This window comes from Streptomyces sp. NBC_00984 (assembly GCF_045162475.1).
Lineage (GTDB): Bacteria > Actinomycetota > Actinomycetes > Streptomycetales > Streptomycetaceae > Streptomyces.
On the sequence record NZ_CP108735.1, the window covers coordinates 167,858 to 225,528 of the forward strand.

Annotated in this window: 40 protein-coding genes and 11 pseudogenes (2 of these 51 running past the window's edge); 25 read left to right on the top strand and 26 right to left on the bottom strand. The window is 70.0% G+C overall.

What is annotated here, in order from left to right; genetic code table 11:
- From OG520_RS40550 to OG520_RS40565, 4 genes are all read left to right on the top strand, one after another.
- On the top strand, window positions 1-74 hold the 3' portion of the coding sequence (locus OG520_RS40550) for a response regulator transcription factor (protein WP_331749506.1). It extends 571 nt beyond the left edge of the window; the window shows 74 of its 645 coding nt (coding positions 572-645); its start codon lies beyond the left edge, outside the window; the stop codon is at window positions 72-74.
- Between the two features lie 464 nt (window positions 75-538).
- A complete protein-coding gene (locus OG520_RS40555) occupies window positions 539-2,437 on the top strand; it encodes a protein-arginine deiminase family protein (RefSeq protein WP_406016715.1) in 1,899 nt (632 codons plus the stop codon).
- A 56-nt stretch (window positions 2,438-2,493) separates the two neighbouring features.
- Entirely contained in the window at window positions 2,494-3,846 is a 1,353-nt protein-coding gene (locus tag OG520_RS40560; RefSeq protein WP_331747932.1) for a histidine kinase, read from the top strand.
- The gene (locus OG520_RS40565) at window positions 3,843-4,520 is read left to right on the top strand and encodes a response regulator transcription factor (RefSeq protein ID WP_331747935.1); all 678 of its coding nucleotides are present in this window, start codon (window positions 3,843-3,845) and stop codon (window positions 4,518-4,520) included. The genes OG520_RS40560 and OG520_RS40565 overlap by 4 nt, the downstream gene beginning before the upstream one ends.
- A 36-nt stretch (window positions 4,521-4,556) precedes the next feature.
- Here OG520_RS40565 and OG520_RS40570 read toward each other — a convergent pair whose 3' ends face one another.
- Window positions 4,557-5,909: an IS4 family transposase gene (locus OG520_RS40570; RefSeq protein ID WP_406011716.1), complete on the bottom strand. Its 1,353-nt coding sequence runs from the start codon at window positions 5,907-5,909 to the stop codon at window positions 4,557-4,559.
- 174 nt (window positions 5,910-6,083) lie between these two features.
- On the opposite strand from OG520_RS40570, the pseudogene OG520_RS40575 reads away from it, so the two are divergent.
- Window positions 6,084-6,740 (top strand): annotated as a pseudogene (locus OG520_RS40575) (IS5 family transposase); the annotation flags it as partial.
- Window positions 6,741-6,759: 19 nt separating this feature from the next.
- Here OG520_RS40575 and OG520_RS40580 read toward each other — a convergent pair.
- The 3 genes from OG520_RS40580 to OG520_RS40590 all read right to left on the bottom strand — a co-directional run bounded on the left by OG520_RS40580 (window position 6,760) and on the right by OG520_RS40590 (window position 10,031).
- Window positions 6,760-7,122: a hypothetical protein gene (locus tag OG520_RS40580; RefSeq protein ID WP_406016788.1), complete on the bottom strand. Its 363-nt coding sequence runs from the start codon at window positions 7,120-7,122 to the stop codon at window positions 6,760-6,762.
- 195 nt (window positions 7,123-7,317) lie between these two features.
- Entirely contained in the window at window positions 7,318-9,051 is a 1,734-nt protein-coding gene (locus tag OG520_RS40585) for an IS1182 family transposase (RefSeq protein ID WP_331747941.1), read from the bottom strand.
- Window positions 9,052-9,716: 665 nt separating this feature from the next.
- Window positions 9,717-10,031, bottom strand: a complete 315-nt coding sequence (locus tag OG520_RS40590; protein WP_331747947.1) for a hypothetical protein — start codon at window positions 10,029-10,031, stop codon at window positions 9,717-9,719.
- Window positions 10,032-10,087: 56 nt separating this feature from the next.
- Here OG520_RS40590 and OG520_RS40595 point away from each other — a divergent pair, with 56 nt between their 5' ends.
- Window positions 10,088-10,246, top strand: a complete 159-nt coding sequence (locus OG520_RS40595) for a hypothetical protein (RefSeq protein ID WP_331749627.1) — start codon at window positions 10,088-10,090, stop codon at window positions 10,244-10,246.
- Between the two features lie 730 nt (window positions 10,247-10,976).
- Here OG520_RS40595 and OG520_RS40600 read toward each other — a convergent pair.
- The gene (locus OG520_RS40600; protein WP_406016716.1) at window positions 10,977-14,327 is read right to left on the bottom strand and encodes a hypothetical protein; all 3,351 of its coding nucleotides are present in this window, start codon (window positions 14,325-14,327) and stop codon (window positions 10,977-10,979) included.
- An 89-nt stretch (window positions 14,328-14,416) separates the two neighbouring features.
- Here OG520_RS40600 and OG520_RS40605 point away from each other — a divergent pair, with 89 nt between their 5' ends.
- The 3 genes from OG520_RS40605 to OG520_RS40615 all read left to right on the top strand — a co-directional run bounded on the left by OG520_RS40605 (window position 14,417) and on the right by OG520_RS40615 (window position 16,295).
- On the top strand, window positions 14,417-14,611 hold the full coding sequence (locus OG520_RS40605; protein ID WP_331747949.1) for a hypothetical protein: 195 nt from the start codon (window positions 14,417-14,419) through the stop codon (window positions 14,609-14,611).
- 61 nt (window positions 14,612-14,672) lie between these two features.
- On the top strand, window positions 14,673-14,939 hold the full coding sequence (locus tag OG520_RS40610) for a hypothetical protein (protein ID WP_331747951.1): 267 nt from the start codon (window positions 14,673-14,675) through the stop codon (window positions 14,937-14,939).
- Window positions 14,940-15,500: 561 nt separating this feature from the next.
- Entirely contained in the window at window positions 15,501-16,295 is a 795-nt protein-coding gene (locus OG520_RS40615; protein ID WP_406016717.1) for an IS5 family transposase, read from the top strand.
- Here OG520_RS40615 and OG520_RS40620 read toward each other — a convergent pair.
- Window positions 16,243-16,776 carry a hypothetical protein gene (locus OG520_RS40620; protein WP_406016718.1) on the bottom strand — a complete coding sequence of 178 codons (534 nt, stop codon included), beginning with the start codon at window positions 16,774-16,776 and terminating at the stop codon, window positions 16,243-16,245. The genes OG520_RS40615 and OG520_RS40620 overlap by 53 nt on opposite strands.
- A 274-nt stretch (window positions 16,777-17,050) precedes the next feature.
- On the opposite strand from OG520_RS40620, the gene OG520_RS40625 reads away from it, so the two are divergent.
- Complete coding sequence (locus tag OG520_RS40625; RefSeq protein ID WP_331747960.1) at window positions 17,051-17,974, top strand: hypothetical protein; 924 nt, start codon at window positions 17,051-17,053, stop codon at window positions 17,972-17,974.
- A 226-nt stretch (window positions 17,975-18,200) separates the two neighbouring features.
- Here the strand turns inward: OG520_RS40625 and OG520_RS40630 are convergent, their stop codons facing one another.
- The 5 genes from OG520_RS40630 to OG520_RS40650 form a co-directional block, all read right to left on the bottom strand.
- Entirely contained in the window at window positions 18,201-20,078 is a 1,878-nt protein-coding gene (locus OG520_RS40630) for a hypothetical protein (protein WP_331747963.1), read from the bottom strand.
- Window positions 20,075-23,848 (bottom strand): DUF5682 family protein, encoded by a 3,774-nt coding sequence (locus tag OG520_RS40635; protein ID WP_331747966.1) that lies wholly within the window; start codon window positions 23,846-23,848, stop codon window positions 20,075-20,077. The genes OG520_RS40630 and OG520_RS40635 overlap by 4 nt, the downstream gene beginning before the upstream one ends.
- Complete coding sequence (locus OG520_RS40640; protein WP_331747969.1) at window positions 23,845-24,999, bottom strand: AAA family ATPase; 1,155 nt, start codon at window positions 24,997-24,999, stop codon at window positions 23,845-23,847. The genes OG520_RS40635 and OG520_RS40640 overlap by 4 nt, the downstream gene beginning before the upstream one ends.
- A 138-nt stretch (window positions 25,000-25,137) precedes the next feature.
- Window positions 25,138-30,057, bottom strand: coding sequence for a DNA-binding protein (locus OG520_RS40645; RefSeq protein WP_331747971.1), 4,920 nt, complete (start codon window positions 30,055-30,057; stop codon window positions 25,138-25,140).
- Complete coding sequence (locus OG520_RS40650) at window positions 30,054-30,920, bottom strand: DUF4132 domain-containing protein (protein ID WP_331747975.1); 867 nt, start codon at window positions 30,918-30,920, stop codon at window positions 30,054-30,056. Before OG520_RS40650 ends, OG520_RS40645 begins: the two co-directional genes overlap by 4 nt.
- A gap of 821 nt (window positions 30,921-31,741) precedes the next feature.
- Here OG520_RS40650 and OG520_RS40655 point away from each other — a divergent pair.
- The 3 genes and pseudogenes from OG520_RS40655 to OG520_RS40665 all read left to right on the top strand — a co-directional run.
- Window positions 31,742-32,485, top strand: coding sequence for a class I SAM-dependent methyltransferase (locus tag OG520_RS40655; protein WP_406016719.1), 744 nt, complete (start codon window positions 31,742-31,744; stop codon window positions 32,483-32,485).
- A 114-nt stretch (window positions 32,486-32,599) separates the two neighbouring features.
- A complete protein-coding gene (locus OG520_RS40660) occupies window positions 32,600-33,040 on the top strand; it encodes a VOC family protein (RefSeq protein ID WP_331747982.1) in 441 nt (146 codons plus the stop codon).
- 17 nt (window positions 33,041-33,057) lie between these two features.
- A pseudogene (locus OG520_RS40665) lies at window positions 33,058-33,240 on the top strand (pyridoxamine 5-phosphate oxidase); the annotation flags it as partial.
- 946 nt (window positions 33,241-34,186) lie between these two features.
- On the opposite strand, the pseudogene OG520_RS40670 reads toward OG520_RS40665, so the two are convergent.
- A pseudogene (locus tag OG520_RS40670) lies at window positions 34,187-34,321 on the bottom strand (IS6 family transposase); the annotation flags it as partial.
- Between the two features lie 385 nt (window positions 34,322-34,706).
- Here OG520_RS40670 and OG520_RS40675 point away from each other — a divergent pair.
- The 4 genes and pseudogenes from OG520_RS40675 to OG520_RS40690 all read left to right on the top strand — a co-directional run.
- Window positions 34,707-35,406, top strand: a pseudogene (locus OG520_RS40675) (alpha/beta fold hydrolase).
- 136 nt (window positions 35,407-35,542) lie between these two features.
- On the top strand, window positions 35,543-36,397 hold the full coding sequence (locus tag OG520_RS40680; RefSeq protein ID WP_331747985.1) for an alpha/beta hydrolase: 855 nt from the start codon (window positions 35,543-35,545) through the stop codon (window positions 36,395-36,397).
- Window positions 36,398-36,466: 69 nt separating this feature from the next.
- A complete protein-coding gene (locus OG520_RS40685; RefSeq protein WP_331747989.1) occupies window positions 36,467-37,237 on the top strand; it encodes an SDR family oxidoreductase in 771 nt (256 codons plus the stop codon).
- Window positions 37,238-37,299: 62 nt separating this feature from the next.
- Window positions 37,300-37,407, top strand: a pseudogene (locus OG520_RS40690) (DUF389 domain-containing protein); the annotation flags it as partial.
- Here the strand turns inward: OG520_RS40690 and OG520_RS40695 are convergent.
- The 7 genes and pseudogenes from OG520_RS40695 to OG520_RS40725 all read right to left on the bottom strand — a co-directional run bounded on the left by OG520_RS40695 (window position 37,377) and on the right by OG520_RS40725 (window position 42,356).
- A complete protein-coding gene (locus tag OG520_RS40695) occupies window positions 37,377-37,553 on the bottom strand; it encodes a hypothetical protein (RefSeq protein ID WP_331749630.1) in 177 nt (58 codons plus the stop codon). The pseudogene OG520_RS40690 and the gene OG520_RS40695 overlap by 31 nt on opposite strands.
- Window positions 37,554-37,952: 399 nt before the next feature.
- A complete protein-coding gene (locus OG520_RS40700) occupies window positions 37,953-38,075 on the bottom strand; it encodes a hypothetical protein (RefSeq protein ID WP_331747995.1) in 123 nt (40 codons plus the stop codon).
- Between the two features lie 287 nt (window positions 38,076-38,362).
- Window positions 38,363-39,268: pseudogene (locus OG520_RS40705) on the bottom strand (IS3 family transposase); the annotation flags it as partial.
- 57 nt (window positions 39,269-39,325) lie between these two features.
- On the bottom strand, window positions 39,326-39,628 hold the full coding sequence (locus OG520_RS40710; RefSeq protein WP_406016720.1) for a hypothetical protein: 303 nt from the start codon (window positions 39,626-39,628) through the stop codon (window positions 39,326-39,328).
- Window positions 39,629-39,749: 121 nt separating this feature from the next.
- A pseudogene (locus OG520_RS40715) lies at window positions 39,750-40,964 on the bottom strand (ISAzo13 family transposase); the annotation flags it as partial.
- Window positions 40,965-41,031: 67 nt separating this feature from the next.
- Window positions 41,032-41,337, bottom strand: coding sequence for a transposase (locus OG520_RS40720; protein WP_331749509.1), 306 nt, complete (start codon window positions 41,335-41,337; stop codon window positions 41,032-41,034).
- Window positions 41,338-41,423: 86 nt separating this feature from the next.
- Window positions 41,424-42,356, bottom strand: coding sequence for an NAD(P)H-binding protein (locus tag OG520_RS40725; protein ID WP_331748000.1), 933 nt, complete (start codon window positions 42,354-42,356; stop codon window positions 41,424-41,426).
- Window positions 42,357-42,656: 300 nt separating this feature from the next.
- Between OG520_RS40725 and OG520_RS40730 the strand changes: the two genes are divergently transcribed.
- On the top strand, window positions 42,657-42,884 hold the full coding sequence (locus OG520_RS40730; RefSeq protein WP_331748001.1) for a hypothetical protein: 228 nt from the start codon (window positions 42,657-42,659) through the stop codon (window positions 42,882-42,884).
- Window positions 42,885-43,158: 274 nt separating this feature from the next.
- On the opposite strand, the gene OG520_RS40735 is transcribed toward OG520_RS40730, so the two are convergent.
- Entirely contained in the window at window positions 43,159-43,851 is a 693-nt protein-coding gene (locus OG520_RS40735; RefSeq protein WP_331748002.1) for a TetR/AcrR family transcriptional regulator C-terminal domain-containing protein, read from the bottom strand.
- A gap of 53 nt (window positions 43,852-43,904) precedes the next feature.
- Between OG520_RS40735 and OG520_RS40740 the strand changes: the two genes are divergently transcribed.
- Together OG520_RS40740 and OG520_RS40745 are read left to right on the top strand one after the other, a co-directional pair.
- Window positions 43,905-45,023 (top strand): NAD(P)/FAD-dependent oxidoreductase, encoded by a 1,119-nt coding sequence (locus OG520_RS40740; protein WP_331748003.1) that lies wholly within the window; start codon window positions 43,905-43,907, stop codon window positions 45,021-45,023.
- Window positions 45,024-45,152: 129 nt separating this feature from the next.
- Window positions 45,153-45,405 (top strand): annotated as a pseudogene (locus tag OG520_RS40745) (ATP-dependent DNA ligase); the annotation flags it as partial.
- Window positions 45,406-46,389: 984 nt separating this feature from the next.
- Here OG520_RS40745 and OG520_RS40750 read toward each other — a convergent pair.
- Complete coding sequence (locus tag OG520_RS40750) at window positions 46,390-46,821, bottom strand: hypothetical protein (protein WP_331748004.1); 432 nt, start codon at window positions 46,819-46,821, stop codon at window positions 46,390-46,392.
- A gap of 912 nt (window positions 46,822-47,733) precedes the next feature.
- Here OG520_RS40750 and OG520_RS40755 point away from each other — a divergent pair.
- On the top strand, window positions 47,734-48,261 hold the full coding sequence (locus tag OG520_RS40755) for a hypothetical protein (protein WP_331748005.1): 528 nt from the start codon (window positions 47,734-47,736) through the stop codon (window positions 48,259-48,261).
- Window positions 48,262-48,819: 558 nt separating this feature from the next.
- Here the strand turns inward: OG520_RS40755 and OG520_RS40760 are convergent.
- Window positions 48,820-49,431, bottom strand: coding sequence for a DUF3592 domain-containing protein (locus tag OG520_RS40760; RefSeq protein WP_331748006.1), 612 nt, complete (start codon window positions 49,429-49,431; stop codon window positions 48,820-48,822).
- Window positions 49,432-49,751: 320 nt separating this feature from the next.
- Between OG520_RS40760 and OG520_RS40765 the strand changes: the two genes are divergently transcribed.
- Both OG520_RS40765 and OG520_RS40770 read left to right on the top strand, forming a co-directional pair.
- Window positions 49,752-50,045, top strand: a complete 294-nt coding sequence (locus OG520_RS40765) for a hypothetical protein (RefSeq protein WP_406016721.1) — start codon at window positions 49,752-49,754, stop codon at window positions 50,043-50,045.
- Window positions 50,038-52,114, top strand: a pseudogene (locus OG520_RS40770) (SpoIIE family protein phosphatase). Before OG520_RS40765 ends, OG520_RS40770 begins: the two are co-directional and overlap by 8 nt.
- A gap of 684 nt (window positions 52,115-52,798) precedes the next feature.
- Here the strand turns inward: OG520_RS40770 and OG520_RS40775 are convergent.
- The 3 genes and pseudogenes from OG520_RS40775 to OG520_RS40785 form a co-directional block, all read right to left on the bottom strand.
- Complete coding sequence (locus tag OG520_RS40775; protein ID WP_331748009.1) at window positions 52,799-53,398, bottom strand: GPP34 family phosphoprotein; 600 nt, start codon at window positions 53,396-53,398, stop codon at window positions 52,799-52,801.
- A 442-nt stretch (window positions 53,399-53,840) separates the two neighbouring features.
- A pseudogene (locus tag OG520_RS40780) lies at window positions 53,841-54,155 on the bottom strand (LLM class flavin-dependent oxidoreductase); the annotation flags it as partial.
- Between the two features lie 92 nt (window positions 54,156-54,247).
- Window positions 54,248-54,982: an MFS transporter gene (locus tag OG520_RS40785; protein ID WP_406016722.1), complete on the bottom strand. Its 735-nt coding sequence runs from the start codon at window positions 54,980-54,982 to the stop codon at window positions 54,248-54,250.
- On the opposite strand from OG520_RS40785, the pseudogene OG520_RS40790 reads away from it, so the two are divergent.
- Window positions 54,900-55,189, top strand: a pseudogene (locus OG520_RS40790) (IS5/IS1182 family transposase); the annotation flags it as partial. The gene OG520_RS40785 and the pseudogene OG520_RS40790 sit on opposite strands and share 83 nt — an antisense overlap.
- 453 nt (window positions 55,190-55,642) lie before the next feature.
- Window positions 55,643-55,873, top strand: coding sequence for a DUF6174 domain-containing protein (locus OG520_RS40795; protein ID WP_406016783.1), 231 nt, complete (start codon window positions 55,643-55,645; stop codon window positions 55,871-55,873).
- A 193-nt stretch (window positions 55,874-56,066) separates the two neighbouring features.
- On the opposite strand, the gene OG520_RS40800 is transcribed toward OG520_RS40795, so the two are convergent.
- Window positions 56,067-57,671 carry the 3' portion of a hypothetical protein gene (locus OG520_RS40800; protein ID WP_406016723.1) on the bottom strand. It continues 885 nt past the right edge of the window, so only the last 1,605 of its 2,490 coding nucleotides appear in the window; its start codon lies beyond the right edge, outside the window; the stop codon is at window positions 56,067-56,069.

Below are 57,671 nucleotides of genomic sequence, written 5' to 3' on the forward strand. Positions count from 1 at the left end.
TGGGCGCACGCAACCGGGTGGAAGCGGCCATTGCCGCGTACGAGGCCGGCCTGGTCCCGCCACGCCGTGGCTGACCTGGTGTCAGCGTTCCGCCACGTGCCGATCAGCCCTCGGCCACAGAAACGCCGAGCACCTGGGGTGGCGCGGCGGCGCCCGCCGGGCTTGAAACCTACGCAGCCAGTCGTGGCCCACCGAGCAACAGCCGCGGGAGGTGGGCGAGGACCTCACGCTGGGTGTGGTCAAGCGGTCCGAGGCGCTCCTGGTGTGCCGGGGCGGCTGGAGGAACGGTGGCTGTGGACGGTGCTGCCAGCGGGATGCTGCTTGCCTCGCCGGGCCCGCGCACGTCCCGGTCGGCCGATCCGCCGAAAGGATGAGGTGGCCGTCGTCTCCCGCCCGGGAACTAGCCATCGGGTGGATGCCCCGTCCACGGTCCGTGGCCGAGGGTGGGGCCATGGACGACGAAACACTGTTGGCTCTCTCGGCCACCGGCTCCGGCACTGTCGGGCGCCCGCGCCACCGGCGCTGCCGCCTTGTGCCCATGAGCGCGGGTGCACTGGGAACCGCTCTCCTCACGGTCGTGACCGGGACGTTCCCGGCACAACCGGCGCACGCCGCGCCTCCCGGCCCGGTGATCCGAGCGGATACGAACCGGGACGGCCTGATCACTCCGGACGACGACGCCGGCAAGGACACCTGGACCCGCCGCCGCGGTGCGCTCATGCTGCCCAACGTGGACGACGACCAGCGGCGTTGCCCCACCGCGGGCCCCGGAGGCGCGCGGTTGCCCGACAAGCGCCTGGCGGACTGCAACGATGCCACGGACACCGTGGTCAACGGCCCTGCCGACCTCGCGGACCTCGCGCCGGTGAACATCAACGCCGCCCCGCGCGCCATGGCCGGCACCACCGCCACCGTCGCTGCCGACCCGGCCTCCCGGAAGCATGTCCGGATCTTCGCCGAGCGCCGTGGCCGTATGGTTCCGCTGAGGCCCGACGACCGGCTGACCACCGGCGAACTGCGCCACGGCATCCGGCTGGGCGTGGAGGCCACGGACTTCGTACGCGACCCCCAGAAGTGGGCGGGCTTCACCGACATCGTTCTCAAGGTGGAACGCGGTGGCGCCATGACCGAGGACCGGGTACGACTACGGGTCGCGCCACTCGTGTTCCAGCACGACCTGATGCCGATACAGCACATGATGACGGCCGATCACAGCACCTCGCCGGTCGAGGTGGAGCGCGGCAAGCACTACGAACCCGCCGTGCAGCCACGGCCCGTGCAACCGGGGGAAGCCACGTTCCGCCGCGATCTGCGACGCGGTCTCGACCGGGCCGGGCTGCCCGCCCCGCTGTACAACTACCCCACCGGCGGCGATGTCTGGATGCAGGACCTGTTCAAGACCGCCTACGCGTCCATCCCCGCGCCGGGCGGCCGGGAACACCACGTCACCGTCATCATGCGGTCCGCGGACGTGATGCCCGGCACAGCCACACCCGCTTTCCCGCTCAGGGACGCCTCGCGGAGCGTGTTCCCGCTGCTCCGCGGTCCCGGCACGGGAGTGATTCAGCAGTACGATCCCCAGCGCGTAGGCAGCGACGACAGCCTGTACTACGGTTCGTTCAGCTCCACCGGGAACTTCGGCACCGTCCCGCCGTACACCTGGCGAGGCCATCGCTACCCGGTGGGCCGGGTCATCTACGGTGGTACGGGAGGCAAGGAATCCCCGGACGCCTCCTTCACCCGGATGCTCGCCGCGCAGGGCTACCAGCGGCCGATATCGGTGGACACCAGCTGGCTGGGGGTCGGTCACATCGACGAGTTCCTGTCCTTCGTCCCGGCCAGGAACGACCGGGGCTGGGTGGCCGTTGTCGCCGACCCCGACCTGGGACGGAAACTGCTGGAAGATCTCGTGGAGCGCGGTCGGGGCGGGGAGTCGCTGGTCCGCGGAATCGCTCCGGAGGACACCGAGGATCCCCGTCTCACGGTCGCCGACGCGTTGCGCAAGCCCTCACTGACCCGGGGCACGGAGATCGCCCGCAAGGGCATCGACTCCGCTCTGCGCACCCTTCGCGAGCAAGCGGGGCTGACGGAACGCCATGTCGTCCGTGTTCCCGCTCTCTTCAACCGGCTCGACGTGCCCGCCGGGTATCCGCGCCGGGACGTGGTTGCCAACTACCTGCCCGGCGCGGCCAACGGCGTGAGCACCGGCGCCGGGGTCTACCTGGCGCCACGCCAGCACGCCCCGGAGACCGACGGCCGGGACGGCTTCGAGCGGGCGGCCGAGAAGGCCCTGAGCGGCACGGGCACCCGGATCTTCTGGGTGGAGGACTGGGCCTACTCGCACCACCTCGGTACCGTCGGCGGGGAAGTGCACTGCGCGACCAACGCCCTGCGAAGCCTGTCCGGGACCCGGCCGTGGTGGACCGAGCGGGACTGATCCCGGTCCCGGGGCGCCATCCGCGCGAACCACCGCGTCTCATAGGGTCGATGCTCATGAGCGATCGACACCTGCCCGTCCTGCGCGTCCTCGGCGGGCTTCTGTTCCTGGGCCTGTCCACCGCCGCGTGGGCGACCGCGTCCACCGCGGGTGTCGCGATCGTCGCCGTGGGTCTGGTGACGGCCGGTACGGCAGTGGCGACGGCGGCCCGCCTGCCGCTGCCTCCTGCAGCCCGGCGGCCGTGGCTTGCCGCCGCTGCCTCCTTGATGTTGACGGCCTGCTTCCAGGGGCCGGTTGTCAATGCCACGGGCTGGTGGTGGGCCGTGGAGACGTGCGCGCTGCTCGCTCTTCTGGTGCCGACGGTGCGCCGGATGAACGGGCGGGCCGGGGCGATCGCATGCGCCATGGTGCTCGGCGCGGCAGTCGCGGTGCTGCCGCTGCGGATCGGCCTGCATCTGACGCCGCCTGCGGCAGCGGCGGAGATCGGCGTGCTGTGCCTGTTCTGGTCCCTGCTGGCGGCGGGCGCCGCGGCGCTGGGCGGGTATTTGCGCGGCCAGGACTCCAGGAGGCGCCGGGCGCTCGCGGACCAGCGTCGTGAGCAGCTTCTCGAAGTGGCCCGTGATCTGCACGACTTCGCTTCGCACGATGTCATGGGGGTGGTGGTCCTTGTCCAAGCCGCTCGGCTCCTGGCGCGCGAGGACCCCGAGCGGGCCGTGGAATTGCTGCCGCGGATGGAGGAGGCGGGTATGCAGGCGCTGGCCGCGATGGACCGCACGGTCCGGACGCTCAACGCACAGGAGGACCGGGACCGTGAAGGGGATGCTGCCGGTTCGGACGACGCCTCCGCCGAGCCGTCCGGACGGCCGCCCCGCGCGGAGTGCGCCGCACGCACCCGCGACCGTCAGCGCGACCTCGGCGAACTACCCGCCCTGGCAGCCCGGTTCACCCGCACCGGCACCGTTCCGGCCCGGCTCGATGTGCCCGCCGGTGTGCTGGAAGGGTTACCCGTGCAGGTCAGCGCGACCGGATACCGCATCGTGATGGAATCCCTCACCAACGTGCGCCGCCACGCTCCCGCTGCCGTCACCGTCCGCATCGCCGCCCGGCGGGTTCCGTACGGCGGCGGTACGGCCCTTCATCTCACTGTCACCGATGCCGCTGAGGCCGGGGCCCGGACCGCCGAGCGGACCTCTCCGCTCCCGGAGCGCTCGCGGGGCGGTCTCGGACTAGCGGGCCTCACCGACCGTGCCGAGGCTCTCGGCGGCACGCTGACTGCGGGGCCGCACGGGACCGCGGGCTGGCAGGTCGCGGCCACGCTCCCGCTGCCCGACAGCGCGGCACCGACCAGCGGCCGGCACGAACGTACGGCCGGCGCCCGGCACACGGCACCCGAGGGGACCGTCGCATGAGCGGCACCGGCACCATCCGGATACTGCTGGCGGACGATCAGGAGACCATCCGCGCCGGTTTCCGCCTCGTCCTGGACGCCCAACCCGACATGACCGTGATCGGCGAGGCGGCAGACGGTGTCACCGCGCTGGGCGCCGCCCTGAGGCTCCGCCCCGACGTACTCCTCGCGGACATCCGGATGCCGGGTCTCGACGGCCTGGAACTGACTCGGCGGCTCGCCGGACCCGGCGCGGACCCGCCGCTACGGGTCGTCGTGGTCACCACCTTCGACCTCGACGCGTACGTACACACCGCGCTCCGCGCCGGAGCCTCGGGTTTCCTGCTGAAACGCTCCGGACCGACGCTGCTGGTCGAAGCGGTACGTGCGGCGATGTCCGGCGACGCCCTCATCAGCCCGCAGATCACCGCACGCATGCTGCACCGGCTCGTCCCACCGGTGCTCGGGGAGGGGAAGCCGCCCCCCGAGCCGCTGACGCCGCGCGAGGAGGAGGTCGCGGCGCTGGTGGCCGGGGGGCTGTCCAACACCGACATCGGCGAGGAGCTGTTCATCTCGCTCGCCACCGTCAAGTCCCATGTGGCCAGCCTCCAGCGCAAGTTGGACGTCCGTAACCGGGTCGGCATCGCCGCCTGGGCCTGGGAGTCCGGTCTGGCACCCACCGATCAGGTCCGCTAGGGGCAACGCCGTTCAGTTAGGGCGGGGTCTGGGGCGTCAAGGGCTGCTCGTGAGCATGTTGATGCTGATGGTGGCTTTGTAGGTGGTCCGGTCAATGGCGGGTCCGCGTGCGTTGTATTTGGAGATTGCTCGTTTGACGATGCGGTCTTTGGTGCGGACCCGCCGGGTGGGCAGGAGGTGGGCCAGGACGTGACGGCCTATGGTGCCGACGAGATCGATGTCGGTGCCGGTGATGATGCCGGCGGCCAGGACGAGCTGGTCCCGGGCGGCGGCGAGGGCGGTGAAGAAGCCGGCCCTGTCGGGGTCGGTGCCCGGGATGCTGTCGGTGGCGTCGGTCATCGCGGTCCGCAGTGCCTGGTAGGCGGTCAGCAGGGACCAGACCTCCTGCTCAATGCCGTCCGGGGTGCGGGCCCGCAGGACGCGTCCGCCCAGCATCGTGGACTTCAGCTCCGCGTAGGCGGTCTCGATCTCCCAGCGTTCGTGGTAGAGCCGGACGAGTTCACCGGCCGGGTGGGTGTCAGGGTCGGTGAGGGTGGTCAGCAGCCGGTAATGGCCCGTGCGTGTGCCCTGGGCGGTGCGGATACTGATCTCGGCCTCGATGACACGCACGGTCAGTGGACCGATCCGGGTCAGTGTCGAGCCGTCACGGCAGCGGACCAACGGTGGCAGCTTCCGGTTCGTCTTGCAGCGCACGAGCAGATCGGCGCCGGTGGCGGCCAGCTGGTTCAGCAATGCGGCGGAGGCGAAGTTCCGGTCGCCCAGCAGCAGCATCCCAGCCCGCAGGTCCACCGCCAGGCGGCGGGCGTACTCCAGTTCGCCGGTCGTGGCCGGACCGAACACGGCCCCGATCACCGACCGGGTCCCGCAGGCCACCAGCGCGGCCAGACGCAGTTGCGGGTAGCCCGAGATCCCGTTGCCGAGCCGCTGCCGGGTGAACACCGCAAGGTTGGCCGGGCAGTCCGGGACCGGCAGAAGGGTGCCGTCGACTGCCACGACCCTCAGACCCCGCCATCGCCCGGCGGCAGCGGTCGTGGCCGCAGGCCCACTCACCAGGTCGAACAGGGCTTTCATCGGTGCCGGCCCCAGCCGCTGGCGGGCCTGGCGAAGAGCGCTGCCACTGGGCCGGACTGGTGCCAGGCTCGCCAGCCCGGCGCATAACCGGTCGAAAACCTGCTGATAGCCCAGCCCGTTGAAGAGTGCCGCGGCCAGCAGCAGGTAGACCGTGACCCGCGCCGGCACCAGCCGGACCCTGCGCTGCACCGCACCGGTCTGTTCCAGCACCTCATCGACCATCTCGAACGGAACGATCCGGGTCAGCTCACCGATATGCCCCGGTGCGAACACCCCGGCCGCTACCCCGACGGTCCTTGTTATGGCAGCCTGTTCCAACAGCGGAGCTCCTGTGGTGAGGATGTCTTGGAGTGACATCCCTCTTCTACAGCAGCTCCGCTGCCTCGTTCACCAGCCTTGACGAACGACTTCCACGCCTAACTGAACGGCGTTGCCGCTAGGGGCCAGGGCGTGTATCGAAAGTGGATCTTGAGTGATGAATGATCGTGGTTCATGGCGCGGGGAGATCTCATGGATGCGCAGTGGGCGGTGTTGGAGCCGTTGTTGCCCAAGGGAGCGAAGGTGGGACGACCGCCCATCTGGCCCCGGCGGCAGCTGATCGACGGCATACGCTTCCGGTTTCGGACAGGAGTTCCTTGGCGGGATGTGCCCGTCGAGTACGGTCCGTGGAGCCGGATCTACGATCTGTTCCGCCGATGGCAACGAGACGGCACCTGGCACCGGGTCCTCACTCGACTTCAGTCCCAGGCCGACGCGAAGGGCGGGATCACCTGGGACCTGAGCGTCGATTCCGCAGTGTGTCGCGCCCATCAGCATGCGGCAGGGGCCAGGAAGTAGGAGGACCTACAGAAGGAACCACCGGGCGGAGTGCTGGCCGAGCCCTGTGATCACGGGCTGGGACGCTCACGTGGCGGGTTCACCACCAAGTTGCACGTGGCTGTCGAGCAGGGCCAAAAGCCCATGTCGATCGTGGTGATGGCCGGGTAGCGCGGCGACTCGCCGCAGTTCGAGCCCGTGCTGGAGAATGTCCGCGTACCCCGCATCGGATCGGGCCGGCCACGCGTCCGCCCCAATCGAGTACGCGCCGATCGGGCGTACTCTTCCCGCAAGAACCGCGCCTACCTGCGCCGCCGTGGAATCCGCTGCACCTGTGGGGCTCGAAAAGTCGTCATTGCAGGTCACGCAGCGTATCGATGCTCGTTGATGATGCCGCCGAGGACCCTGGTGCGGAGCATGCTTCGGTCATCGAGGTCGTGCACGATTGCGGGCTGCTCGGTTGAGCCAGAATTGGCAGCATTACAAGTCTCCACCGACCACCCTGGAAGTGGGTGCTGACCAGCAGCGATGACTTTACGAGCCCCACAAGTTCCTTCGCGAAGAGCAGCCCTCGGACGGGGCCGACCTTCGCCCGGAGAGCTTCCTCGTCGAGCTGGTCCACGATGACGGCGCACCCAGCCCAGCCACCGCCGCACTCGATCACTATCTCCTTCACCGCCCCGGCCTGACTACCGGTCTCGATCCAGTCGTCCACAAGCAGTACTCGGTCCCCCGAAGCCACGGAGTCACGCTGGAGTCGGAGCGTGTGACGCAGATTCCGATAGTCAGGGGACGCCTCACGCACAAGCTTGTCGCCCGGGAAGAGCCCTTCCGCCTTGCGCACCGGGATTGAAGCCAGCGCCGAGTGCAACGGCAGCTGCACCGCCGACTCTGCTGCGCAATTCCTGGGTCAGGCTGTGAGTCGGTAGGCGAGGCGTTCGAGCCGGCTGCTGCGGGTGTGATGCTGGTCGTGTCCGGTCCAGTGGGCGTCGAGTCTGATCACGTTGAGTGCGGTGGCGGAGAAGGCGTGTTGGAGGCGGACTTTCGGTAGCCCGCGGTAGCGGGCCCGGCGTATGCCGGTGATGTCGAGGGCTTGATTGATAGTGCCTTCCACACCCGCTCGCAGGGCGTACTTGGCCTTCCACGTCTCGGTCTTCTGCTCGGCGCGGGCCTGGGTGAGGGCTTCTTCTGGCTCTCTGGGGCGCAGGGTGAGCATGCGGCGGCCTTTCGCGGAGCTGGTGCATTGGTCGCGGAAGGGGCAGGGGCGGCAGGTGCGGACGCCGAAGGTGATGACGATCGCGTCCGTTCCGTGCTGTTTCACGGGGTTCCAGTGCGCGCTGGTCTTGCCGGCGGGGCAGCGGACCTGGCGGGCCCTCCAGTCGATGATGAAGGCGCTCTTGTCGAAGCCGGCGTGGGCCTTGGCCTGGGCGGAATGATCCAGCAGAACCGGGGTGACCATACGGGTGCCCTGTTTCAGCGCGGCGGCGATGAGGTCGGCGGATGGATAGCCGGAGTCGAGGTAGTGCTCGGCGGGCCTGATGCCGTGCTCGGCCAGGCGCTGTTGGACCGGGGCGGTCGCTTTCACATCGGGCACGGTGGCATCGGTGGTGCACACGTCCGTGATCAGATTCGGTGCCGCCCGGACACCGGCTTCGGCTTCGGCTTCGGCTTCGGCTTCGGCTTCGGCTTCGGTGGGAGTGTCGCAGGTCTCGGTGAGATGGACCTTGTAGCCCATCCAGAACAGGCCCTCGCCCTTGGCCGCCCAGCGTGCGTCCGCGTCGTAGGGGGAGGCGAGGCGGCGATGACCGGGCGGGACACCCTCGTCGTCGGCGGCCCGCTTCTTGATCACCTCCCGTCCCCTGGTGTCGGTGCTCAGGTAGTACGTCTGGACGAGGATCTGCCGCAGGATCTGTACGGACTCGATCTCACGGATCCATGGGGGTGTGCCGGGTGACCAGGCCGCCCGGCACAACGCCAGCGCGTCCTGGCCGAAGACCTGCGCGAGCCGGTCGCGTTTCGTCTGCGAGGCGGGCATGCGCCAGCCGTCCACCCGCGGCCCGTACCGGTGAGCGAACTCGGCGACATCGACCTGCCCGGCCAGCCACGACGGCGCCGCGACAGCCAGGGCCTCCAGCGCCGCCCGCACACTCTCCCCGGCCAGCTCGAGGCGGTTCAAGTCCCGCACCGCACTGATCACATGGGTGGAATCGGTCCGCTGCCTGCCCCCGGCCGCGACCAGCCCCTCCTCCACGCAGTACTCAAGGAGACGGTCGAAGACCACCCGTTCCATGCCGTTGTCGGACAGGCGGGAACGGAACCGGCTCAGCACACTGGCATCGAAGCCGGTGTCCGTCAGCTCCGCCCCGAGCGCGTACTTCCAGTCGATCGCCCGCACCGCCATCGCCGCGGCCTGCCGATCGGTCAGATCCTCGGCGAACTGCAACACCGTGACCAGGCACAACACCCCCGGAGACAAACCCGGAGCCCCACGCACCCCGAACGCCGACGCGAACGGCTCGTCCGCGAAAACCTCCGCGAGCCGGTCTCGCACCCGTATCGCCAGGCTCCCCTGCGGGAACGCCGCCCGCGCCACCATCACGGTCTGCTCCGGGACTTCCGGCAGCCCCTCCGGCCGCATCGACATCCACACCACCCCCACGGCCGCACGACAGGACAACGACCGTACAGACGATCATCCCGTGCCCACCTTCACCCCCGCACGGAATTGCGCAGCAGAGTCACCGCCGAGGAGAAAGCCTCGGGACTCAACGCCACAGACTGCAGTAATCCCCTCATCCTTGAACGGTTCCACCAGACCGGAAACCACGGCCGCGAGTGTCACGGGATCCCTGAAGATCGCCCAGACGTCCGCGTGTCCACCGATCCAGCGAAAGCGTTCCAGGACAAGGTCCCGAGCATGAGCAGGAATGACGGCGAGTCTCCTCCTCAACGCAGTCGTGATCAATCCATTTCAGAGGGGCCAGAGCAGCGGTCAACGGTCAGTCCAGAACTACGTCCAGATCGCGATCGATGTGGCCACACGGGCGATCTTGGCGGCGGTGCTGTATCCGGGCGGGACGCAGGCCGTGGACGCGGCGCTGCTGCTCGCAGAGATGGCCGTCCCGCACCCGGCCCGGCCTTCTTGGTCCGACGACCGCTCCCGGGCGGCCGACTTCAGAAGATCATCCCACCCGGTCAGTCAACGCGACAGTGCCGTTCTCGTCCATGGCGCGGATCATGCCGGGCGGCACCGACAGCGGCCGGTGGCCCTGGAGACCACCCGGCCCCGCAGCGTCCGAAGCGCTCCGGTCAGCTGCTCCCGGCCCATGCTGACCAGTGGGGCGTGAGCGGGACTCCGAAGTCAGTCAGTTTCTCCAGGACGTAGTCCCTGGTCTCGTCGGTCATGAAGGGGTAGGCCGCGTCGAGCACGTCCAGGTCGTCGAGCAGGAGCTCCAGCACTTGGAACCAGAACGCGTCGTTCAGTGTCGTGTCCGTGCTGCGCAGGCCGAGATCGACGCATGCGAAGCAGCGGCGCAGGAGATCCTCGTGCGCGGACGGACGCCGCAGCGCGGGCATCACCAGCGGGTCGGCGAAACCGTCCCTCAGGAGCGGGAACAGAAGCACTTCCCCGTCCGCGTCCTCCTCCGACCGTGCGCAGCGGCTCGCCGTAAGGGGAGTAGGTGACGTCGGACGTGTACCAGTTCAGTCCGGACGTCGACACGGGCTGGCCGTCGCTGTTGTATCGGGTGACGACCTTCTCCGCGGCCAGGCCGCCCACCGCGGGCAACGTCGCGGAGAGCTGTTTGCCCGTCGCCGAGTACGTGTACTCGTACATGTAGGTCCCGGAGACACCTGTGGTCATGGCGTTCGCCGGGATGACCGTCTGACGGCCGGTGGGCCGGTAGTCGGTGTCGTATCCGGTCACCTTGCTGATGTAGTCGCCGCTCTTGTCGTGGCGGATCGAGGCGACCGGCTTGCCGAGGGCGCCGGCGGCGTCGAAGGTGAACTCCTTCACGGGTGCGGCCGTGGTCGAGCCCCCGCGGACCGCCTTGACGCGGCCCAGCTCGTCGTACTCCGTGTAGGTGATGCCGCGACCGTCCTTGACACTGATCCGCCGGTCGGCTTCGTCGTAGCCGAACACTCTCACCAGTGTCCGGATCCGTCGCGGTGACCGTCCGGCCGCGGGTGTCGTAGGTGTACGTCCAGGTGTTGCCTGCCGGGTCCGTGACCTTCTTCCGGTTCCCTCTGGCGTCGTACTCGTAGTCGGTGCCGCGCCACTGGGAGGAGTCTGACTTCGTGTACTGCTGGATCTCCGTGACGCGGCCGCGCGCGTCGGTCCAGGTGTTCGTCGCCGGTTCCGCGCCGCCGACCGGGGCGGTGTAGGTGCTGGTGTCGTGGTAGGCGGTGACGGAGGCGTACTGCGGCTCGCCCTGCAGGATGAAGGAGACCCGGACGGGCCGCTCCAGACCGTCGTAGCGGGTCCTCGTGAGGCTCGGGACGATGCTGTCGGAGGCGCGCTTGAACTGGGCTGCCTGCGGGTCTCCGGCGGTCAGGTAAGGCTTGGTCTGCTCACGGACCAGGCCGTGGTCGTTGTAGTACGTGTCCGTGATGATGCGCCCCGGACCGCTCGCGTCGCTCTGTGTCTGGACCGGCCGCATGAGCCCGTCGTACACGGTGACCTGCTTGGCATAGCCTCCGTCGTCCTTGAGGGTCTGCACGGTCACGGCCGTCGGCCTGGTCACGGTGGGGGGGGTGGCGACGGCCATCTGGTAGGTGATCTGCACGTTGGGCGACTGCGTCCCCGCCGAACGGGAGGCCGACCACCCCTTCACCAGCCTGCCGAGGCCGTCGTACTCCATGCGTGTCACCCGGCCGTTGGCGTCGGTGACGGTGAGCGGAGTTGTGGACGTACTCCGTCCGGGCACAGGTGAAGTCGCTGAGCGTCTCGCCAGTCCCGTTCGGCTTGACGACGGCGCTCTCGACCTGGACGGGGAGCCCGTAGTCCGGATCGACCTCGGTTCGGGTGCGCACGGCACGCCAGCTGGTCTCAACGGTCTGGATCGCATCGGACCGGGCGATCCCGGTGCGGTGTGCCAACAGGGCCCCCGCGCCGCCGTCCCGGTCCCGCGACGCCGTCTGCTTGGACCAGGGGTAGTTGAGGGTGCGCGAGAGAACGCGGCCTCCGCTGCCGTCGTATGTGAGGGTCTCGGCGACCATGCCGGCGTACTGGTCCTGGTCGTCGGCGAGGAGTGTGACGGCGTTCTTCGAGTCCGTCACCGCGCCGCCCATCCCCTGGAAGTACCGGGTGACGGCATAGGACTGGGTCTGCGGGCTGCCGCTGGAGGGCACGTTCTTGCTGCCCTTGACGGTGACCACCTGCCGGTAGCCGCGCCAGTCGCTGTAGGTGCGCAGGTCGGGCTTGGAGAATTCGTCGTCGCTCTTGGCCCAGGCGGCGCCGGTGTAGCTGTACTTGGTGGTGATGCGGTCGGAGACGCCGGTGATCTTGTCAGTCTCGGTGACCGAGTCCACCACGTACTTGTTGAACCAGGAGAGCGCGGGCTTCTCCTCCTCGCCGTCCGGGGACCAGCGGGTGGGGAAGCAGGTGTTCGTGTTCTTGTGCTGGGCCACCGAGGGCTGGGTACGGCAGCCGCCCTTGTAGACGACCTCGATGTCCGCGCCGTGTTCGGTGGAGATCGCACCGATGCGCAGCCGGGTGAAACCGGGGCGCGGGTCGGACGACGAGGTGGGGACAAGGTTGCGGAGCTGTCGGTCCTTCAGATAGCTGCCGAGGGGGTGGTCGCCGGCTACCACGTACGGGGAGAAGCTCACGCCGGCGTCCGAGAGCGGGGTACCGGTGGAGTCGCCCGGCCCGAAGCCCCTGCGGGTGATCTTGTTGAGCCACAGGCCGGGCGAGGTGTCGTACCAGTCGCGCGGGAAGCTCTGCTGGAGGCTGTAGGTGTCGACCTTGGCCAGCGCGGTGCCGCCGGGCCGGGCCGCCTCGGTGGTGACGGACTCCAGCCGCTTCCTGCTCCAGAAGGACGGGAAGGCAGGGCAGAGTTTCGAGTCGGACTTGCAGTTCAGGTTGCCGGGGGCGTCCCACCAGGGGCGGTAGGAGGCGGGGTCCTTGATGTTGTTGGACTTGGCCTCGTCGCAGGCGGTGCCGGCCGCCAGGCAGCGCTCCTTGACGTTGAACACGACGCGGGCGGAGGGCGAGGTGAGCGAGGTGGTGCGCAGACCGTACTCGATGCTGGTCGGATAGCCGCCGCGGATGTACTGCTCCGGAGACTTGAACTTCTTGTTCGGGGCGTAGTAGTTGGTCTCCTGCGCCCAGTTGATGATCATCGCGTTCCCGTGGACGTCGACGACCTTGTCCAGACCCCAGTACCAAGCCTGCTGCTTCTTGGTGGAACCCTCAGTGCAGCGCGAGTCGGCGAACGCGGCGGCGTGGCAGGGCTCGCCAGGATTGTTGCCGTAGACAGGGACGGTGAACACGGACTTGGTGTCGGCGTGCCCCCCGCCGACCTTGTTCAGACCGAACGAGTACTGCATGCCATCGGGCAGGGTGACGAGCCAGTACTCGCCGTTGTTGTCACCGTTGACACCGTCGCCGGTCTTCAGCTCGACACGGGTGCCGTCGTCGCTCTTCGGGCGGTAGGTGTTGGTCGTACCCACCCGCACCAGCTCGATCGTCCTACCGCCGAGGGACATCACGGCGTTGTAGGACACCCAGCAAAGGTCCGAAGTCTTGTACTTCTTCTCTTTGTTGTTGGGTGCACCCGCATCCGTGTCCTTGCGGTCGTCCTGGCAGGTCCGGTAGCGACGCTCGATGTGACCGGGCTCGTAGTCCCAGCCCTCACCGATCCATGACGCCTGCGGGGAACTGGTGGAGGTCTTGCCGTCGACGGCCTGGGACGAGTAGTCGAAAGAGATCTGCGGGGTCGGACCGGCCGGCGGGGCCGGGACCGTCAGCGGGTAGGACCACGTGAACGCGCCCGAGGAACTACCGGCCGTCCACTTGCCGTCGCCGATCAGAGGGGTTGCCTTGAACGAACCGCCCTCGCCCGCACCGGAGTCGACCGCACCGACGACCGCCTTGTCGCCACCCGCGGCCGCCGCGGTGGCGAACGCGTTCCGCTCCGCCGCCAAGGTCGGGGACATCAGCGGAGCGGACGCGGGGGTCACCGTGCCGTCGGCCGCGGTGTCGACCGTCGCCGTGAGCGTCTTGCCACTGGTGTCGTTGGTCGTCTCCAGCTCCTGGTACGTCCGGCATTCCTCCAGGTCCGGGGTGGTGAGGTAGCACTCAGGGAACTGAACGAAGCGCAGGCGGGAGGCCCAGTCCGCGCCGTAGAGGTTCTGGTACGACTTGTAGTCGAGCTCGACGGAGACGGGTACCGAGGCTCCGGCCGGGGCGGTTACGGTGAGCACCGCGCCGTCCACTCCGTCGGCTGCCGGGGCCGTGCGGTCGAAGATGCCGACCTGCCAGGTGCCCGTGGGCATATCGGCGCCCGGCGCGCGGCCCAGTCTCACCGGCAGGCTGCCGGCCGGGACCGGTGCGGGGTCGGCCTCGGCGACCGAAGCGGCCTTCGCGCCGGCTGCCTTCTGCTGAACCGCGCTGCCGAAGGTCACGGGCGCGGTGTCACCGGCCGGAGGGCTGGTCGTGCCGCCGGGCGCCTCCGTGGTGTTCTCCGGCGCCTGAGCCGCGATGCTTTCGAGGTTGGCGTCGCGAGTCGATCCGTCGACCAGCTTCTCCTGGCCGAGCTTCTCCAGCACGAGTTCCTCGCGTGGCACCTCCGCCTTCGAAGGGTCGGGCGGGAGGGCGAACGCCTGCGCAGGCAGCAGGGCGAGCACCAGGCCGGTGGCGATGACCGTGAACACAGCGGAGCTGCGGCGCCTTGGGCGCACGGACGGCAGAACGGGCACGGTGTGGTCCCCCCGGACGACAGGAGCGGCGCCTGCCAGTCCACAGGCAATGCCACTTGCTACGAAGGCGTTGATTCTGTGGTCACGTTGTGAAGAAAAGCCAGGCAACCGATAGCATCCGGTTCTTCTTCGGCACACCCGACGCCAACGGGGACCAGATTCCGGACATCTGGACGCTCAGGACCGATGGCACCGTACGTTTCTACGCCGGTTCCCGGACCACCCTGTCGGGGTCGGGAACCCAGATCGTCACCGGGTGGCAGAACAAGATGGCCATCGGCTGACACCCGGGATCCGCGTCCGGAAGCCCGGCCCGCCACGGCCGGGCTTCCGGACACTCCCGCGGTGAGATGCAACGTCCGTGGCCGACGGGCGCTGGGCACGGCGTGTCGGGAGAAAGGCACTCGGGAATGGGAGGGAGGCGCGTCCGCCCACCCGCACTGGTTCCGCCGCCTGCGGGCCGCCCTGGCCGCCTTCCACGCGCTCACCTCCGGGCAACTGCGCAGCCTCAAAACCACCGACCTGCGCGACGGACGCCTGTTCCTGCCGAACCGGACTGTCCTGCTCGCCGACCTCGTACGAACCCGCCTGGCGGCCTGCCTGGACTACTGAAACCACCGCTGGCCCCGCACCGCCAACCCCACCTGTTCGTCTCCCAAACCACAGGCTGCGACGTCGAACCGGTCGGCCACGTCTGGATCAACGACGCGCTCGCATGCCCACCAGCCGACTGCGCGAGGACCGCCTCCTCCACGAAGCCGAGGCCACCGGCGGCGACCCCCGCCGCATACAGCGCGACCGCGCCCGCCTTGAACTCGGCGGGGCAGTGCTACATCCCCACAGGGACTCCGTTCTCCTGGACCATCAAGATCCAAGTCTTCCTGATGTCCAAGATCCGGGGTTGGAAGCCGTATCTCAACCGGTCTTGGAACGTGCGGGTCGAACAGGGTTCCCGCGCGGGTGGTCTGCGGCCGGTCGGCGCATGAGGGCAGGGCCTCTCGGTAGCTCGGGGATGCGAATCTGACCGAGCAAGACCGGGAGGCCCTGGTGTCGTTGTTGTACGCGTCCGAGCACGTTCAGTTCAACTCGGCTGCTCCATCGTGTGATTGCCTTGCGCATGTGTACGGCAACGCGGCCGACCGTCCGGACCGGGAACGCCGGTATCCCTCGGACATGCCGGACGCGGAATGGGCGGCTGTGCGGTCGTTGCTACCGGTGCCGGCCTGGCTTCAAGGCCTGGGCGGACAGCCCGAGGGCTACTGCCACCGTCAGATGCTGGACGCGATCCGTTACCCGGTCGCGGGCGGGATCTCCTGGCGGGCGATGCCCACGGACTTCCCTGATTGGGGCCGGGTCTACGCCTTCTTCCGCCGCTGGCGCGAGCACGGGCTGATCACAGAGTTCCACAACCGACTGCGCGGACGGGTGCGTGAGCGGGAGGGCCGTGAGGCGGAACCGACGGCCGGGATCATCGACGCGCGGTCGGTGAAGGCCTCCGCGTCCGTGCCCACGGCCTCAAGCGGGTACGACGGCGGGAAGAAGGTGCCGGGCCGCAAGAGGCACATCGTGACCGACACGCCCGGCCTGCTGCTGGTCGTCGCGGTGACGGCCGCGAACGTGGGAGACCGGGATGCGGCCGTGCCACTGCTTCAGCGGCTGCGGTCGCTGCACCGGGGGATCACCCTGGTCTGGGCCGGCGGCGGTTACACCGGTGGCCTTGTCCAGTGGTGCCGTCAGAAACTCGCGTTGACTCTGGAGGTCGTCAAACGCACCGACACCATGGAAGGCTTCGTGGTGCTGCCCCGCAGGTGGGTGGCGGAGCGCACGTTCGCGTGGCTGATGCATTCGCGCCGTCTGGCCCGCGACTACGAAACTCTGACCGCCACCAGCGAGGCGATGATCCAGTGGTCGATGATCACGCGGATGAGCCGCCGGCCGGCCCGGCCACGGGCCCGCAGCCGGCGCTGAACATCCCCGACGCCTCCTGGACCAGCCACCCTCGCTCCGCCAGGCGCCTCGCCTTCGACCGCACCCCCTCCACCTTCGCCGGCGTCGGCTCCAGCCCCGGCACCACCGCGATCTCCTTGGCCCGCACCGGCTCCTGGCCCGACCGGTCCGCCAGCATGCTCAGAATCCGCTGGCAGTCCGGCGCGAGAGCCGTCGCGGGCAGCCCTTCCTGCCAGGGCGGCACCGTCGTTCCCGGCAACCAGGCGGGCGCGGGCACCGATTCTTCCTCCGCCTCCGTCTCGGTCACGGCGGTGGTCTCGGCAACGGACACGGCCAGGGCCTCGACGAGTTCCTCCCGCGCGATCACCCGCCGGTCCAGCTCGATCTCGGCCGCCTCCAGCACCGTAGCCGCCCGTCTCGCCGCCTCCCGCAAATCCTCGACGCGCTCGCGAGCAACCGCTTCCCGCGCCTCCAGCAACCCCAAATCGACGCCACCGCGCACCCCTCACCAATCAAGCGGAACAGAACGTCGAAACACTCCCTCACCCGGCAGAAACCATGCCTGACCAGCGAGAATCAAACCGTCACGTTCGGTTGAGATAAGGCTTCTCAAGGCCCCCTGGTGGCTTGCGCCCATCACTGCGCGGCGGGTCTGTTGGGCTGCGATGTGTGGGTACGCCGTCCCCATGGGTAGGGCCGGGTGGCAGAAGACTTCATAGGGAGGGGACAAAGTGCGAGGAATCATATCCAGAAGGCGACGAAGACTCGTCGGCACCATGCTTGCCTTTCTGGCAGCCGCAACCACGGTAGCCATGTCCGGCTCGGGAGCCGCAGCAGTGGCCGCCGAGCCAAAAGCGACCACGTCCTACACCTACACGAGTAGACCCGGTGACTTTATTGGCGAAGGTCGCACGGGCTCGTACAAAGAACCTGGCTCCACATTCACCCTGCACCAGCCCGAGCCCGCGATCGACCCAGGACTCGTGCGCGTCAACGTCAATGACGGAGCGGGCGTGAGCTGGGACATCACGCTTGCAGCGCCCCATGGCGAGAGACTGCACCCAGGGGTCTACCGCGAGGCCGAGCGAGCGGACTCGCGCACCGGGTGGGCCCCTGGCCTCAGCGTCCACGGTGACGGGCGAGCTTGCTCGGATGTGTACGGGCAGTTCTCGATCAATCAGATCCAGACGGACGTGTCGGGCACTGTCACCGCGTTGGACGCAAGTTTTACGCAACGTTGTGACGCGCCCGACAACCCGCCGCTCACAGGCACGGTGAAGTACCGGGTCTACCCGCTGTCGTACCAGTACAGCAGCGACCCGGGAGACTGGATCGGGTCTGGCACATCGAAGTCCTACACGGGCTCTACTACGCGCTTCGGTCTGACGAACAACTACGACGGCACACTGACCTACACCGTCAACGGCAAGCGGGACGACTGGAGCATCGACCTGGCCGCACCGAAGGACCAGACGCTGACAGCCGGTCGCACCTATCAGTCCAACGACACCGGAACCAACGGCGCTGCCACGCTCGACGCCAGTGGCAACGCCCACGGATGCACATCCACCGGCGAGTTCACCATCACCCGCCTGTCTGTGGACGGCGAAGGTAACGTCACCGCGCTCGCAGCGACGTTCATCCAGCAATGCGAAGGCTCCACCGCAGCGCTCCGCGGGACCATCCACTACCACGCCTGATCCAGCGCGCCCGTCCGCACGGGCCGTTCGGCAGGCCCCGACCATCCTGGTTGGTCGCGGTGAGTTGCGCTGACACGCCGGTTCTCCTCGGTGAGTGAACGACACAGGGCGGGCCCTCGGGGGGTGCCCGCCCTGCGTTGCTGTCCTCCCTACTCCGGAAGGACCGGGGCCCGGGGCGCCTGAGCCCACCGGGCTGCCCAGGCGGCCCGGTGGGCTCAGCGGTAGGTCACGACCAGGACGCGGCCACCAGCGAGCGTTCCGCAGCCGCCAGGTGCACGGCCGAGGCGAGCCAGGCCTTCGCGTAGGCGTCGGCCGAGGGGTCGGTCAGGCGGCCGAAGGTGTCGCGGGGGCGGCGGCCCGCCTCCGTTGTCAGGGCCTGTGCGAGGTGGGCCGCTACGCCGAGTTCCGCCCGGGTCAGGCGGGCGGAGAGCGAGGCCGCATCCGTCCCGCGGCCCGCCTCAGCCACGGCACGGCGACCGCCCGCGACGCCCGTCTCCAGCAGGCGCCGGACACGCCACAGCGGTGCCTCCGCCAGCGGGTCGGGGCCCGCGGTGACCGGCCCGCAGTCCGCGGATCCTGCCGTCTCGCGGGGGAAGTGCTCGCCCTGGAACCGGTCGTACCCCAGGTCGGCACGGCCCTTCCACGCGTCCGGCAGCCGCAGCGTGGCGGACGCCCCCGGCACCGGCCCGACCGCCAGCGGCCGGAGCATCGCCGCCCGGCCCAGGTCGGGACGGCCGAGCACACGCAGGGCGAGCCCCGGGTGTTCGGCAATCCGGCGCAGGTTGGCGGCGTGCGGCAGCCCCGGGTGGGGGTGTGCGGGACGGAGCCGCAGCAGCGGTCCCTCACCGGCGACGCGGACGACGACAGAGTCGCCGGCCGCACCGATCACCTCGACGTCGCAGCCCAGCAGACTCGGCGCCGTCCTGCCGGGCCCGCCCGCCTCGGGCGCGCCGTCGGCGAGCACAGCGGCCATCGCCTCCTGCACCGGTCGGGTGAAGAGGGCGGCGGCGGGTTCCTCGGACCAGTCCACCCCGCGCAGTGGCGTCGCGCTGACCCCCCGCCCTGCCCCGAGCCGCCCGTCCGCGGAGACGATCGCCCCGACGATCCGCAGACCCCCGCGCGCCAGCCCGGCGTGGTCGAGGACGGCACCGCCGAGCGCCACGGACGCGGACCCCGCACCCTTCACGCGGGCGAGGCCACCGGGGCGCACGTCGGACACCGTGTAACCGGCGCCGTCCGAACCGACCAGGTGCGTGGTCACTCCCCCGTACCCCGTCGCGGACAGCACCGGCTCCCGGCACAGGCCGTACACCCGCAGGCTGCCGCCCTGTTCGTAGACCCGGCGCGCGGAGCCCGCCGCCTTCGAGTCGGCCGACCCGGAGGCGAGCAGGGCGGTGCCGGCCAGCAGCTCACGGAAGGCCCCGGTGAGGTCGGCGAGACGTTGTCCCTCGCTCCGCTCCCGCGCGGCCCTCAGGCTCCGTACGACTCGCAGCGCGGCCGCTTCGGCCCGCGGCAACCCGGCCAGCCGCGCAGTGTGGGCAGCGCGGAGCAGCTCGGCCTGCACCACGGCGCCGCCCGCCGTGACGCCGGCGGACAGGGCCTCGGCGGCGGCGTCCCACAGCGCCGTGGCGGCAAGGAGCTGCGCCGCGGTGAGTGCGGCCGGCGAGACCACCGTGGCCGCAACGTCGGCGGCGGGGGCGGGGGCGGCGGGTGCGGCCTCCTCGGGGCCCGCACCCGTGTCGGAGGCTGTGCCCGAGCCTGCGGCCTTACCCGTACCCGAGTCGTCACCCCCGCCCGTGTCGCCCTCCCCGTCGGCGATGGGTGCCGCGCCCAGGACCGCGGCCCGGTGCAGGCAGCGCGGGGCCAACAGGCAGGTGCACACGGCCTGTTCCGCTTTCGTGACCGTGCCGGACGGGCTCGGGCGCAGCGTGACCGTGGTGTCCTCGCCGAAGTGGACCTCGACCGCCCCGTCGGCCGTGGCGGAGGCCTGGTCGGCGCAGCCCGAGATCGCCGCGTCGAGTTTCTTGCGCAGCCGTGCGCTGAGCTGCTCCACGGCCTCGGCGAGGACATCGGGGGCGACGGGAGGCAGGAGTTCGGTGCTCAACGGGGTTCTCCACGGAGGCGGTCGCCCACCCAGCGGGCGAGTTCGAGCGGGCTGAGGGCGGCCACCGGCATACCGGCCGCGACGAGTTGGCGCGCCACGGACACCGAGTAGCGCGGCGTGCCGGTGTCATCGAGCGCCGCGCAGCCCAGCAGGTGGGCGCCGGAGGACGCCAGGGCACGCACCTCGCCCAGCAGCCCGCCGAGCGGTGCGCCCTCCTCGAAGTCGCTGACCACGACGACCAGCGTGCGGCTCGGCACGGTGATCAGCGAACGCGCGTGCGCGAGACCGGCCGCGATGTGCGTACCACCGCCGACCCGGACCTCCAGCAGCAGCGACAGCGGATCCTCGACCCGGTCGGTCAGGTCGATCACCTGCGTGGAGAAGGCCAGGAAGTGCGTGGACAGGGTCCGAACCCCGCCGAGGACCGCGGCCGTCAGCGCCGACCAGATCACCGACGCCTCCATCGAGCCGGAGACGTCGACGACGAGGACCAGGCGCCAGTCCGCCTCCTTGCTCGCCCGCGTGCTGAACAGCGGGCGCTCCGGTACGACGACGAGTCGGCCGTCCTCCGTCCGCCGGGTGTGGGCGAGATTGGCCCGCAGAGTACGGGCGAGGTCGAGGCGCCCGCCAGGCCGTCGGGTCGGGCGCGGGGTGGCCAGACCGGTGAGCGCCGGGCGCAGGCGGGTGGCCAGCTCCCGGGACAGCTCGTCGACGAGCCGCTTCACCAGCGGACGCAGCCGGGCGAGTTGGGCCTCGGGCATGCCTCCGGCCAGGGACAGCACCGAACCGAGCAGCTCCACCGACGGGCGTACCGACGCCGGATCGAGCTGCGCGAGCACGTCGGTGCGACCCGCGTCGGCGGCCTCCGCGAGGACCTCCTCGCGTACATCGGTGCCGAAGAGGGCCTCCAGTTCCTGCGCCCACTCCCGCGCGGTGGGGAAGGACGGGTCCTGACCGCCGCCTTGACCTGGTGCGCCGCCGGCCAGGTCCTGGGCGCCTTCGCCGCGCCCGCGGCCGTAGAGCTCGTCCAGGGCGTGGGCGTAGCGGCGCGCGTCGCAGGTGAGCCGTTCCTTGTGGCGGCCGAGCAGCAGCCGCCAGCGGTCGGCACGGCCGAGCCGTCGGTCCGCGTCGTCCGCGGCGGCGCTGTCCGCTGCGGGTGGGGGTACGGGGCGGGGATTGTCGGCCGAGTCCGAGCCCGGGTCCGTTCCTGCGTCGGCGTCCGCGCCTGGCAGGCCCAGGGCCTTCAGCGCTGCCGATCCGGCCGCGTCGGCCGCCGCCCACAGGGCGAGCAGTTCGGGCGGGGCGTCGAGTGACAGGTCGAGCCGGTCGCCGAGCCGCTCCGTCACGGTGGTGAGTAGCCTGTCGCGCGCGGCAGGGGCCAGCGTGTCGAAGCCGCCGCGCAGGGCCGGGAGCCGGTCGAGGAAGTCCTGGTCGGCCAGCGCGTCAACCCGGTCCACGAGCGCGGCGAGCGCGTCCGGCGACGCTTGGAGCAGGGGACCGGCGGCTGTGAGCAGCCCGGCAAGACGCTTCGCCAGCGCCCGGCGCGTGTCCGGAGCCGTGGCCCCGTCGATCCAGCCGGCCGTACGCTCGCCCAGCCCGGCCGCGTCGTCCAGGTCGAGCAGCACGCGTACGGCCAGGGCCGCGCCCTGGATGAGCGGGGAGCCCTCGGCCGCCAGCTCGGCGAGCGCCCGGTCCAGTCGCAGGCCCAGATGACGGGCGGCCGTCCGGTCCGCCAGCGCCACCAGCGCCCCGGCGTCGGCGCCGCTGTCGCTCCCGGCGAGGCCGGGCAGGGACCGGACCGCGGCCTCGAGGAGTTCCTCCGTGAGGGCGCCGGCCGTCGTGCGGGCGTCCTGCATCGTGTCGGGGTAGTGGCCGCGCCGAAGTCCCTCCAACAGGTCCAGGGCCTGGAGGAGCTCGGGCAGGTCGGCGCTGTCGGGCAGCACGACGGAGGCCTCGTACAGGCGTGCGTCGACCAGTTCGGGCAGGCCGCAGCGCGCGGCGGCGGTCAGCCCGGTGAGGATCTGGGCCGGGGTGGGGCCGCCCTCGGCGGCCTCGTGGCGCGCGGTCGCGGCGAGCGTACCGGCGGCGGCCTGGGCCGCGGTCACCCCGCGCACGCCCGCGAGGTCGAGGCGTGCGGGCACGGACGGCGTCCACGTCAGACGCCACCTGGTGCCGAGCGCGGTGCCGTCGCCCGTGCTCGCCACGTCCAGGGGTTCGCCGTACGAGGCGCCGATCACCAGCAGCCGCTGGAGCAGCACTTCGCGGCGGCCGTCCAGCGGTGAGCGGAGCGGGTCGAGGCGCAGGTCGCGGCGGTCGGGGTCGTCCGGTCGGGGCAGCCGCAGTTCCGCGAGTTCGGCCTCGACCGAGGGGCCGAGGCCGGACCGGGGCGCGTGCGGGCTGATCCGGCCGCGCGCGGTGCCGACGAAGACAACCTCCAGCGCGCGGGCCAGGGCCCGGCCCCGGCCGAGGGGTTCGCCCTGACCGAGGACAGTGGTGACGGCCTCCAGGAGTTCGCCGCGCCCCGGCGCGGGCAGTCCGCGCAGGGCGGCCAGGTCGCAGGCCAGGCGCAGCGTCTCGGCGGCCTCGCCGGTCCCCGCGGTGTGACCGCCGCGGCGCATCTCGCGACACAGGCCGGTCACCGCGTCGGCAGCCGCCTCCCGGATCCGTTCCGGATCACCGGCGGCGGTGAGCACCGCCTGCTGCCACAACGGGTCGCGGATTCCAGCCGGGTAGCCGGACCGGGAGTCGAGCAGGTCGAAGGAGTACGGCACGAGGGAGGTCACCGCCGAGCCCTCGGTCGCTGCGGCGCCGTCTTCCCCGGCCCTGCCAGCCGCCCAAACCCCTGCCGCGTCCGTACCGGACCCCCACGTGCGGGGCCCCGCACCGCGCGGCGCGGCCTCGGACGGGACGGCCACCCGCCCCGTAGCGCCGGAGACGCCCGCCGGCCCTGCCCCGGCCTTTGCTCCGGCATCCGCCTCCGTGGACGCGAGAAGCGCGGGTGCGTGGAAGGCGCCGATCACGGCTGCCACCCGGCGCCCGTCCGCCGAGGCAGAGGCGATCACCCGCCGCATCCGTTCCTCCCGCGCCAGGTCGGCGGCGGGTACGGCGGCGTCGGCGCGCAGGGCCCAGCCCACGCCCAGTGCGGCTCGGCGCACCGCGTCCGGGGCGCACCCCGGAGCCAGCACCTCCACCGCGCGGTCCCACAAATCGTCACCGTCCCGGCCGGTCCCGGCGGCGGCGAGCGCCTCGGCGTACGAGCGCCGCACCCGCGTCGTCCCGTCGCCGGGAGCAGGGTCAGGACTGGCGTCAGGACCGGCGTCGAGCGCACCCGCGGCCCCCAAGGGCGCATCGGCCTCCGGACGTACGGCCTCGCTCCCGTCCCGCTCGCGCACCGGCCCGAGTGCCCCCGCCGACCAGCGCGGGTCGCCGAGGGGAAGGTCGCAGCACACGACCTCCACCCCGCGATTTCTGGCCCAGCGGACCGCGGCGAGCTCCGGTGAGAAGTCCGCGAACGGGTAGAACGAAAGCCGTCCTCCCTCGCCCGCCCCGGCCAGGGCGACCGGGGTGACGGTTTCGGGGTCCGCCAGGTGTTCCAGCCAGGGCTGGAAGTCGGTCGGCAGCTCGACGCAGACCACCTCGGCCCGCGCCTCTTCCAGCAGGGCGGGTACCACCGCGGCCAGCGCCGGACTGTGGTGGCGCACTCCCAGCAGGTACGGCACACGCGATGCGGCCAGTGCGTCCACGGCCGTCCGTGGATCGACGGTCGTCAACGCAGGCTCCCGCGCAGGTCCCAGAGCCGGCGCCACATCGCCGAGCCGTTCTCGGCGCGGCGGCGCACCGGGCCGTCCCAGTAGCCCAGCAGCCGTGCGTGGTCGGCGGGGTCGTCCTTGCGGACCACGCCGAGCAGATGTCCCGGCAGCAGGTCGAGCACATCCTTGCCGGGCAGGTAGGCGGCCGCGACCCCCAGCGACGCCGCCACCTGGACGGCCTCGGCGGTGGACATGACCGTGCCCGGCCGCTCCACGTCCCAGCCCTCGTTGGAGCGGCCGGAGCGCAGGTCGCGGAAGACGGTGACGAGGGCGTCGAGGACGGCGTCATCGACGGCGAAGGCCGCGCCCGCCCGCTGCACGGCGGCGACAGCCTGGCGGCGTATCAGGACCGCCTCGGCGTCGGCGTCGGCGATCGGGTCGACGGTCTCGAAGTTGAAACGGCGCTTCAGCGCGGCCGACATCTCGGAGACGCCCCGGTCGCGCAGGTTGGCGGTGGCGATGACGGTGAAGCCGGGGGCGGCGCGGACGACCGCGTCCTCGGTGGAGGTCAGCTCGGGTACGCTGATCCGCCGGTCCGACAGGATGGAGACGAGGGCGTCCTGAACCTCGGGCAGACAGCGCGTGATCTCCTCGACCCGCACCACCCGTCCGGCCCGCATGGCGGCGAGGACCGGGGAGTCCACCAGGGCCTGCGGGGTGGGGCCCTGGGCGAGCAACAGGGCGTAGTTCCAGCCGTAGCGGAACGCGTCTTCGGTGGTGCCCGCCGTGCCCTGCACCGTCAGGGCGCTGGTCCCGCTGACAGCGGCCGCGAGCAGCTCCGACACCATCGACTTGGCCGTACCGGGCTCACCGGTGAGCAGCAGCCCGCGCTCTCCGGCGAGGGTGACCACACAGCGTTCGACCAACGCGCGCTCGCCGACGAACTTCGAGGCGATCACCAGCTTCGACGGCAGACCGGCGCGACGCCGGGGCAGGGCCAGCTCCACACCGTCGCTGCCGCAGACGAACGTGACCACCGCGCGAGGAGTGAGCGCCCAGCCGGGCGGCCGCGGCCCGGGGTCCTGGGCGGCGAGGAAGGCGAGTTCGGCGGCGTGGCGCTCCTCGGCCGGCTGGCCCTGCCGGACGGGTGCGGTCTGTTCGGTGACGGTCATGCGGGTTTCCTTCGTCATGGTTCGACAGGCATTCATACGGGTCGGGGACCGGCGCGGCGCACCCGGGGGCGGGCGCGCCGCGCCGTGCTGACGACGGGTGGCCGGTCAGCGGCGGCTCAGGTGCCGTTCGGCGGCGCCTCAGCGGCGGCGCCTGGTACGCCGCACCTTCAGCTCCTCGAAGCGCGGGAGGTCGCCGTCGAGGATCCGCTGCCAGGCCCGGGTGAACAGCTCCGCGGCCGGTTCGGTCGGCACCAGGGTGCCCAGCACCGGCCGGCCGCCCGTGGCCACCCTGTACATCGGCAGCTTCCACTGCTCGACGGGCAGGACGGGCGCCGACTGCTCCGCCCAGGCGCCCGGCAAGACCAGCGAGCGCCCCGCCCGGGCCCGTACGGCCGACACCACCAGGTCGGTCTCGGCCAGTTCGGCCCGCGCCGTCTTGAGACGGGCCGGCTTCCACCCCGTCCATCGCGCGGTGTTGCGGTCCGTCGGGTCGGGCATGGCCAGCAGCATCAGGTACAGCGTCGCCGCGTCGGCGGTCAGACCGCGTGCCTCGGCGACCTCGGCCACCCGCTCGGGCACCGACCGAGACGGATCCTGCGGCCACCACAGGCCCTCGTCGTCCGCCGCGCCGGCCGCGGGCGCGCCCGGGTCGGCCAGCAGTCGTGCGAACGCCGGGTCGTACGCCCGCCGCAGGGCCATCTCGACCCCGGTCGGCTGCTGATCGGCGCCGCGCAGTGCCACCAGGTACGGGTCGGAGCCGGTGGAGTCCAGCAGGGCGGGCCGTATGGCCGGCTGGGGCTGGCCGTCCTGCGTGGCCATGAGCACCGCGCCGTACCGCTCGTGGTCCGGTGCCGTCTCCGTCGGGGCGCCGGCCACCTTCCGGAAATCCGCGAGGCTCGTGTAGTGCCCGGCGGAGAGCAGCAGTTCGGGTGCCGCAAGACGCTGCCGCACAGCGGTCAGCGCACTCGGCAGCGCCGCCCGTACCGGATCACCGGCGGGCAGCCGGTGGGCCAGCCAGGCCGTCAGGCTCATCGAGCCGACCAGCACCGCCGAGGTGAACGGCGTATCGGCGGGGGACGCCGTCGCCGGGTGATCGCCCTCGATGCGCCACGGCACGTCGACACCGAGCTCCGGCGACGAGGCCGGTTCCAGCAGCGCCGGAAGCGCCCGGTGCACGGGCCAGCCGCTGCGCGCGGCGCGCGCAGCCTCCGCCGCCAGCCAGTCGGGCACCTGCCGGCGCCGTCCCACCTTCTCGTTCCACACGGCGGCCGCCGACGCCACGTCCGGGCCCTCGCTCCACAGCCGTGCCGGGTCGTCGGGCAGGAGCGCCGCGAGCACCGCCCGGCGTACCTCGACCGGGAGCGCGCGCAGTTCATCGCGGGCCTGTCCCGCCTCGGCCACCTTCAGCCCGAGCGCCTTGCGCAGCTCGGTCGGCAGGAAGTTGTTCTCCCAGCTGTCCACGTCGGGCATGCCCGCGAGAACGATTCGGGCCAGCGCCCGGGACACACCGGTGAGGCGGCTGAACTCGTCGGCGGCCTCCGGCAGGAAGGGCACCGCCTCACGGGACTGCGCCTCCCCGAGGAAGCCGGTCAGCCAGTCGGCGCCGCGCACCCGGTCGCCCACCGGCGCGTCACTGCTCACGGTGTAGGGGCCGGGCACCTCGAAACGGCCGCTCGGGTCGTGGAGCAGCGCGCCGAACTCCCACCCGTCGTCGACGCCGGAGTTGTGCTCGGTGATGCCGAGCACAGCACCGCCGCCCAGGGGCAGCACACTGCGGTGCGCGACGTTGCGCCGCTGGCCGTCCGGCGTGTGCAGGTGGGGCGTCGCCAGGCGGACCAGGACCTGGCGCCAGTGACCGGCCGAGGCCGCCGTCGAGGCCAGCCCCAGCGCGTCCACCCGGCCGAGGACTTCGAGCAGGGCTGCCCGGTGTGCCGGGTCGCTGCCGGGCGCGACGGCCCGGTAAGCGATCGCGGCCGGCTCGTCCAAGAGCGAGACGAACGGCAGTCCCGAGTAGGGCAGCGACGGCAGATCGAAGTGCAGCCGGCCCGGCAGCGCCGTGGCGGCGGTGTCCGCGCGCACGGACGCCAGAGTCTCCAGGTATCGGTGGGTCACGTCGGTGTCCGCGCCGTAGCGGTAGTAGCCGGTATGGACGATGCCGTGCAGCGCCTTGGCGAGCACGTGGTCGCTCGGTCCCTGGCCCCGGACCTCCGTGGGCTCGGCGGCGGGGTCGAGCCGTGCGGCCACGGCGTCCAGCGCCTTCTGCTGCTGCACCGCGAAACGCAGCACCTTCACCACGCCGGCGACCAGCTCGGGTGCCGAGACCTGCGGCAGCGCGGCGCTCACCAGCTCGGGCAGGTCCGCCACCCGCTCCGCGAGCACAGCCGCCTTCAGCAGGACGCCGGCCGACTCCGCGTCGGCGCCCCGCAGCGCCGCCGACCCCTGCGGATCACGCGCGCGCAGCATGTACAGGTACGGCAGCGGCGGCAGGGCCTGAGCCGCGGTCCCGTACAGCTCGTTGCGGTGGTCGCACTGGGCCGACGTCGTGACCGTGCCCTCCGGGTCGCTGAGCAACAGCTCGCGCCACTGCTGGGTCAGTGCCCGCGGCCGGTCGTCGCCGGGGAACGTCAGCGCGGCGACCGGCCTGTCGGCGCCCTTCGGAAGGGTGACGACCCGTCCGGTGGTGTCCTCGCCGTGGTGGCCGCCGTCGGACAGCCGCACGACACGCCAGCCGAGGAGCCCGTCCGCGGACGTCCCCTGGGCCGAACCCGCCACCGCCGGGGCGGGCCGCAGCCAGCACGAGTCGGCCGCCAACTCGGCCCCGGGGGCGTGCCGCAGCAGCGCGTCGGCGAGGAAACCGGGCTGCGAGCGCCGGCCGTACGCACCGCCCACGGGGTCGTATTCGAGCCAGCCGCCCTTGTCCTCCCCGTCCCTGTCCTGCCACACCCAGTACGACATGCCGTCGGACAGCAGCGCGCGCTCCGCGGGCAGCTTCGTGTCGCCGCTGTGGAGGATCCCGCCGCCGGTGGTGCGTCCGCCGCCGGGCAGCTGCAGGCTGAGGTGATCCGAACGCATGGCCCAGGAGCCGGCGCCGGCTCCTGCGAGAGCGAACACCGTGTCGGGCGCGGTGTGCCAGTAGCCTTGCGGCTCGCCGCGACCGTACGTGCTCCAGAACACCAGCAACGCACCGTCCACGTAATGGAAGCCCGTCCGCCACACGGACGTGGTGGGCAGCCGCAGATCGTGCACGAGAACGGTGGAGTCGGCGTCGATGACGCGCACCTGCGTCGCGTTGGCCACGATCAGATACGGCCAGGCCTCGACGACCGTCAGACCCTCGGTGGTGTGGTGCCTCGGTGCCATCTCTGTCAGCGCCTCCTCCCACGCCGGCCAGCGCAGCTCCTCCCACAGACCGCCCCGAAGCGTGCGCGCCACGGCCTCGCCGAGATCGGCGCCGGCCGCGGCCGCGACCTCCTGCGGCGCGAGCGCGAGAGCCTCGGAGGGCAGCCACGAAAGCCGCTCTATCGCCTTCGGCAGTCCGGGCAGCCCGGCCGCCACCGACGAGGCGGCCACCTCGCGCATCCACTCGGTGAGCATCGGGCGGCCGCCGGGCGAGGCGGCCAGCCGCCGCATCACGTCCGCACCGGAGGACGCGCTGTTGTAGCTGTTCGCCCCGCGCCCGAAGGCGGGCCGGAAGCGCGGGTCGGCCGCCAGCGCGACCAGGTCCCGCGGCTCCTCGCCGCGGGCCCAGTCCGACAGGTTCAGGGCGCTGCCGCGCTGGTGGTGGGCGGACTTCTCCTCAGGGTCGGCGACCGCGATCTCCAGCGAGAGCAGGAGGTCCAGCAGGTTCACGTCCTCGACACCGATCCGCAGGAACCGCTCGCCCTCGGGCCGCGCCGACAGATCGGCACGCAGTCGGGCGGCCGCCCGCTCAACCAGCTCCAGCAGGGCGGGCGGCGTCGGGCGCGGCCCCCAACCGCGATGCCGGGCACCGTGAAAGCGCTCCAGCCAGCCCGCCGCGCCGTCGGAGCACTGCTCCTCCTGCGGCAGGCCGGCGTCCGCGAGACCGGCGTCGGCCCCCGACTCCGCCATGATTCCCAGCCACAGCTCGGTCATATCCCCGTTGTCCCCGGGCGGGGTCATCGACAGCAGCGTGCCCCGCACGGACGGAACGCGCCGGGCCAGCGCGACCAGCGCGCCGCGGTGCGACTTCCACCAACCGGCGGCGGCCCGCAAGGTGGCCGGCAGCGGAAGGAGCTCGGCGAGGTAGTCCTGCTCCGCCTCGTTGCCGGACAGGGCCGCGGCGCGGGCGAGCCGCTTCAGCTCGACCGCGGCCTGGGCGGACGGCGCGAGACCGCCGGCGGTCCGGCGCACGCACAGCCGCCGGAACCGCTCGTACGCCTCGACGGGTGTGAGCCGGGCCGACAGGTCCTTGCCGTAACCGGTCAGGACCTTCACCGGCAGCGCGCCGGCCAGGGCGAACTCCAGGAACAGTGCGTCGAGCCGGTCCTCGTCGACCGTCAGCCCGTGCTGCGCCTCGCTCGTGCGGGCACGGCCGAACAGCTGGCCGGCGTACGTGCTGTTCTCGACGCCGAGGAAGACCCGCGCGGCCTGCTCGTAGAAGACGGGCAGGAAGTGCGGGACGGCCGCGGCGAGCCGCCCGGCCAGCTCGTGGCAGGCGTCCAGGGCGGCCTTGGGCTTGGTCTTGGCCTGCCGGGCCAGCCGGTCCAGCTCCGGCACGACCGCCAGGGCGTGGTGCCCGTCCTGGGGGTGGTGCACCAGCACCCACTCGGGAAAGCCGAGTTCCTGGCGCCGGCCGAGACCGACCACGGCCGGCTCGCCCTGCGGCTCGAGTCCGAGGAAGCCGGCGGCGAGGTCCTCGGCGGGGCCCAGTTCGGCCGCGGCCAGCCGCACGACGACCCGATCCCCGCCGAGCACCGCGTGGCGATAGGCCCGCGCGGTCAGCTCGACCGCTGAGGGGCCCACACCCCGCGCGTCGGCCGGGAGGACCGCGCCCGCCGCGAGCAGCTCCTTGTTGTCGTTCCCAACCGTCCCGGTCACGCGTCCCCACCCTCTTCGATCGTGCGGCCGGCGTACAGCGCAGCGGCCATGCGCATCCCCTCGGACCAGGCCACCGGCCCGACCTCGGTCAGCCGCACCGCGCGGCCGTCCTCGTCGTGCCAGCTCAGCCCGCCGGTCTCCGACTCCCCGTCCCAGTACGGCTCGCCGATCCACACCGACGCCTCCGTGCTGCGGCCCCCATCACGTACTTTGCACGTGGCGTAGCCACCGGACACCCGGTAGCCGAGGCCTGTGGCGCGCGCCGCGAGCCCGAACCGCGAGGCGAACTTCCCGCCCGCGTAGTCCCGTACCTCCGTCGCCGTCTCCGGACGCCCGGCATCCGGCCCGTCCGGCCTGGTCCAGGTCGCCCGGTGGATCTGCTCCGCCTTCTGGGTGATGCCGAGGTCGGCCGCGAAGTCCCGTACGTCGTCCAGGTCCGGCAGGAGCACGGGGTGGGGAAGCGTCACCGTGCGCGGCGACAGCCGCACGGTCTCACCGTCGAGGTCGACCACCTTGAGCTCCCCGTCGCCGGTGACATCCCGCAGGAAGCCGACCTCGTCCGGATCGTCGCCCACGACGGCCATGTCACGCAGCGCCGCCTGCCACGCCTCGTCCGGCCACACCCGCGCGATCAGCTCGGTCGGAACCGGAAGCGACGACACCATCCAGGCATCCACCTGAGCCATGCACGAGGCCGCGTGCCGGTCCAGCCACTCGGCCAGCTGCCTCAGCCGGTCGACCTCGGGACTGTCGCGCAACGCCTTCGGTAGCGCCTTCAACTGCCGCCCCCCGACTCGCCGTGCAACCACACGCCCGTCCTCGAGGGTGATCTCGTACCCCTCACCCGCTGCCAGCCACGTCATCAGCCGTGCCCCTCCGCCTGTCCATCAGATGTCAGCGCAGCCCGAACCAAGGGCCACGAAGCCCCTGAACTGCGATATGAGGGCGAGACTAACGAGGGCCACTGACAACGCAGGTTGGTCCGCGGTGCCCTCGCGACGGCCTGGCAGGGATCTTGGTGCTGCCGGGGACGGTAGGCGTCGCGCCCGGCGGCGGGAGGCGGTGCGGCCGACGGCACGTCAGCAGGGTGCTGCCCGGCTGCGAACAGGACGTTGACCGAGTGGTGCCTCCGCACGGCGGGCCGGCTTCGCGACACAGGCTCTACGTCGACGGCTGGTATGAAGACGATGCCGACTTCATGCCGGTCTGGGGCGCTCGGGAGCTCTACCTCGACGGTGACCGCACCCACGGCCGGATGGACGACCTCGTCGTGCTCGTCCCGCGAGGACAGGCTCCAGACGGGCGGACACCCTCACCGGCCCGGCCCTCGTCCCCCACCGCCAGGACCAGATGGTGCGGCCTGAGCCGGGGACCGGGGACCGGTGAACCCCATCACCTGGGCATCGACCGTGTCCGCGTGCCACTGGTGAAGTGCCGGTATTCGAGAGTTGCAGTATTCGTCAGGTGGCGGAGCCGGTGCGGGGCGCCTCAATCCGCCGGAAAGGCCCTAACGCCGCGTCAGAGAACGTTTGCCCTGTGTGGCGCTCATCGGCAGCCATGGGAAGCAAGGTGATCGTGAATCGCCCGACGTCAGACGGGACGTGCGTGCCAGGATCGGCCGTATGGCTTCCGCTTCCAAGAGCTCTGACGTGCACGCAGACATCCCGGCACCCTCGCAGCGGTCGTGGATCCCCCTGTCCCGGAGGGCTCCGCCGGGCCCGACGAGCAGGCTGTGCCCAACGACTACGACTGCTTCGCCGAGGCGTATTCGGCCCAGAACGAGACCAGCCTCTTCAACGCCTACTATGAGCAGCCCGCAATGCTGGAGCTGGCCGGGGACGTGACCGGTCGACGAATCCTGGACGCCGGCTGCGGCTCCGGTCCCCTGTCCGCGGCGCTGCGCGGTCGGGGCGCAATCGTGACCGGCTTCGACTCCAGCACCAAGATGCTGGAACTGGCCAGGAAGCGCCTTGGCGACGACGCTGCTCTGCACCTCGCCGATCTGGGCAACCCGCTGCCGTTCCCCGACGCCGCGTTCGACGACGTCGTCGCCTCCCTGGCCCTGCACTACCTGGAGGACTGGACTACCCCGCTGGCCGAACTACGGCGCGTGCTGACTCCCGGCGGCCGACTGATCGTGTCCGTCGATCACCCCTCCATCGGCCTTGTGATGCCCGGTGTCGACTACTTCGCGACCCACAAGCACTCCGAGGAATGGACCCTCGACGGGCACACCGCCCTGATGACATTCTGGCGCCGCCCGCTGCACGCGATGACCGACGCCTTCACCGCGGCCGGCTTCCGGATCAACGTCATCAGCGAACCGTTCCCCGCACCGGGCGCCCGCGAGCTGTTCCCCGACATCTTCGTGGACAAGCCCTCGGGGGCCTTCGTGCGCTTCCTGTTCTTCGTCCTGCAGGCCGACTGATGCCGTAACTTTTTGGAATTCGGCGGTCTCAGGATGTCGAGAACGTGCCACCGGCTCCGTCTCAGGGACATCAGCGGCCACCACCGGCCGCACGAGGAAGAAGGAGAAACCAGCATGGCCATTCAGCGGATGGACAACGTCGGCATCGTCGTCGAGGACATGGATGCCGCCATCGCGTTCTTCGTGGAACTCGGTATGGAGCTGGAGGGCAGGGCGGAGGTCGAGGGCCTCTTCGCCGACCAGTGCACCGGACTCGACGGCGTCCGCTGTGACATCGCGATGGTCCGGACCCCGGACGGTCACAGCCGGCTCGAGCTGGCGAAGTACCGCAGCCCCGCGGTGATCAGCGCCGGGCCGCGCAACCGGCCGCACAACATTCTGGGCACGCACCGCGTCATGTTCGCCGTCGACGACATCGAGGACACCGTTGCCCGCCTACGCCCTCACGGCGCCGAACTCGTCGGCGAGATCGCCCGGTTCGAGGACAGCTATCTGCTCTGCTACATCCGCGGCCCGGAGGGCATCATCGTCGGACTGGCCGAGCAACTGCACTGAGAAGGAGAAACCGAACCATGCAGCCGAACGAGATCACCGAGGTTCTGAACCGCCCGATCAGCCAGGAGCTGCTGGCCCGTGACGTGACCCGCCCGGCCTGCGTCGCCAAGGACGGAACCCCGCGCAACGTACCGATCGCCTTCACCTGGAACGGGTCGCACATCGTCATGTGTACGACGAAGAACGCGGCCGAACTCCCGTGGCCACCCTCGCGCACAGGCTCCTGAAACGACGGCACCAGTAGGTGAGACACATCTGAGTGTCTGGAGAACCGTCCAGCTTCGGCTCGTACCACCAGCCCGGCCCCTCAGGCAGGACCGGAACCACCTGGGCCAGCGCCACCTTGATCGGGAACGCCACAGACCGATCCTGCGAGCCCGGCACCCCCGCAGCGCGCCGGGCGGTCCGTACGGCCCTACCCGTCGACCAGCCCCGTCTGCGGAGTACAGATCTCGCACGGCCGTCCTCCCTCAGGTGGTGGGTATCAACTTCACCGCCCAGCACTCAATCATTTACAGACGTTAATAGATGCCATCTGACCAACTCAACCGCCACCCCCTTCCTGATGGGAATTCTGCTGCACAGCATCGCTTTCTGTCGTACTCCTGGGCTACAGATCCTTGGGTGTTTCGATCTTTGCGACAAGAAACAGGATTAGTTCCATGCGGTTGCCGACCAGTCTGATCACAGCAGCGGCCGACGTGCTCGTCTTCGCTGGCGCCGGGGTTTCACACGCCGCCTCCGAAGACGGAGGCGCCCACGGGAAGGTCTCGGTCACGGCGAACACGGCTCAGCCCGCTGAGGTCGTAGGCTGCGCCTTCGAATCGAGGGTGTGTTTCCTTTGGGGTGACCGCCGCCCCCACCAGGCACGATGGAGCAGATCGGCAGGCGACCTGTCCGTCCGCCAGGACAGCCGGAGCTATCCGGCGCCCGTAGTACCGGCATCGAGGAAATGGGCAGGTACATGGCGCTCACTCAAGAGGAAACGCGCCCCTTCTCACTTGGCTCCGTGGAGCCTCAGACGGCCAAGCCCTGACCGCTACCCGAGGGCAGGGTCACAGCGTCCTACGCCGCTTCGCGGCTCCGAGGGCAAAGGATGCGTTTCCCTCCCCGCCTGAAGGCGGGGATTCCCACGCAATGAGAGGGATGGGAGACGACCACGCCGCGGGCGAGCATGAGCTCCTCGACCTCACGGAAACTGAGCGGGAACCGGTGGTACAGCCACACGCAGTGCGCGATGATCTCCGCCGGGTACCGGAACCCCTCGTACGACGACGCCACGGCGTCCCCTCCCGATGCCCAACGACCCGAGAAGCGTCCCGGGGACTCGGCTCGCCAGCCAAGGTGACAACGCCTGTGCGCCTGCTCCAGCCAGGCCAAGAGGCCTCGCCGTCCTCGATCCAGTTGATCTGCGTGTCGACCGGTGTGGCGATCGAGTTGAGGAAGTCCAAGCAGAGCGTGTCGGCGAGGAGCAGAGCCGGAGCGTGTTGGACCATCCTGCTAGTTCCTTCCGGTGCGTGTCGTTGCGGGCAAAGGGGACAGTCACCCCCCTTGAGGCTCCTTGCCAAGTTACTGATCCTTCGTAACGTCGCCACCGGCATCAGGGCGGTTACTCGACCGGAGCCCGCCCGCTGCCCGAGCAGGGGGTAGTCCGGAAGGAGCAGGGATGTCCGAGAGCAAGGCCAGGGCCGTGCTGGCGCACGGCGCCTGGGCCGACGGGTCGAGCTGGAACAAGGTTATCGCCGGACTGCGATCCGAAGGCGTGAAGGCCGTCGCCGCACCGCTGCCACTGACCTCGCTCGCCGACGACGTCTCGGCGCTCGACCGGACGCTGGAGCGGATCGACGGGCCGGTCGTGGTGGTGGGGCACGCCTACGCCGGGGCGGTCATCGCGTCGACGGACGACGAGAACGTCGCGTCGCTGGTGTACGTCGCCGCGCTCGCCCCCGACGAAGGCGAGACGGTGGCCGACGTCTTCTACCGAACCGAGCCGCATCCGCAGGCCCCCCCAACTCGGCCCCGACCCCCACGAGCTGATCTGGCTACCGGAGGACGCCTTCGCCAGGGCCTTCGCGCAGCACGCCTCGCCCGAGGAGCAGGCACTGCTGGCCGCTACCCAGCGGCCGCTCGCGGCGGGATGCATCGGGACCCCGGTGGGGCGTCCGGCGTGGAAGGACCTGCCGAGCTGGTTCCTGGTGGCCGAGGAGGACCGCATGATCCCCGCGGAGAACCAGCGGTTCATGGCCGAGCGCATGAAGGCGCGGGTGCGCACGGCTCCCGTCGACCACCTGCCTGTGCTCACGCGGCCGTCCGTGGTCGTCGACATCGTGCTGGAAGCGGTGCGGGAGAGCGACCGGCACGGATAGGGCCGGCGGCCATCTCCGGCGCAGATTGATAACCCTACTGACTCTATTAAGACAATTACGTACGAGCGTGATCTCCAGACGTGGCGCGCGGCCGACCCGCCGTTGGCCGCGTCCTGGAAAAGGAGAGGTGCTTGTCATGGTGGACATCGCATACCGCACGGCGGACGTCGATGGTCTCAAGGTGTTCTACCGAGAGGCCGGAGCACCTGACGCACCGACGCTGGTCCTGCTGCACGGCTTCCCGTCCGCGAGCCATATGTTCCGGGAGCTGATCCCACTGCTCGCCGACCGGTTCCACGTCGTGGCTCCCGATCTGCCGGGCTTCGGCATGTCGGACATGCCCGCGCGAGGCGACTTCGACTACACCTTCGAGCACATCACCGACGTGATCGACCGGCTGACGGAAGTCCTGGGCCTGGATCGCTTTGCCCTGTACGTGTTCGACTACGGCGCCCCGGTCGGGTTCCGGATCGCCACCCGGCACCCCGAGCGGATCAGCGCGATCATCTCGCAGAACGGCAACGCGTACGAGGAGGGGCTGAGCGAGGGCTGGAATCCCGTCCAGGCGTACTGGAAGGAGCCGTCGGCGGCCAACCGGGAAGCGATCCGGAAACTCGTGCAGCCGGAGACAACGGTCTGGCAGTACACGCACGGTGTTCCCGACGAGACGCGGGTCAGTCCGGACGGCTACGGGCTGGACAACTCCTACCTCACGCGCAGTGGAGCGGACGAGATCCAGCTCGACCTGTTCCTCGACTACGCAACCAATGTCGCGCTGTACCCGAGGTTCCAGGAGTACTTCCGGACCAGCAGGCCGCGACTGCTCGCGGTGTGGGGCAAGAACGATCCGTTCTTCCTGCCGGCCGGGGCCGAAGCCTTCAAGCGCGACATCCCCGACGCCGACGTCCGCTTCCTCGACACCGGTCACTTCGCCCTGGAGACCCATGTCGACGAGATCGCCACCGCGATCCGCAAGTTCCTCGCCCCGTAGGCGTCGCGGCAGGTTTCGTCGACGGTCCTGATCGGGCTGACAACACGTTTTTTGGCGCAGGAGAAGTTGATGCCCAACTCCGTAGCAGTGGTCACCGGCGCCAGCCAGGGTATCGGTCGCTTCACGGCGATCCGGTTGGCGCGGGACTTTCCCTCGATGGTGCTCGTGGCACGCGATCGATCCCACCTGGAGGACACCGCAGCCCAGGTGCAGGCGGCCGGGGCCGAGGCCCTCGTCATCGACCTGGACCTCGCAAAGCGCTCGGCGGCCCGCACCGTGGTCGACAAGACCCGGGACGCGTTTGGCCGTATCGACGCCCTGGTCAACATCGCGGGCGCGGTGCCGCAGATCGATCTGTTCGAGATGACCGACGAGCAGTGGGACGCAGGCATGGAACTCAAGCTCCACGGTGCTCGGCGACTGACGATCGCGGCTTGGCCGGCACTGATTGAGACCAAGGGTTCCGTCGTGCTGATGTCGGGCAACTCGGCGATCTTTCCCAAGGCCGCCTACGCGGCGGTCGGCACGATCAACGCCGCGATCGCCGCCCTCGCGAAGGCCTTCTCCGACCGCGGCATCGCCGACGGCGTCCAGGTCAACAGCGTCATGCCCGGCGCGGTCATGACGGGCCGCCGCCGCTCGTATCTCGAACACTGGGCGTCCGCTCACGGTATGACGGTCGAGGAGGCGACCGCCAAGTTCCCGCAGGAGGCCGACATCGCACGCTACGGCCGGCCGGAGGAGATCGCCGAGCTGATGGCGTTCCTCGTCTCACCTGCAGCCCGCTGGATGACCGGATCGACGGTGCGCATGGACGGCGGCGAGGTCAAGTCCGTCTGACCCGGCGAGATGCCCAGCACGAGAGGGACGAAAGATCACGGGTCTTGCATGGCAGCAGGGTCCGCTCGCGCCCGCAGGTCGGTGTGGCGATCTCGGTGACGACGGTACCGGCCGCAGCAGACGCCGCCCTGGCCCTGTCCTACGGCGCCTGGCACGAGGCATTCTCCACTTGGCAGTTGGCAGCGCAGAGTTCGCCCTCGGCGCTCTGCCGCTCCTGAGCGGTGAGCCGCAGTCCGTCCATTGCCTGCCGCAGTGCGGCTATCTCGGAGAGCAGCCGTCGGTGGTCCGCCTGGTAGACAGTCGTGATCGGGTGCATTTCCTCTTGAGTGACTTGGGTGGGGATGTCGTGCCCCGGGGCGTTTTCCGGTCGTTGCGGTAGCGGGTGGTCAACCAGCATGGAAGGACGGGTGGATGGGCTGCGAGGAGGTGCTGCGACTGCTGGCGGAGCGGGAGACCGCGTTCCAGGCGGAATCAGACCGGCTCGAAGCCGAGGCCGAGCGCATCGCCGGTCTCCTGGCGGCCTGCCGGAAGGAACTGGAGCGCCTGGTCGTGGCCCGCGAGGTGATCGGCGAGCTGCCGCAGTACCATCCGTCGGCGCCCCGGGACGCCGGGGGCGGCTCTACCCTGCTCGCTCCCGGTGCCGACGCGACGGCCTTCGCCGATCAACTCGTGTCGGTACTGACCGAGTTGGGCCGACTGGTGCGCTGTCAGGAGGTCATTCGCGCACCTGGGCGAGGACGCACGTGTGCCCCGGCATGTCGAGCGCGTGCGGCACCGGCTGAAGAAACTCACGCGGACCGGGCAGTTCCATGTGCAGCACAAGTACCAGCGAGTCCATGCCAGCCGCTACCAAGAGCAATTCGCCCAGGCGCCATGACCGTTGACCACCAGCTCACTCAAGAGGAAACGCACCCCCGAATCGATGAAGCCGTTCTACGTCACTGGCAACGGTCCCCTTCAGGCACAGGGGAAGATCAAGACCTGCACCACGCCGAAGCCTGACGCGTGCAAGCTCGGTGTCGAGCTGGAAAAGAGGCTGTCCAGCGGCCTCTACGGGGTCGTCGCAAGCAAGAACACGGGCTGGGTCAGCTGCAAAGGGGCCTTGACCCCGGATTTTGAACACGTCTATGCCGCTTGGACCAGGGTAGTTGCTGTGGGTTGAAAGCCGTTCTCGTAGGCGATCGGAGATCGCTGACCGAGGCGGGAGTGTCGGCGTCGGGTGTTGTATCGGGTCAGCCAGCGGAAGGCTTCGAGTCGCGCTTCACGCTCGCTCGACCAGCCTTTGCGGCCCTTGAGCGTCTCCCTCTTGAAGGCGGCATTGAAGCTTTCCGCAGCGGCATTGTCCACGCTGGACCCGATCGCGCCCATGCTCTGCCGGACCCCTGCTGACCTGCAGATATCAGCGAAGGCCCTACTCGTATATTGCGAGCCGTGATCGGTGTGCATCACTGCTCCGGCCAGGCTCCCGCGGGTCCGCTCGGCGGCCGCCAGGGCATCGATGACGAGCTCGGTCTGGATGTGATCAGCGATCGCCCACCCGGCCAGCCGGCGTGAGGCGAGGTCGATGACGGTCGCGAGATAGAGCGGCTTCGCGCCGCTGACCGGCAGGTATGTGATGTCGCCTACGTACTTCGTGTTCACCGCGGCCGCGGTGAAGTCACGGCCGATCAGATCCGGCGCCTTCGGCGCCGCCTGGTCCGCGAGCGTGGTGCGGTGCCGACGGCGCAGACGGACTCCCTTGAGCTCGATGGTCCGCATGATCCTCGCGACGCGCTTGTGGTTGACCACCGGGCCGCCCTCGTCACGGAGCTCGGCGGTGATCCTGGGGGCTCCGTAGGTGCCGTCGGAGTCCTGGTGGACCTTGCGTATCCGGGCTGCGAGCCCGGCCTCGGCGCTCTGCCGGGCCGTCCGCGCGGCCGCGGTGCGACGCCAGTAGTAAAAGCTCGACCCGGAGAGGCCGAGAATGTCGCAGAGCCGCTTCACGCCGAACCGGCTCTGGTGGTCTTCAACGAACTGGCAGCGGTTCAGGAGCCGTAAATTAACTACTGCCAGTTTCGATCATGTTGTCGTGCCGCTCGATCACGCTCTTCAAGGCTTCGAGGTGCGCGGTGGGTGGGTCTGGCGGGTGAGGATCGCGGCGAGGCCGGTCCCGCCGAACGCCAGTAGCGGCGTGGTCCTGTGGGCGTGATAGCTCAGCACGTTGCGGTCCCTGCCGATCAGTTGGCCTACCAGCGTCAGGGTGACGGTGTTGCGGCAGTTGAGGATTGCGGCGAGGACCCGATGGCGGTGATCGAGGATCCCGAAGCCGGGGTTGCGCCCGCGTCCGTCACTGCCATCGTTCCGGCGCTCGGCATCTGTCAGGATCTGGCGGCAGGGTTCAAGCTGGTCCACGAGCTGGTCGAACTGGTCGCGGGACATGCCGGTCAAGGCGGGGTGAGTGAGCAGGAAGGGCCTCGGGTGGGATGGGGGCTGCCAGCTTCTGTTCTGGTGAGGTCGGCGGGTCCTGGACAGGGTCGTGCGGGGCGATGGTGTAGTTCCACTCGCCGTGGAACTCGTCGCGCTCCACGCGCTGTTCGACTGCCTTGCGCTCGGCCCGGGTGAGCTTACGACCGGTGGGGTAGTCGTTCTCGTCCAGGACGGCACTGACGCTCAGCCCCGTGCTGGTGCGAGTGGCCGAGATCGTCTGGAGTAGGACCTCGTAGCTGGTCAGCGGCTGTCCGCGCAGGCTATGGGTGATCCGGGAGAACAAGCGGTGTTCGACCTTGTTCCATTTCGAAGTTCCAGGCGGAAAGTGCATGACGGTGATGTCCAGCCCGGAGTCGTCGGCCAGGACGGCCAAGTCCATCTTGAACAGGGTGGAGTCCGCCGAGTTCGCTCCGCCCGCATCGGCGGTGATCAGCAGCCGGGTGGCTCCGGGATAGTCGAGGCGGCCTCGACCGTTCCACCAGCGCCGGATGGACTCCGCCGCAAACGCGGCGGTGTTGCGGTCGGTGCCCACGTTCACCCAGCCGGTGTCCCTCCCCAGGTCATAGACGCCGTACGGAATGGCCAGCGGGGTGTCGGGGCGGGTGAAGTCATGGTCCGGGGCGGTGATCGGCTCACCTTTGGGCCGATAGGTGCGCCCGGGGCGGGCGAAGTCACCGATCGGCTCCTTGTTCTTCGCGTCCACACTCACCACTGGCAGGCCCTCGGCCAGGAACCGTTCGGCAGCGGCGTTGATGTGCCGGAACTGGGCATCACGGTCGGGAACCTGACGGCCGGCCCGGGTCTTGGCCATGCCCTGCAGGCTGAAGCCCATCTCATGCAGTAGGCCGCCCACCACCGGGGCGCTGACCGGGTGTCCGGCTTCGGTCAGTTCTCGGGCCAGGTCCCGCAGCGAGGCGGCGGCCCAGCGCAGCGGAGAGACCGGATCTCCCAGCTCGTGCGGCTCGATCAACGATTCGAGCGCCGCGGCCAGGCCCGGATCCCGCTCGGCGGCACTCTTGCGTCCACCGCCAGGTCGTCGCACTCGCCCCAGAACCTCCTCCTCACCCGCGAGCTCCTCCTGCCCTCGAGCGATGGTCGACTCCGACACCTCGGCCAGCCTGGCCACGGCCGTCACCCCGCCGTGCCCCAACGCCCCGGCCTCGGAAGCCAGATACAAACGCCGCTGCCGCTCGTCCAAGTGCGGCAGCACCGCGGCGAACTTCACATCCAGGACCGCCAGGACCTGATCCGATATCCCCATGCCAGCCCGTATACCACCGCACGCACCCGATCCGCGTGGAAACTGGCAGTAGTTAATTTACGGCTCCTCACCAGCGCGTCTCCGTCGCGAAATACCGGGCCGCCTTGCGTAGGATGTCGTGTTCTTCCTCCAGCTCGCGAATCCTCTTCCGGGCAGCAGCCAGATCCGCCTGAACGTCGCCTCCGCCCGCCTGCGCAGCGGTCGGCGGTGCAAAGTGAGCGCCGGGCCGGCGCCCGTCGGCGGCCCGGATCCAGTTCCGCAGCGTCTCGGTGTTCACCCCGAGATCATCCGCGACCGACCTGATCGTCGCTCCTGGCTTCGACCGGTACAACGCGACCGCGTCCGCCTTGAACTCGACGGGATAGTGCTTCATCCCCACGGGGACTCCGTTCTCCTGGACCATCAAGATCCAAGTCTCTCCGGTGACCAGAACCCGGGGTCAAGGCCCGAGTTCGCCGCTCATGGGCCGGTGAACAGGTCGGCGTGTGTCCGGACGAAGTCGGCCACTTCCGAAGGGGGCCGCCCGGTGACCCGCTCCACACCGTCCGCCTTTCGGTCATACCGGTTCTCCGCATGGAGGCGGGCCATGGTGGAGATGTGCTGGAAGACGTGGTCCGGCAGCCCAAGCGGCCTGAGATCGTGGTCGATCCACTCCTGCAGGGGGACGTCGCGATAGCCGACCGGCCGGCCCAGGACCGCGGAGACCTGCGCCGCCATGGCGGTGATGCCCTCCGAACGGGGGCCGGTCAGCTCGTAGATCCGCCCGGTGTGCGGAGCCGGGTCGGCCAGTACCTCCTCCACGACCGCAGCGACGTCGCCGGCCGCCACCGGGGAGGTCTTCGCCTCGCCGAAGGGCAGCCTGATGGTGCCCGTCTTCGCGATCGAGGAGAAGCCGACGCGGAAGAGCGGGTTCTCCAGGAACACGGTGGGCCTGATCTGGACAACGGGCAGGCCCGACCAGTCGAGGACCTGCTCGACCAGCCACTGCTGCCGCTGCTGGTCCGACTCGGAGGTGCGGCTGAGGTCCATCTCGGCGACGGTCAGCTGCGACATGTTCACGAACACCTCCAGGCGCCCGTACGCGCGCGCGACGACCGCTGCCGTCAGGGCCGCCTCCAGGTACTGCGCCGACACGCCCATGCCGAAGTACATCCGCCCGCAACCGTCCAGGGCGCTGGCGACCTCGCCTGCATGCGTCAGGTCTGCGACCACGACCTCGGCGCCGGTCGCCCGCAGTGCCCGTGCGCGATCGTCCTCGCGACGTACCGCAGCCCGGACGGGCAGGCCACGTCGCCGAAGGCTCTCGACGACGGAACGTCCGACGGCGCCTACACTGCCCGCGGCGCCGGTCACCAGGACGGGCAGCGAGCTTGCTCCCGGGGGGCGATCCATAGCGGCAGCCTGCGACGCACATGGCCAGGACGCAACCGGAGCCGTCCACCCGATGACGCGGAGCCACCCGGTGAGCCTCCTCGGGTACGAGCGGCTCGCGCCGAGAAACCAGGCCAGCCCGGGCCAACTGGCGGGCTCGCATGTTGAGGTGTCGTGTATTCAATGCCTGCGACGGAGTTCCGTCACTCAGTGTGTCCTCGCTCTCCGACGCGGCTGCGATGTGGCGACGACAGAGATCTGCTGAGGTGAGGTGCGACTTGTCGAGAGCGGCCGAGGAGAGGTTCATCTCACGAGCTGCCTATGGCTGAACGCCGTCAACGACCAGGTCGCGGGCATAGGGCAGATGGTGGTGCCCGGCACCCAGACACCCTCATCAACATCGCCGGCGACACCTCCCCCGACGGCTACGCCTGCCAGATCACCGCCGCCACCAACGATCCCCTCCCCCGCCCCTACCCCGGCGTGCGGGAGATCCGTATCGATACCGACAACCGGTTCTTCGACCACGCCCCACGCCGCGACACCTGACCGCCCGCACCATGCGCTCCCGGAGGAAATAGCAGAGGGCCCTCACCAGTCAGTAGAGGCCCCGCAGCAGCGCCCATGGGCGCGGGTTGCTGTCCTACCAGGGGTGTGCTGAGGACCGCCACGGTCATCGCGGCCCTGACCGCCGAGAACACAGCCCTCCGCGAGCAACTCGTGAAAAGGTCAGCCGTGGTGGTCCCTCTCGATCGCGGGAACGCAGTGCGAGAATGACCACCGGCATCATGCCCACGACTGACGCTCGGGCAAGAGCAAAGCGTCACGCCGGCGGCGTGGTGAGTTTGACGGCCACGGCGTCGAGGACCCAGTCCAGGCCGGTCGCGAAGGATGCCTCGGCGTCCACATCCGTGCCGTCGTACACGGCCCTGGCGAGCGCCGGGAAGCGGCCGGTGGCCAGCATTCTCGTCAGATGCGGGCCGGAGGCCCGCTGCCAGTCGAGCTTGGACAGGCCCGTGGCGCGCTCGGCCCGCAGGTTCGCGATCTCGCGCCTGATCGCGCCGATGAAGTAGGCGCTGACAGTCTCCACGGCGCGCATGACGGTGTCGATGTCCGCGAGGCCGTCGAAGGCAGCCAGCGTGACCTCGGTCACGGCAAGGCGGTTCGGACCCAGGGCCGGGCGACCGCCGAGAAGGTCGGCCAGCCATTCGTGACGGAGAGCGGCCTGCCTGGTGCGCTGGGCGAGGACGCGCAACGCCTCCCGCCAGTCACCGGGCTGCTCCTCGGCGCGGATCTCGGCGTGGACCTCGTCCACCATGAGGTCGAACAGCTCCTCCTTGGTGGAGATGTATCTGTACAGACGCATAGGGCCGGCGTCCAGGCGGGCGGCGATCTTGCGCAAGGACACCGCCTCCAGCCCGCCCTCGTCGGCCAGCGCGATGGCTGCGGCGACGATCCGCTCCCGGTCGAGCGGCACGGGTTGAGTCGGCGGCTCCGGCCGGTCCCACACAGTCATAGTGACATCGTACCGTTGCGATACACCGTAATGAACTAATACAGTGTATCGGCATGACGCATTGCATCGCAGTGGTCGGGAGCGGTCCTGCCGGCCTTACCTTCGCCCGTGTCCTGCACCGCCATGGCTACCCCGTCGCCGTCCTCGAACGCGATCCCGCCCCCGACGCCCGCCCCCCGGGCGGCACGCTGGACCTGCACGAAGGGCTGGGCCAGCTCGCGCTGGACAAGGCGGGGCTGCTGGCGGAGTTCCAGGCGCTGTCCCGTCCCGAGGGGCAGGCCATGCGCATCCTGGACACGGACGGGACCGTCCTGCGCGACTGGCGACCCCGTCCAGAGGAACAGGCCAATCCCGAGATCGACCGCGGGCAACTCCGTGACCTGCTGCTCGGCCCTCTCGACGTCCAGTGGGGGCGGAGCGTGACGCAGGTGGTGCCGGGGACCCGGGACGGCGTACTGGTCCACTTCGCGGACGGGCGACAGGAGACGTTCGACCTCGTGGTCGGCGCGGACGGTGCCTGGTCCCGGGTCCGCCCCGCAGTCTCCTCGGCCACGCCGCACTACACCGGCGTCACCTATGTCGAGACCTCCCTCGACGACATCGACACCCGCCACCCCGACCTCGCCCGGCTGGTCGGCGACGGTTCCGTGGCTGTGTACGGCGTGAACCGAGCTCTCGTCGCCCAGCGCAACAGCGGCGGCCACGTCAAGGTGTACGCCCAGTTCCGCGCGCCGCTGGACTGGCACACAAACCTGGACCTGGCCGACGTCGAGGCCGTGCGATCGAGCCTGCTGGCTCTGTTCGACGGCTGGGCCGCTCCCGTCCTCGACCTCCTCCGTCACGGCACCGCTTTCGTCCACCGCCCCCTCTACGTCCTGCCCGTGTCCCATACCTGGACCCACGTCTTCGGGGTGACGCTGCTGGGCGACGCCGCCCACCTGATGCCCCCCTTGGGGGCGGGCGCGAACCTCGCGATGCTGGAAGGCGCCGAACTCGCCGAGTCCATCGCCACCGGCCCTGAAGATCTGGACGAGGCCGTCCGCGCCTTCGAGGAACAGATGTGGGCACGGGCCAGCAGGTGGGCGAAGATCACGACGGCCGGTCTGGAACGCCTCGTGAGCCCGGACCCCTCCGAAGCCCTCGCCCTCTTCGACGAAGTCCAGCCATCCTGACTGCACAGCGCGAGGGCACCAGCACCAACAGCTCGCCATGGCTTCACGGGACAGTACGACACCGCCGCAGTCCCGTCCGGCAAAACCACCGCTGGACTGTCTCATGAGACACGTCAAAGTCTGTAGAACGATGGGCACCGGGCCATGGTGAGCTTTCCGGACGACGGGCCGGTGCTCCTGCGGTCCCGGTCCGGGGCGGACATCACCACCGCCTACCCCGGAACTCGCAGCACTCGGGCCCGTGCTCGGCCGGCCCGCGGTTCTGGACGGCGAGATCGTCGCGCTCGACAGCGAAGGGCGCAGCGACTTCGAGCGGCTGCAAGCCCGCATGGGCCTGGCCTCCGCGGCGAAGGCCGCCCGCATGGCCGAGGTCGTGCCCGCGGGTACCGCGGGCCATGTGCTCACCGCCGGTGGGAAGCACGCGGTGCGGGCCGTCTACACCAACACCACGGACCGCCCGACGCGGCTCAGCGCCGTCACAGCGCAGTTCGGCAAGAAACGGGTGATCGCGCCAACCCACGGCGCCACCGTGCAGCCCGGTAAGTCGCTGCCGGTGGATGTGCCGATACCGGGCACGGCGAAGGACCGCACCGGCTACCGCGTGCGGTTCGTGACCGCCGGCGATGCAGTGCACCGGATCGCGGGGACGGTGAGCGTTCCGGCCGCGGATGCGGTCACCAGGGCCGGACCGCTGGCGCAGATCGACGGGGCGCCACCGGCCGCGAGCGTCGGAAAGGACCCCGGGTTGTCGGCCGACGTGACCCTGGCCTGGTCGCAGGAGGCTCTCGTCGTCGACGTCTCCGTCGCGGACGACGTCCAGCGGCAGACCTTCACCGGGCAGAACATCTGGCAGGGCGATTCCGTCCAGGTGGCTCTCGCACCGGGGTTCCCGGGAGAGACGGTCTCCGCGGGCGCCGAGTACGGGGCGGCGCTCACCTCGTCCGGAGCGGAGAGCGTGGTCTTCCGCACCATGGACGGCAGTCCGGGCACCAGGACCGCCGCGACCAGCACCGTGACACGGGACGACTCCGCCAAGAAGACGCGCTACCGAATGACCTGCCCTGGGCGGAGCTGGCGCCGATCGCCGCGGATCAGCGCCTGCTGAGCGTCTCGGTGCTGGTGAACGATGACGACGGCGGGGGCCGCTCGTTCCTCCCATGGGGCGGCGGCATCTCCAATGTGAAGGACTCCGGCCAGTACAACGCGGTGACCCTGACGGACTGACCATCCCCTTCGGCACTCCGCCGTCGCGGCTCCGGCTGCGGCGGCGGGATGCTGTCTTTGGGGAGCACTCGGTCTCGCGTACATCGAGCCGAGAACGGTCCCCTCGTCGTCGCCCCCTGACCAGCAGTCAGGCACGGCACTCTCACCGCATCCGGATCACGGTAAGGGTGCCGTGCCGACCGGACCCGGCCAGCAGCTCCACGACCAGATCCGAGTTCGCGTGCCGTACCTTCACCCACCGGCGCCGTCCCGACGGATAGCTCGCGCCGCCCCGCTTGCGGACGATCCCCTCGATGACCTGCTCGCGCAGGGTGTCGTGCCAGAGCACGGCGATGTCCCGGTCATCGGTTGCCGGGACGGCCCGCATAGGCGGTTCGACATCGGCGAGGAGCTCCAGGAGGAAGGCGCGGCACTGGGTGTACGGGCAGACGTATGACGCCGGGTACCGGGCCGCCAGAGCGCGGGCCCGGGTCACGGACGACGCAGCCCGCAACTGCGCGGCCGCGAAATCGAGCCGACCGTCCCGCCGGATCACCGCCTCCCCGTCCAGCACAGTGCCGGGGCGCAGTTCCATGTTCTCTTGGGGGCGGACTGTTGAGCGGGTTCGGCAGGGGTAGGTCTGCGCAGATCAGCGCTGTTTCCATCCACCGTATCGAGTGCAGCAGGCGTGGTGCTGTCCCTGGTTTGGGTGGTGCTTGCTCCTGATAAGGGTCGCAATGTCCTCGCTGGCAGGATGACGAAGCCGAAAGTTGCCGGGGTGTTTGACAACGGCATTGCGCTGGCGGAACGCCGCTCGGCGCAGAATTCTGCATGATCTTGACCCGGCCGTGCGAGGATCCCCCGATGCCCGCACCTCTGGACGTCGCCCTTCCCACATCGGCCGAGATCGAGGCACTGCTCACGGCCTCCGTCGGTGCCCGGACCACCATCGAGCCGCTGCACCATCCCTGGGTGCTGTGCGCCCACCTGTCGGAGGCGACCGGGCTCCCTGAAACGGTCATCGTGAAATGCCTCCGCCCCGAGGGATACGGCCTCCGCTCCGCCGAGGAGCTGACGCGGTGCGAGCACGCCGCGCTCGCCTTCATCGCCGACGACCTCCGCCTCGACCTCGCACCAGGCCTGCACGCCGCCTCACCGGACTCCCGCCTGCTCGTGCTGGAGGACCTGCACCCGCGCACCGAACTGGCCGAACTGCTGCACCGCGACGGCCACACCCCGGCCCTGGACGCCGAACTGACCGCCTTCGCCTCCTCGATGGGCGAGCTGGCCGCCGCATCCGCCGGCCGCGCCGCGCTGTTCAACGCCCGCCGCACAGCACTGGGCACCGGCGCTGACCGACTGGGCGACTGGGCGACTGGGCGACTGGGCGACTGGGCGACTGGGCGACTGGGAACACGCCTACACCGACCTCTGACGGAACGGGCTCACCCGGGCCGGCGCCTTCGGCGTCCCGCTGCCCGCCGCGGAACGCGATCTGGAAGCGGCCGTGGCCGAACTGGCAGATCCCGGCCCATTCCTGGCCCTGACCAACGGCGACACCGAGTCACACAACTTCCTGACCGGGCCGAGCGGCGGCGGCCGGCTGACCGACTTCGAGGGGGCGGGCTTCCGCCGTGCCCTCACCGCCACGACCAGCTTCACAGTCCCCGGCCCGGACTGGTTGGGAGTGTCGGGGCCGAGCCAGGTCGAGGCGTTCCGCCGAGCCCTTGCCCGGACAGTCCCCGAGGCCGAGGACGACCAGCGGTTCGGCTTCGGCCTGGCTTCGGCTTCGGCTTCCATGGTCTGGGTGATGATGCGCACCGGCCGGCTCAAGACACTGGACGCACGCAGCCCCGGCAACGACTCCCGCACCCAGATGGTGGCCCTGCTGGAATCCGGAGCCCGCACCGCCGAGGCGCACCGGGTACTCCCCCACCTGGCGGCCTGGTGCCGGTCCACGGCGGCCCTGCTGCACCGCCGCTGGCCCGACACCGACATCGACACCGCCGCCCCCTACACCTGGCGTGAACGGTAGGGCGGAGAGCCGGGCGGACGGTGATGTCTCCACCCGCTCCACCCGCCTTGACCGCGTTGTCGAGGGCTGTAAGGACCCGTTCGTACGGCGTCGCCTCGGTGGTGGCCCAGGCGTCCGCGGCGAACGCGGCGAGGCGTTCGCGGCTTCGCAGCAGGTCCGCGAGGTATGCCTCCAGGTCGGGGAGGTAGGAGATGTCGGTGCGGAAGTGGCTGCATCCCACGCAGCGAAACCGGACGGGGCAGTCGTGGCTGCCGGCGGCCACGTTGGATGGTTCCGTGTCAGTCCGCGGGGCACAGCGACTTCGCCGACTGCGCGGCGGGCATGTTCGGAGTCCAGGAGGCGCTGGGCCTGCGCCAGATCCTGTTGCCGTGCCGGTCAAACTGCATCGCGGTGACCGTTCGACCGCCTCGCGACGCCGCTTCTCGCCGACGCGGTAGTACCCCTGTGTCGTGCTGTTGGGAAAGAAACCCGCGCCTGCTCAGGGATCGATGGGATGCAAGTCGCGGACTACTGCCGGACGAACAGTGCACGCTCGGCATCCACGTGCCGGACGAGTGTTCACTTCCCCGAAGGTTTGTCCCGAGTCCAGACCTGAGCCATGGCCTGGGCGGCGTCCGGACCGAGGTGCCGAGTGGCGGCCTGGTCAATTTCATCGAAATTGTCCGTGTACCGCTTCGTGAAGCTCCCGAAAAGCCTCCGCAGGACGAGACCTGCGATTCCCAGAGGAACCATTGCCGCCGAGATGACCAGCAAAAGCAAATCAAGGGTGTTCCTGGTGAGAGTATTCCAGTAGCCGAGGTCCGAGGGAAGGGCGACCGTGCCGGTATCCTTCGGGTCGTACACGACTACCAAGGTGTAGCCGTCCCTCACCTGACGCGTCTTGAATTTCAGCGGCGATTCAACGGAACGCCCGCCGGACGGGGTAAATCGCACCCAGCAGGTGACAGACAGTTCGCCACCGCTCTCGTCGTGGAGGGCTTGCCGGCATCTCGTGATACTCGCGTGAGTCTGGACCCCGCGACTCTTCAAGGCGGATATCACTTTGGTGTGGTTCGGTATGGTGAATGCGATGATCGTGAGGAAACCGCACAACCCCACAGTGATCATAGCGATGGACGTGATCGTGAGATACCTGAGCAGATTGCGTGGACGTGCGACCTTCGTACTCATCGGCTCCCTGACGTAATCGAATCAGTCGATACTGGTCCACCCCGCCCGTCCAGGGCGCGATCGTTTCGTGGCAGGCCGATGGACCACAACTCAAGTGCGGACCATCATCCTCCATCGGCTACCGGGACGAGCGCGCTGCCCGCCACAAGCCCGTATTGATCTCCACCCGGCCGGCATCGCATCACCGCGCGACGCGAACGACCCCACCCCGGCGCCTAACTGTCCCTGTTCGATCACGACGAGGGCCTGCGGCACCAGGCATTCCTTACCGATACCCCTTACCCCGGCGGGAGAGTATGCGGCCGCCGCCCGTTACGGGCGTGGGTATCGACCATTTCGTGTCGCCGGAACTGGCCTTGCGCGGCGCCGGCGAACTGCCGCTCGCCGAGGACATGGCAGCAGACGTCAACACCCTGGCCGCCACCGTGTGGACCTGCGCTACCGGAGCTTCTCATGTGACCACGCGTCCTCGCTCGGCGCTGTGCGTCGTCGGTCGTCTCAGGAGACTGTGGAAGCACCAGAAAGGCATGGGAACCATCCCAGCGCTGCAGCTCCAGGGCCTGCGCTGGGCGCGTGTCGCCCTGGCAGGTGGAAGGAGCACCTGGGATGAGTGAAGCGGGATCCTTCGGTGCCGACAGCGACTCGTCCGGCCTTCGGCTGGAGCTGCCGAGCGGGGTACTGGATGCGCTCGGTGTGGCGGTGGTGGCGCTGGATACGAGCGGGCGGTTCGTGTTGTGGAGCCCCCAGGCCGAGGAGATGTTCGGCTACTCCGCGCAGGAGGCGCTGGGCCGGCAGGCGGCTCAGCTGTTGGTCCATGCTCCCTACAGGGACCTGGTGGCCGACCGATGCGAGCAGATGATGGAGACCGGCCGGAGCTGGGCCGGGGTCTTTCCCGTCCGGAACAAGGACGGCAGTACGCGGCTGGTGGAATTCCGCAACACCCGTCTGCCGGACAAGCAGGGTGACTTCTACGCTCTGGGTATCGCCACTGATGCGTCGACGCTGCGCGAGGTGGAGCGGGACGTGGCGTTGTCCACGCAGCTGATCGCCCAGTCGCCGATCGGGCTGGAGGTTCTGGACACCGATCTGCGTTATGTGGCCGTCAATCCGGCGGTGGAACGGATGCACGGCCTGTCTGCCGAGGAGCACCTCGGACGGGGCTTCCGTGAGGTCCTGCCCGCCGTCAGTGTCGATGCGTCTGAGGCGGCAGTCAGGGAAGTGCTCGAGACCGGACGCCCTCAGGTTGACAAGTACACCATTGGCCGCACCCCGGCCGACCCTGACAATGATCATGCCTGGTCTGTCTCCGTCTACCGGCTGGAGGCTCTCAACGGTCAGGTTCTTGGTGTCGCCATGTCGGTGGTGGATGTCACCGATCGGTACGGTGCGATCACGGCGGCTGCCCAGGCCCGGCAGCGCCTGGCTCAGATCGCCGAGGGCTCCGCCCGTATCGGTACCACCTTGGACATGAGACAGACCGCTCGCGAGTTGGCCGGCGTCGTTGTGCCTGAGCTCGCCGACGTTGCGGTCGTAGACGTACTCGACTCCGCCCTGGACGATCGCCGCCCGGCGACATCCGACGGCGGCCCGGCGCTCTTTCGCACCCTCGCGGTGAAGGCCACCTACCTCACCGAGGCGGCCGGCGCCGTCGGCACGGCCGACCGACCGGTCAGCTATGGCGCCGACCGACTGCCCACCCAGTGCGTACGGACCGGTCAGCCGATCATGGTGACTCGCGTGGAGGAGTGGGATCTGGCGCGCATCGCTCGTGACGCCGGAGCCGCCGCTGTCCTGGCCAGTGTCGGCATCCACTCGTATCTCGCGATTCCACTGGCCGCCCAGGGCCGGGCGTTCGGCGTCCTGGGCCTGATGCGCGGCCGCAATCAACTGCCTTTCGGCGCGGACGATGTCACCCTGGCCGGTGAGCTGGCCGGCCGAACTGCGGTGTCCCTCGACAACGCGCGCCTGTACCAGAGCGTCCGCAACACTGCCGTGACGCTCCAGCGCAGCCTGCTGCCGCAGCCGACGCCACCCGAGGGTCTGGAGGTAGCCACCCGCTACCAACCCGCCGGAACCTCTACCGAGGTCGGTGGCGACTGGTTCGACGTCATCCCTCTCACGGAGGACAAGACCGCACTCGTGGTGGGCGACGTGATGGGCAGCGGCATCGATGCCGCCGCAAACGATGGGCCGCCTGCGCACCGCCACTGCGACCCTGGCTGACCTCGGCCTCCCGCCTGCCCAGGTGCTGCAACACCTCGACAAGATCACCGCCGGCATCGATCCCTACATCGCCACCTGCATCTACGCCGAATACGACCCGCACAGCGACTCGTGCTGCATCGCTGCGGCCGGACACCTGCCCCCGGCACTGACACCTGCAGGCGGGTCCCCCGAACTGCTCGACCTGCCATCCGGTGCACCCCTCGGGGTCGGCGGCGTCCCCTTCGAAACGACCACCGTGCCCCTGCGCCCCGGCGATCAACTGGTCCTCTACACCGATGGCCTGGTCGAAACACGCCACGATGCCATCGACGAACGCCTCGACCTCTTCCTCCGCGTACTCGACGGCCACGACCGTTCCCTGGAAGAAACCTGCGACCGGCTCCTGGAACAACTGCGTGACCCGGACGATCACGACGACGTGTCCGTGCTCATCGCCCGCCCCAGACCGCGGCCCTGACCCACTGCCGAGGCCATCCAGCCGGGGACAGCTCCTGGATTGCTCCAGCGCTCACTTGACGTCCATACCGAACCGTTGCGCGGGTCGGCACTGTCGCCTACCAGATCAACTTCCTTGCCTTCCATCACGGTTCCGCCGGTCCACTGCCCCGGCCGTGCAAGCTGCACGGCCGTGCCGGCATCTCAATCCGCCGCAGAACCGCGAGAAGAACACACTGCTGGCAGGGAGGCGGCCTTGGCGATCCCCCGCCGCTGCTTCAAGCGGTTGATCCACCGCTCAACGGCGTTGTGCTGCCTGTAGGTATCCCGGTCGAAGACGGGCGGCCTACCGCCGCGGCTGCCGCGACGCAGCCGGTGCCCTTCCCGGTCCGCCGGGATGGGGATTGCCGGAGTCCGCCCGGCGGTCCCTGGCGGCCGCCGCCGAGTGCCTCGCAACTCGCCGGCGAACCTGACCCCTGCCTCACAGAAGCGGCGTTGCGCCCACCGGACGCGGCGCCGGCGGGCGGGGCCTGCGCGGCCGGATCCGGGGGCCTTTCGCTGAGGTTGGTCAGGTGAAGCTCTCCAGGTGTAGGCCGCGCGCCCGCCCCTGACCGGAACTGGTCCACGGACATGCCGTAGGAGCTGCCCGGCGGCCGTGCGACCGCTCACCGCCGGACTCGACCGCGCCCCCGAAGGCGGGCTCGGCTCACGGTCCGCGCCAGAGGTTGGCGAAGGCCGCGTTCTCGATGGTCCGCCTCTGGCGTACGGCCTCCAGCTCCATCACCGCGTCGTGGACGGCGGCCACCACGGTCGTCACCGCCTCGTCATCGAGGCCGGTCTCATCGTCGGATCGTTCGTCGTCGATGCCCACGACCGAGGCGAGGGCGGCCAGGACGGGTTCCTTCTCTTTCCAGCGGTCGGCCGCACGGCGGCGCGCGGGCGTATCGACCGGTTCCACGCGTTCCGAGCCGAAGGACAACCGGCCGCTTCGCTGCGGCTTCAGCTCACCGTTCTCCTCCAGGTCGGCCTGGTACGCGGCCGAGAGGTCTCGGCCCCGGCGCCACAGCCAGTCCTCGATCCGCTCGTAGGGCGCCTGCCGAGTGAGCCCTGCCGCAGCCTCGCCCATGAACCGATCGTCCAGCGTCGGCGGTCCACCCGGCACGATGCGGTCGCCGTCCATGGTGACCGCCCCCGCACCGATGAGATCGATCAGCTCGGCTCCCGCGAGTGCGAGGGACAGGTCGCCCTGTCCCACGGAATGCTTCAGGTCCATGGCGATGATGAACAGGTCTTTCGCCGTAGTCATGAACGGCTCCCCTCGGAGACATCGACCAAGATGCGTCCCCACCGACCGGGCCCGCGTCCGAGACCGGCCCGGCGGCGGGGCGACTGTCACGATCAGTATCGCCCCGCCCGCGCGGCCGAAGCCCTTTCGCAAGGCGGCGGGAGTTTCTGCCGACGACGTCAGAACGGCGGGTCCTCGCTGTACTGGATCCCCGAGCCGCTTCGTCCGCCTGTCCGCCGAGCGGCTGCGAACAGCCGAAGGGAACAAGATCATCAGGCGCGTGACGTCTCCGCACGAGCCCTCCCAGCCGGGCGTCGGCTCTGCCGACCACGGCGGGGCCTTGGCGTACTGCTCGTAGGCGGCGCGGGTCTCGTGAAGGGCGGTCTGGGCGGCGCCCAAATCCTGAGGGAAGTGGTGCTTACTTAAAGGGCCGACGGCGCAAGATCACGAAGTACGACTGCTTGCCGGCGATCAGTCGGCCGGGGTAGAGCTGGGCGAGCGTGGCCAGTTCCATCGCGGCGAAGCACACGTTGCGGGCGTCGGCGGGCACGATGCCGATACCGACGGTGATGTGGGTTGGTGCTGGCGAGGACGGGGCCGGCCTGGGCGAGTCCGCCGCGAAAGCCGAGGTCCTCCACCACCCGGATCCGGTCGAATCCCAGTACCTCGGCTCGCCGAGCGCGTAGGGCAGCACCTCCTGGACGGGCAGGTAGCGGGGCAGCACGACACCGACACGGCCGCGGGCGGGGGTGGCAGGGGTGGTGTCTGTCCCGGGCATCGGGGGCTCTTTCTGTTGGCGGGGGGTTCCCCGGCGTCTGCATGGATGGTCTGCGGGCCCGGGGTGGGCGGGGAGCCCTGTGCGGCACGGTGTCAGGGGTCGTGCCGCACAGGCGGTCGGTGGCTGCTCCGTGCTACCTCGCGCGTGCGGCCGGATCCGGTGCGCAGGACTCCGGCAGCCGTGGCGGCGATCACGCACAGCAGGGTGACCAGCAGGAAGGCGTGGTTCAGCGGTACGAGATGGGTCAGCCAGCCGATGACGGCGGGGCCGGAGAGCATGCCGAGGTAGCCGAGCCCGGCGACGCGGGAGACGTTGGCCCCGGCGGCGGAGGGGTCGACGCTCCCGGTCGCGCTGTACAACTGGGGTACGCAGCCGGAGAGTCCCAGGCCGAACAGCGCCCGGCCCGCGAACGCGGCCCAGATCCACGGTGTGACGGACACGATCGTGATCCCGACGGCGGCCGTGACCGCGCCGTAGCGCAGGACCGCCATGGGCCCGAACCGGCCGGATATGCGGTCGGCGAGCAGCCGTCCAGCGAGCACCGCCGCCGCGTAGGTGCCGTACGCGGCGGCGGCGGTGCTCGCGGGCGCGCCGAGGATGTCCTTCAGGTGCAGCGCGCTCCAGTCGTTGGCGGCTCCCTCGGCCGGCATGACCATCGCAGCCAGAACGGCGAGGATCCAGATCCGCCCGGGGGCTTGCGCCGCCTCCCGGCGCGTGCCTGCTCGCCGTCCGCGGCGGTGGTGGCACCTCATCGAGCACACAGCCACACTCGGCATCGACATGGAAATCACCGCCCGCACCCCCGGGACCAGGGGCTTCACCCCCATTCCGAAGCGATGGGCGATCGAGCGGACCCAACCGGCCGGCTCATGCACCACCGCCGCCTGGCCCACGACCACGAAACCCTGCCCACCCGCACCGAAGCCATGATCCACCTCGCCACGACCGGCCTCATCGCACGCCGCCTCACCGGCGAAACCACCTTCTCCTGGCGCGACCCGACACCACAGACCAAACAACAGATCCCGGGATAGAACACTGGGAGAAAACGACCTCTAACTGGGGAGGGACGCGTGGTCATGTGTGAGCGTGACCGGCCTCACGGGCACGGTGAGCTGCTGCCGGGATTTCATCGCTCGGGATGCTCATCATGTCGTCGACCTGGAAGAGGAGAGCAACTCCGCGCAGGCCTGGGCAGGAACCGAATCAATGGCGACGCCGTCGAAGGGGCAATTGAGCTGCTGAAAGGCCTGGCCGTGACGAAACCCAGCACATATCTGCTCGCCGCATCCGCTGCGCTTACCCTCGCCGCGGTCGGCTGCGACGCAGGGTCCACACCGGCCGCCGCCGGGGACGGTGCCAAGGCAAAGGCAGCCCGATGGTCCGAACCGGATCGGTATTCTTTCCGGCTTCTCTCCTAGTCCGGAGAGCGGGGCGGCCTTGGAAACTACCGGATCACCGTCGGGAACGGGAAGGTCATCAAGGCGATCGGCCTCGACGAGCCGGCCCGGCGTACCGTCGAGGAGAATCCGCAGGATGTCCCGACGCTTGGCAGTCTCCTCGCTGATGTCCAGAAGGCCCGTGCAGGCCAGGCTGATGTCGCAAGGGCGGTATTTGCCGCAGATGGACACCCCACTGAGATTCACATCGATTGGCTGGCGAATGCCATCGATGACGAGGCCGACTACCTCATCACCGAATACCGCGAACTTCCCTGACCGTCGCGCCCCAAACGTCCAGGTCTGCAAGCAGCGATGGCTGCACACCGTCCGGTGTGCAGCCATCGGCCATGTACGGACGTGGTCGCTCTCCTCGGTCAGCGCTTCGAGGCAGTGGTCAGCCGCGGGGCCGGTGCCGCCGCGGCCGACCACAAGGCTCCCCCACCGGGGTGTCCGCCCGACCGGCGCGCAATCAGCGGACGTCCACGTAGTCGCCCGCCGCCGTGGCCGCCGGAGTCGTCGTGGTACCGGCGAAGGTGTAGCGCCAGTACCCGTCGGCCGATGCGGTCACCGTGGTCTTCAGGTTGCCGGTGCTGTTCGTCGTCACCGTTTTCACCGTGGTGTACGACGTCGCCCCCTTCTTGCGGAACTGAAGCTTCACAGGCTGCGCGGTGTACCCGTTGTAGCTGCCGGTCTCCCAGTTGGCCCGCGCGAGCTTGCCGGTGATGGTGAGCGTCTTGCCCTTGGTCACGGGTTCGGGAGAGGCGTTGACCGTCTGAGTGGAGTCGCGCTGCAGGAGCGCCGACTTGGCGGCGTGCAGATCGGTGTAACTCCTGCCGTCCGCGGACTCCGCCCAGGACGCCAGCTTCCAGGTGCCCGCGAGTGCGTTGCGGCCGAGTGTCCAGCGGGGTGCGATGTACGCGAAGTGCGCCTCGCACGTGGCCGTCGTCGCATTGGTTTTGGTGCAGGTCGCGGGCCAGGTGCCGTAGAGGATACCGTCCGGGGCGTCGTACGAGCCGTGGTAGAGGTACATGTCGCCACCCGCGATGCCGGACGGGTCGGTCGCGGTGAACTTTGCCTTGAACTCCTGGAGTGGCTCGTTCGTCAGCTCCACGCCCTTTCCGCCGTTGATGGCGACGTTGGAGATGCGGGTGGATCCGGCTGTCTCGTCACCTTGCGGACGCGGTCCGGCGAAGGCGCGCTCAATAGTGCGGCGTACGCTGCCGCCCTTGTCGTCGGTGGCGGACACTCTCAGTGAGATGAAGGACGCGGTGGCCGGGACCGTGAGGGTCGCCGTGTTGTCGGTGAGCGGCAGGCCTGTCCACGTGGTGCCGTCGTCCAGCGAGTATTCGATGCCGGTGATGGTCTCCGTCGCATCCGAGTTGCGGGTGGTGGCGGTGGCGGCGATCTGCACCGGGGTGGGGGCGCTGGCGCGGTTGGACGCGTCGAGCCCCGTGAGCTTCACCTGGGCATCGATCAGAGGCAGTTCGGTCGCCGTCGAGACCCGTGCGGAGGTGAAGGTCCACTCGTTGCGTACCGTCGTGGACAGCCGCCGGTACGGCACGCGGTGGCTGGTGGTCTGGTCGAGTGTGTACGTCCCGGTTCCGGACGGCACGATCGCTGTCAACTGCTGGTGCGGCGTCATACCGGTGGCCTCGGCGTAGGTGACGCCGCTGCGGGTCAGGCGGTACGAGAGGACAGACCGGCCGTCCGTGCCGGCGTGCCCTGCGGCGTCGCTGGCACCGTGCGGCTCGAACAGCCAGATCTTGTCGCCCTGTCGCTGCGACCCTCCCCACACGCGACGGGTCGGCTGCAGCGGTGCCTCGCCGACTGTCTCGGCGGCCGCCGGTCCGGCGACCAGGGAACGGTCGGGCAGCGCAAGACTGTAGTCACCGGTCCCGTAGTCCAGTGACCGGCTGTAGGAGATGCCGGGGGTGACGTATTCGGTGACCGAGCCGGCCACCGGCACGGGTGAGCCCAGATAGACGCCGGTCGACTCGCCGAGGTTTGGGACCGTCTGCAGCAGGGCGGTGGTCCTTGTGCCCGGAGCGCGGACGTGCATGACCGTCTTCGCGAG

Excerpts from the sequence above, each read along its gene's own strand:
- OG520_RS40555 (WP_406016715.1), top strand. The coding sequence starts at position 539 with ATGAGCGCGGGTGCACTGGGAACCGCTCTCCTCACGGTCGTGACCGGG.
- OG520_RS40560 (WP_331747932.1), top strand. The coding sequence starts at position 2,494 with ATGAGCGATCGACACCTGCCCGTCCTGCGCGTCCTCGGCGGGCTTCTG.
- OG520_RS40565 (WP_331747935.1), top strand. The coding sequence starts at position 3,843 with ATGAGCGGCACCGGCACCATCCGGATACTGCTGGCGGACGATCAGGAG.
- OG520_RS40585 (WP_331747941.1), bottom strand. The coding sequence starts at position 9,051 with ATGTCGATGCGGCCGGAGGGGCTGCCGGAAGTCCCGGAGCAGACCGTG.
- OG520_RS40615 (WP_406016717.1), top strand. The coding sequence starts at position 15,501 with ATGCCGGACGCGGAATGGGCGGCTGTGCGGTCGTTGCTACCGGTGCCG.
- OG520_RS40625 (WP_331747960.1), top strand. The coding sequence starts at position 17,051 with ATGCTTGCCTTTCTGGCAGCCGCAACCACGGTAGCCATGTCCGGCTCG.
- OG520_RS40640 (WP_331747969.1), bottom strand. The coding sequence starts at position 24,999 with ATGACCGTCACCGAACAGACCGCACCCGTCCGGCAGGGCCAGCCGGCC.
- OG520_RS40650 (WP_331747975.1), bottom strand. The coding sequence starts at position 30,920 with ATGACGTGGCTGGCAGCGGGTGAGGGGTACGAGATCACCCTCGAGGAC.
- OG520_RS40660 (WP_331747982.1), top strand. The coding sequence starts at position 32,600 with ATGGCCATTCAGCGGATGGACAACGTCGGCATCGTCGTCGAGGACATG.
- OG520_RS40680 (WP_331747985.1), top strand. The coding sequence starts at position 35,543 with ATGGTGGACATCGCATACCGCACGGCGGACGTCGATGGTCTCAAGGTG.
- OG520_RS40685 (WP_331747989.1), top strand. The coding sequence starts at position 36,467 with ATGCCCAACTCCGTAGCAGTGGTCACCGGCGCCAGCCAGGGTATCGGT.
- OG520_RS40695 (WP_331749630.1), bottom strand. The coding sequence starts at position 37,553 with ATGCACCCGATCACGACTGTCTACCAGGCGGACCACCGACGGCTGCTC.
- OG520_RS40700 (WP_331747995.1), bottom strand. The coding sequence starts at position 38,075 with ATGGACTCGCTGGTACTTGTGCTGCACATGGAACTGCCCGGTCCGCGT.
- OG520_RS40720 (WP_331749509.1), bottom strand. The coding sequence starts at position 41,337 with ATGAAGCACTATCCCGTCGAGTTCAAGGCGGACGCGGTCGCGTTGTAC.
- OG520_RS40725 (WP_331748000.1), bottom strand. The coding sequence starts at position 42,356 with ATGGATCGCCCCCCGGGAGCAAGCTCGCTGCCCGTCCTGGTGACCGGC.
- OG520_RS40730 (WP_331748001.1), top strand. The coding sequence starts at position 42,657 with ATGGCTGAACGCCGTCAACGACCAGGTCGCGGGCATAGGGCAGATGGT.
- OG520_RS40735 (WP_331748002.1), bottom strand. The coding sequence starts at position 43,851 with ATGACTGTGTGGGACCGGCCGGAGCCGCCGACTCAACCCGTGCCGCTC.
- OG520_RS40740 (WP_331748003.1), top strand. The coding sequence starts at position 43,905 with ATGACGCATTGCATCGCAGTGGTCGGGAGCGGTCCTGCCGGCCTTACC.
- OG520_RS40750 (WP_331748004.1), bottom strand. The coding sequence starts at position 46,821 with ATGGAACTGCGCCCCGGCACTGTGCTGGACGGGGAGGCGGTGATCCGG.
- OG520_RS40760 (WP_331748006.1), bottom strand. The coding sequence starts at position 49,431 with ATGAGTACGAAGGTCGCACGTCCACGCAATCTGCTCAGGTATCTCACG.
- OG520_RS40775 (WP_331748009.1), bottom strand. The coding sequence starts at position 53,398 with ATGACTACGGCGAAAGACCTGTTCATCATCGCCATGGACCTGAAGCAT.
- OG520_RS40785 (WP_406016722.1), bottom strand. The coding sequence starts at position 54,982 with ATGGGGGTGAAGCCCCTGGTCCCGGGGGTGCGGGCGGTGATTTCCATG.